Origin of the sequence: Clostridium nigeriense (assembly GCF_050585265.1) — a bacterium.
GTDB classification, from domain to species: domain Bacteria; phylum Bacillota; class Clostridia; order Clostridiales; family Clostridiaceae; genus Clostridium; species Clostridium nigeriense_B.
The window spans coordinates 57,672-115,342 of the sequence record NZ_JBNOOE010000009.1; the positions used below are offsets into that span (position 1 = coordinate 57,672).

58 protein-coding genes (2 of these 58 cut by a window edge) are annotated in these 57,671 nt (G+C 28.7%); 54 read left to right on the forward strand and 4 right to left on the reverse strand.

Translation table 11 applies throughout. The features are described from left to right. The 10 genes from ftsY to ACQPVP_RS10010 all read left to right on the forward strand — a co-directional run. A protein-coding gene (ftsY, locus tag ACQPVP_RS09965) for a signal recognition particle-docking protein FtsY (RefSeq protein WP_430849690.1) crosses the window boundary here: on the forward strand, nt 1-793 show its 3' portion. The gene continues 122 nt to the left of window position 1, outside the view; 793 of the gene's 915 nt are visible here — the last part of the coding sequence; its start codon lies beyond the left edge, outside the window; the stop codon is at nt 791-793. 281 nt (nt 794-1,074) lie between these two features. Then, nucleotides 1,075-1,404: a putative DNA-binding protein gene (locus ACQPVP_RS09970; RefSeq protein WP_430849571.1), complete on the forward strand. Its 330-nt coding sequence runs from the start codon at nt 1,075-1,077 to the stop codon at nt 1,402-1,404. 19 nt (nt 1,405-1,423) lie between these two features. Next, on the forward strand, nt 1,424-2,776 hold the full coding sequence (ffh, locus tag ACQPVP_RS09975) for a signal recognition particle protein (RefSeq protein WP_430849573.1): 1,353 nt from the start codon (nt 1,424-1,426) through the stop codon (nt 2,774-2,776). Nucleotides 2,777-2,809: 33 nt separating this feature from the next. Beyond that, nucleotides 2,810-3,055, forward strand: coding sequence for a 30S ribosomal protein S16 (gene rpsP / locus ACQPVP_RS09980; RefSeq protein ID WP_066893821.1), 246 nt, complete (start codon nt 2,810-2,812; stop codon nt 3,053-3,055). A gap of 47 nt (nt 3,056-3,102) precedes the next feature. Then, nucleotides 3,103-3,342, forward strand: a complete 240-nt coding sequence (locus tag ACQPVP_RS09985) for a KH domain-containing protein (RefSeq protein ID WP_066893819.1) — start codon at nt 3,103-3,105, stop codon at nt 3,340-3,342. 179 nt (nt 3,343-3,521) lie between these two features. Beyond that, the gene (gene rimM, locus ACQPVP_RS09990; RefSeq protein WP_430849575.1) at nt 3,522-4,019 is read left to right on the forward strand and encodes a ribosome maturation factor RimM; all 498 of its coding nucleotides are present in this window, start codon (nt 3,522-3,524) and stop codon (nt 4,017-4,019) included. Continuing rightward, nucleotides 4,009-4,722 carry a tRNA (guanosine(37)-N1)-methyltransferase TrmD gene (trmD, locus tag ACQPVP_RS09995; protein WP_430849577.1) on the forward strand — a complete coding sequence of 238 codons (714 nt, stop codon included), beginning with the start codon at nt 4,009-4,011 and terminating at the stop codon, nt 4,720-4,722. Before rimM ends, trmD begins: the two co-directional genes overlap by 11 nt. A gap of 113 nt (nt 4,723-4,835) precedes the next feature. Next, on the forward strand, nt 4,836-5,186 hold the full coding sequence (rplS, locus tag ACQPVP_RS10000; RefSeq protein ID WP_430841100.1) for a 50S ribosomal protein L19: 351 nt from the start codon (nt 4,836-4,838) through the stop codon (nt 5,184-5,186). A gap of 117 nt (nt 5,187-5,303) precedes the next feature. Then, nucleotides 5,304-6,167 carry a ribosome biogenesis GTPase YlqF gene (gene ylqF, locus ACQPVP_RS10005; RefSeq protein ID WP_430849579.1) on the forward strand — a complete coding sequence of 288 codons (864 nt, stop codon included), beginning with the start codon at nt 5,304-5,306 and terminating at the stop codon, nt 6,165-6,167. 1 nt (nt 6,168) lies between these two features. Next, complete coding sequence (locus tag ACQPVP_RS10010; RefSeq protein WP_430849581.1) at nt 6,169-6,984, forward strand: ribonuclease HII; 816 nt, start codon at nt 6,169-6,171, stop codon at nt 6,982-6,984. Nucleotide 6,985: 1 nt separating this feature from the next. Here the strand turns inward: ACQPVP_RS10010 and ACQPVP_RS10015 are convergent, their stop codons facing one another. Continuing rightward, entirely contained in the window at nt 6,986-7,357 is a 372-nt protein-coding gene (locus ACQPVP_RS10015; RefSeq protein ID WP_430849583.1) for a YraN family protein, read from the reverse strand. A 105-nt stretch (nt 7,358-7,462) separates the two neighbouring features. Between ACQPVP_RS10015 and ACQPVP_RS10020 the strand changes: the two genes are divergently transcribed. From ACQPVP_RS10020 to ACQPVP_RS10200, 37 genes are all read left to right on the forward strand, one after another. Further along, on the forward strand, nt 7,463-8,989 hold the full coding sequence (locus ACQPVP_RS10020; protein ID WP_430849585.1) for a YifB family Mg chelatase-like AAA ATPase: 1,527 nt from the start codon (nt 7,463-7,465) through the stop codon (nt 8,987-8,989). 12 nt (nt 8,990-9,001) lie between these two features. Continuing rightward, nucleotides 9,002-10,042, forward strand: coding sequence for a DNA-processing protein DprA (gene dprA / locus ACQPVP_RS10025; protein WP_430849587.1), 1,041 nt, complete (start codon nt 9,002-9,004; stop codon nt 10,040-10,042). Between the two features lie 42 nt (nt 10,043-10,084). Continuing rightward, nucleotides 10,085-12,175, forward strand: coding sequence for a type I DNA topoisomerase (gene topA / locus ACQPVP_RS10030; protein ID WP_430849589.1), 2,091 nt, complete (start codon nt 10,085-10,087; stop codon nt 12,173-12,175). Between the two features lie 187 nt (nt 12,176-12,362). Further along, entirely contained in the window at nt 12,363-13,139 is a 777-nt protein-coding gene (codY, locus tag ACQPVP_RS10035) for a GTP-sensing pleiotropic transcriptional regulator CodY (protein ID WP_430849591.1), read from the forward strand. A 362-nt stretch (nt 13,140-13,501) separates the two neighbouring features. Then, a complete protein-coding gene (gene rpsB / locus ACQPVP_RS10040; protein ID WP_430849593.1) occupies nt 13,502-14,203 on the forward strand; it encodes a 30S ribosomal protein S2 in 702 nt (233 codons plus the stop codon). Between the two features lie 83 nt (nt 14,204-14,286). Beyond that, nucleotides 14,287-15,198, forward strand: a complete 912-nt coding sequence (gene tsf / locus ACQPVP_RS10045; RefSeq protein WP_430849595.1) for a translation elongation factor Ts — start codon at nt 14,287-14,289, stop codon at nt 15,196-15,198. Nucleotides 15,199-15,267: 69 nt separating this feature from the next. Continuing rightward, nucleotides 15,268-15,984 carry a UMP kinase gene (gene pyrH, locus ACQPVP_RS10050; RefSeq protein WP_430849597.1) on the forward strand — a complete coding sequence of 239 codons (717 nt, stop codon included), beginning with the start codon at nt 15,268-15,270 and terminating at the stop codon, nt 15,982-15,984. A gap of 9 nt (nt 15,985-15,993) precedes the next feature. Then, nucleotides 15,994-16,551 (forward strand): ribosome recycling factor, encoded by a 558-nt coding sequence (gene frr / locus ACQPVP_RS10055; RefSeq protein WP_430849599.1) that lies wholly within the window; start codon nt 15,994-15,996, stop codon nt 16,549-16,551. Nucleotides 16,552-16,606: 55 nt separating this feature from the next. Next, nucleotides 16,607-17,368 carry an isoprenyl transferase gene (locus tag ACQPVP_RS10060; protein ID WP_430849601.1) on the forward strand — a complete coding sequence of 254 codons (762 nt, stop codon included), beginning with the start codon at nt 16,607-16,609 and terminating at the stop codon, nt 17,366-17,368. A gap of 16 nt (nt 17,369-17,384) precedes the next feature. Continuing rightward, nucleotides 17,385-18,179: a phosphatidate cytidylyltransferase gene (locus ACQPVP_RS10065; protein WP_430849603.1), complete on the forward strand. Its 795-nt coding sequence runs from the start codon at nt 17,385-17,387 to the stop codon at nt 18,177-18,179. Between the two features lie 277 nt (nt 18,180-18,456). Next, on the forward strand, nt 18,457-19,413 hold the full coding sequence (locus ACQPVP_RS10070; protein WP_430849605.1) for an AI-2E family transporter: 957 nt from the start codon (nt 18,457-18,459) through the stop codon (nt 19,411-19,413). 24 nt (nt 19,414-19,437) lie between these two features. Next, nucleotides 19,438-20,598 (forward strand): 1-deoxy-D-xylulose-5-phosphate reductoisomerase, encoded by a 1,161-nt coding sequence (gene dxr, locus ACQPVP_RS10075; protein WP_430849607.1) that lies wholly within the window; start codon nt 19,438-19,440, stop codon nt 20,596-20,598. 12 nt (nt 20,599-20,610) lie between these two features. Beyond that, nucleotides 20,611-21,630 (forward strand): M50 family metallopeptidase, encoded by a 1,020-nt coding sequence (locus ACQPVP_RS10080; RefSeq protein WP_430849609.1) that lies wholly within the window; start codon nt 20,611-20,613, stop codon nt 21,628-21,630. A 13-nt stretch (nt 21,631-21,643) separates the two neighbouring features. Continuing rightward, nucleotides 21,644-22,693 (forward strand): flavodoxin-dependent (E)-4-hydroxy-3-methylbut-2-enyl-diphosphate synthase, encoded by a 1,050-nt coding sequence (ispG, locus tag ACQPVP_RS10085; protein WP_430849611.1) that lies wholly within the window; start codon nt 21,644-21,646, stop codon nt 22,691-22,693. A gap of 128 nt (nt 22,694-22,821) precedes the next feature. Further along, on the forward strand, nt 22,822-27,156 hold the full coding sequence (locus ACQPVP_RS10090; RefSeq protein ID WP_430849613.1) for a PolC-type DNA polymerase III: 4,335 nt from the start codon (nt 22,822-22,824) through the stop codon (nt 27,154-27,156). Nucleotides 27,157-27,412: 256 nt separating this feature from the next. Beyond that, complete coding sequence (gene rimP, locus ACQPVP_RS10095; RefSeq protein WP_430849615.1) at nt 27,413-27,871, forward strand: ribosome maturation factor RimP; 459 nt, start codon at nt 27,413-27,415, stop codon at nt 27,869-27,871. Between the two features lie 16 nt (nt 27,872-27,887). Continuing rightward, nucleotides 27,888-28,985: a transcription termination factor NusA gene (gene nusA / locus ACQPVP_RS10100; protein ID WP_430849617.1), complete on the forward strand. Its 1,098-nt coding sequence runs from the start codon at nt 27,888-27,890 to the stop codon at nt 28,983-28,985. A gap of 12 nt (nt 28,986-28,997) precedes the next feature. After that, nucleotides 28,998-29,261 carry an RNase P modulator RnpM gene (rnpM, locus tag ACQPVP_RS10105; RefSeq protein WP_430849619.1) on the forward strand — a complete coding sequence of 88 codons (264 nt, stop codon included), beginning with the start codon at nt 28,998-29,000 and terminating at the stop codon, nt 29,259-29,261. Then, the gene (locus tag ACQPVP_RS10110) at nt 29,254-29,568 is read left to right on the forward strand and encodes a ribosomal L7Ae/L30e/S12e/Gadd45 family protein (protein ID WP_430849621.1); all 315 of its coding nucleotides are present in this window, start codon (nt 29,254-29,256) and stop codon (nt 29,566-29,568) included. Before rnpM ends, ACQPVP_RS10110 begins: the two co-directional genes overlap by 8 nt. 15 nt (nt 29,569-29,583) lie before the next feature. Continuing rightward, on the forward strand, nt 29,584-31,629 hold the full coding sequence (gene infB / locus ACQPVP_RS10115; RefSeq protein ID WP_430849624.1) for a translation initiation factor IF-2: 2,046 nt from the start codon (nt 29,584-29,586) through the stop codon (nt 31,627-31,629). A 17-nt stretch (nt 31,630-31,646) separates the two neighbouring features. Then, nucleotides 31,647-31,997: a 30S ribosome-binding factor RbfA gene (gene rbfA, locus ACQPVP_RS10120; protein WP_430841066.1), complete on the forward strand. Its 351-nt coding sequence runs from the start codon at nt 31,647-31,649 to the stop codon at nt 31,995-31,997. Next, nucleotides 31,997-32,974, forward strand: a complete 978-nt coding sequence (locus tag ACQPVP_RS10125; RefSeq protein ID WP_430849626.1) for a DHH family phosphoesterase — start codon at nt 31,997-31,999, stop codon at nt 32,972-32,974. Before rbfA ends, ACQPVP_RS10125 begins: the two co-directional genes overlap by 1 nt. Then, on the forward strand, nt 32,974-33,852 hold the full coding sequence (gene truB / locus ACQPVP_RS10130; protein WP_430849628.1) for a tRNA pseudouridine(55) synthase TruB: 879 nt from the start codon (nt 32,974-32,976) through the stop codon (nt 33,850-33,852). The genes ACQPVP_RS10125 and truB overlap by 1 nt, the downstream gene beginning before the upstream one ends. 11 nt (nt 33,853-33,863) lie before the next feature. After that, the gene (locus ACQPVP_RS10135) at nt 33,864-34,787 is read left to right on the forward strand and encodes a bifunctional riboflavin kinase/FAD synthetase (RefSeq protein WP_430849630.1); all 924 of its coding nucleotides are present in this window, start codon (nt 33,864-33,866) and stop codon (nt 34,785-34,787) included. 130 nt (nt 34,788-34,917) lie between these two features. Next, nucleotides 34,918-35,181, forward strand: coding sequence for a 30S ribosomal protein S15 (gene rpsO, locus ACQPVP_RS10140; protein WP_136004902.1), 264 nt, complete (start codon nt 34,918-34,920; stop codon nt 35,179-35,181). 80 nt (nt 35,182-35,261) lie between these two features. Next, nucleotides 35,262-37,370 carry a polyribonucleotide nucleotidyltransferase gene (locus ACQPVP_RS10145; protein WP_430849632.1) on the forward strand — a complete coding sequence of 703 codons (2,109 nt, stop codon included), beginning with the start codon at nt 35,262-35,264 and terminating at the stop codon, nt 37,368-37,370. Nucleotides 37,371-37,504: 134 nt separating this feature from the next. Next, nucleotides 37,505-38,812 carry a M16 family metallopeptidase gene (locus ACQPVP_RS10150; protein WP_430849634.1) on the forward strand — a complete coding sequence of 436 codons (1,308 nt, stop codon included), beginning with the start codon at nt 37,505-37,507 and terminating at the stop codon, nt 38,810-38,812. A 66-nt stretch (nt 38,813-38,878) separates the two neighbouring features. After that, nucleotides 38,879-39,205: a YlmC/YmxH family sporulation protein gene (locus tag ACQPVP_RS10155; protein WP_430849636.1), complete on the forward strand. Its 327-nt coding sequence runs from the start codon at nt 38,879-38,881 to the stop codon at nt 39,203-39,205. 18 nt (nt 39,206-39,223) lie between these two features. Further along, complete coding sequence (dapG, locus tag ACQPVP_RS10160) at nt 39,224-40,426, forward strand: aspartate kinase (RefSeq protein ID WP_430849638.1); 1,203 nt, start codon at nt 39,224-39,226, stop codon at nt 40,424-40,426. 46 nt (nt 40,427-40,472) lie between these two features. After that, nucleotides 40,473-41,198 carry a ClpP family protease gene (locus tag ACQPVP_RS10165; RefSeq protein WP_430849640.1) on the forward strand — a complete coding sequence of 242 codons (726 nt, stop codon included), beginning with the start codon at nt 40,473-40,475 and terminating at the stop codon, nt 41,196-41,198. Between the two features lie 159 nt (nt 41,199-41,357). Next, nucleotides 41,358-43,745, forward strand: coding sequence for a DNA translocase FtsK 4TM domain-containing protein (locus ACQPVP_RS10170; RefSeq protein WP_430849642.1), 2,388 nt, complete (start codon nt 41,358-41,360; stop codon nt 43,743-43,745). An 84-nt stretch (nt 43,746-43,829) separates the two neighbouring features. Next, a complete protein-coding gene (gene rimO, locus ACQPVP_RS10175; RefSeq protein WP_430849644.1) occupies nt 43,830-45,167 on the forward strand; it encodes a 30S ribosomal protein S12 methylthiotransferase RimO in 1,338 nt (445 codons plus the stop codon). After that, nucleotides 45,151-45,741, forward strand: a complete 591-nt coding sequence (gene pgsA, locus ACQPVP_RS10180; RefSeq protein ID WP_430849692.1) for a CDP-diacylglycerol--glycerol-3-phosphate 3-phosphatidyltransferase — start codon at nt 45,151-45,153, stop codon at nt 45,739-45,741. Before rimO ends, pgsA begins: the two co-directional genes overlap by 17 nt. A 170-nt stretch (nt 45,742-45,911) precedes the next feature. After that, a complete protein-coding gene (recA, locus tag ACQPVP_RS10185; RefSeq protein ID WP_430849646.1) occupies nt 45,912-46,970 on the forward strand; it encodes a recombinase RecA in 1,059 nt (352 codons plus the stop codon). A gap of 306 nt (nt 46,971-47,276) precedes the next feature. Continuing rightward, complete coding sequence (gene rny, locus ACQPVP_RS10190) at nt 47,277-48,818, forward strand: ribonuclease Y (RefSeq protein WP_430849648.1); 1,542 nt, start codon at nt 47,277-47,279, stop codon at nt 48,816-48,818. A 186-nt stretch (nt 48,819-49,004) separates the two neighbouring features. Further along, on the forward strand, nt 49,005-49,265 hold the full coding sequence (locus ACQPVP_RS10195; RefSeq protein WP_016206312.1) for a stage V sporulation protein S: 261 nt from the start codon (nt 49,005-49,007) through the stop codon (nt 49,263-49,265). A 189-nt stretch (nt 49,266-49,454) separates the two neighbouring features. Continuing rightward, nucleotides 49,455-49,715 carry an HPr family phosphocarrier protein gene (locus ACQPVP_RS10200; protein WP_136004919.1) on the forward strand — a complete coding sequence of 87 codons (261 nt, stop codon included), beginning with the start codon at nt 49,455-49,457 and terminating at the stop codon, nt 49,713-49,715. A 169-nt stretch (nt 49,716-49,884) separates the two neighbouring features. Here the strand turns inward: ACQPVP_RS10200 and ACQPVP_RS10205 are convergent, their stop codons facing one another. Continuing rightward, the gene (locus ACQPVP_RS10205) at nt 49,885-50,103 is read right to left on the reverse strand and encodes a DUF378 domain-containing protein (RefSeq protein ID WP_430849650.1); all 219 of its coding nucleotides are present in this window, start codon (nt 50,101-50,103) and stop codon (nt 49,885-49,887) included. A 161-nt stretch (nt 50,104-50,264) separates the two neighbouring features. Between ACQPVP_RS10205 and purB the strand changes: the two genes are divergently transcribed. From purB to ACQPVP_RS10220, 3 genes are all read left to right on the forward strand, one after another. After that, complete coding sequence (gene purB / locus ACQPVP_RS10210; RefSeq protein WP_430849652.1) at nt 50,265-51,695, forward strand: adenylosuccinate lyase; 1,431 nt, start codon at nt 50,265-50,267, stop codon at nt 51,693-51,695. A 153-nt stretch (nt 51,696-51,848) separates the two neighbouring features. Next, complete coding sequence (locus ACQPVP_RS10215; RefSeq protein WP_430849654.1) at nt 51,849-52,016, forward strand: hypothetical protein; 168 nt, start codon at nt 51,849-51,851, stop codon at nt 52,014-52,016. A 227-nt stretch (nt 52,017-52,243) separates the two neighbouring features. Next, entirely contained in the window at nt 52,244-53,350 is a 1,107-nt protein-coding gene (locus ACQPVP_RS10220; RefSeq protein ID WP_430849656.1) for a hypothetical protein, read from the forward strand. Nucleotides 53,351-53,444: 94 nt separating this feature from the next. Here the strand turns inward: ACQPVP_RS10220 and ACQPVP_RS10225 are convergent, their stop codons facing one another. Beyond that, complete coding sequence (locus tag ACQPVP_RS10225; RefSeq protein WP_430849658.1) at nt 53,445-54,047, reverse strand: GerMN domain-containing protein; 603 nt, start codon at nt 54,045-54,047, stop codon at nt 53,445-53,447. 226 nt (nt 54,048-54,273) lie between these two features. On the opposite strand from ACQPVP_RS10225, the gene ACQPVP_RS10230 reads away from it, so the two are divergent. Further along, nucleotides 54,274-55,479 (forward strand): DUF6398 domain-containing protein, encoded by a 1,206-nt coding sequence (locus tag ACQPVP_RS10230; protein ID WP_430849660.1) that lies wholly within the window; start codon nt 54,274-54,276, stop codon nt 55,477-55,479. 47 nt (nt 55,480-55,526) lie between these two features. Here ACQPVP_RS10230 and ACQPVP_RS10235 read toward each other — a convergent pair whose 3' ends face one another. Continuing rightward, nucleotides 55,527-56,540 (reverse strand): hypothetical protein, encoded by a 1,014-nt coding sequence (locus ACQPVP_RS10235; RefSeq protein WP_430849662.1) that lies wholly within the window; start codon nt 56,538-56,540, stop codon nt 55,527-55,529. A gap of 144 nt (nt 56,541-56,684) precedes the next feature. Here ACQPVP_RS10235 and ACQPVP_RS10240 point away from each other — a divergent pair, with 144 nt between their 5' ends. From ACQPVP_RS10240 to ACQPVP_RS10250, 3 genes are all read left to right on the forward strand, one after another. Continuing rightward, nucleotides 56,685-57,023: an arsenate reductase family protein gene (locus ACQPVP_RS10240; protein ID WP_430849664.1), complete on the forward strand. Its 339-nt coding sequence runs from the start codon at nt 56,685-56,687 to the stop codon at nt 57,021-57,023. 18 nt (nt 57,024-57,041) lie between these two features. Further along, nucleotides 57,042-57,449: a hypothetical protein gene (locus ACQPVP_RS10245; protein WP_430849666.1), complete on the forward strand. Its 408-nt coding sequence runs from the start codon at nt 57,042-57,044 to the stop codon at nt 57,447-57,449. 145 nt (nt 57,450-57,594) lie between these two features. After that, a protein-coding gene (locus ACQPVP_RS10250) for a hypothetical protein (protein ID WP_430849668.1) crosses the window boundary here: on the forward strand, nt 57,595-57,671 show its 5' end (the start). 229 nt of this gene lie beyond the right edge of the window; 77 of the gene's 306 nt are visible here — the first part of the coding sequence; it begins with the start codon at nt 57,595-57,597; the stop codon falls past the right edge of the window.

Below are 57,671 nucleotides of genomic sequence, written 5' to 3' on the forward strand. Positions count from 1 at the left end.
ACTTGAAGAAATTTTAGTTATGTCTGATATTGGTATGGATACAACAATAGAAATAATAGATAGATTAAAGGCTAAGATTAGAAAAGAAAAAATAAATGAGCCAAGCGAAGTGTATCCAGCATTAAAAGAAGTTATAAGAGATATGTTACTTGAGGGAACAGAAGAAATATCAAATGAAGAATCAGGAAAGAAGGCTCTTCTTGTAATAGGTGTAAATGGAGTAGGTAAGACTACTTCAATAGGAAAACTTGCAGCAAAGAATAAGGCTGAAGGAAAAAGGGTTTTACTTGCAGCTGCAGATACCTTTAGAGCAGCTGCTATAGATCAACTTGAGGTTTGGAGTGATAGAGCAGGTGTAGATTTAGTGAAGCATACTGAGGGCTCTGATCCTGCAGCAGTAGTTTTTGATGCAGTTAATGCTGCAAAATCAAGGGATATAGATTTATTAATATGTGATACTGCAGGAAGACTCCATAATAAGAAAAATCTTATGGATGAATTAGCTAAGATAGGAAGAATAATAGATAGAGAATATGATGGAGTTGAAAAAGAAACATTACTAGTTTTAGATGCAACAACAGGACAAAATGCAGTAATACAAGCTAAACAGTTTATGGAGGCTTGTCCTATTGATGGCATAATATTAACTAAATTAGATGGAACTGCAAAAGGTGGAGTAGTTATATCTATAAAAAATTCTTTAAATATTCCTGTTAAATACATAGGCGTAGGAGAAGGAATAGAAGACTTACAAGAATTTGATGCAGAGAGCTTTGCAGAAGCACTGTTTTAGAATGTAGAATGTATAATGAAGAATGTAGAATTAAGGAAAAAACTCCTTTAGGAGTTTTGGATAAAGATTAAAAAAATGAAGGAATGAAAAAATAATTGAGAAATTTAGATAAAGGCTAAATTTTTGAAAATGTAATTTTATAAATGAGCTTTAGCTTATTTATTTCCTCAATTTTTAATTCTTAATTATTCATTTTCAATTTTTTTATAGGGTGTTAAGTAAAAATACTTGACAGTATAGAATTGTTTTGCTAAAATCTCTTTTGTGGGTAAGGTGATGAAATGGAAGATAGGGTTGAGATTTCATTATTAATGGATTTATATGGGCCATTATTAACGGAAAAACAGTATAAAATTATGGAACTTTATTATAACGAGGATTTATCCTTAGCTGAAATTGCTGAATTAAATAACACAAGTCGTCAAGCTATCCATGATTTAATAAAGAGATGCTATAAACAATTTCTATCCTATGAAGATAAACTTAGTTTGCTTAAGAAAAGTTTTAAGCAAGAAGAAATAATTATTAGTCTTCTTAATGAGGTAAAAGAAAAGTATTCTATTACAGAAGAAGATTATAAAAAATATAAAACTATATTAGAAGAGTTATAAGATCATAGGAGGATTTAATATGGCTTTTGAAGGTTTATCCGATAAATTACAGGAAGCTTTTAAAAAACTTAGAGGTAAAGGAAAGCTAACTGAAAAAGATATAAAAGAAGTCATGAGGGAAGTAAAGTTAGCCTTACTTGAAGCAGATGTTAACTTTAAAGTAGTTAAACAGTTTATTTCAAGAGTTAGCGAAAAATGTGTTGGAAATGAAGTTTTAGAAAGCTTAACTCCAGCTCAACAAGTTATAAAAATAGTTAACGAAGAACTTACTGAACTTATGGGTGGTAGTGAAAGTAAATTAAATTTTAACTCAGTAGGTCCAACTGTAATAATGATGGTTGGTCTGCAAGGGGCAGGTAAGACTACTATGAGTGGAAAACTTGCACTACAACTTAGAAAACAAAATAAAAAACCTCTATTAGTGGCTTGTGATATATATAGACCAGCAGCTATAAAACAATTAGAGGTAGTTGGAAAGCAAATTGATATTCCAGTTTTCCAAATGGGTGATAAAGTTAGTCCAGTTGATATTGCAAAGGCTGGTATAGTTCACGCAAGGGAAAATGGAAATAATGTGATAATAATAGATACAGCAGGTAGACTTCATATAGATGAAGCTCTTATGGATGAATTAAAGTCTATAAAAGCAGAAGTTAAGCCGCAAGAAATTTTGCTTGTTGTAGATTCTATGACAGGTCAAGATGCAGTAAATGTAGCTGAAAGTTTTAATAATACATTAGATATATCTGGTGTTATATTAACTAAACTTGATGGTGACACTAGAGGTGGTGCTGCTTTATCAATTAGACATATTACAGAAAAGCCAATTAAATATATTGGTGTAGGTGAAAAAATGAGTGACTTTGAAGTGTTCTATCCTGATAGAATGGCTTCAAGAATATTAGGTATGGGAGATGTCCTATCATTAATAGAAAAAGCTCAACAAGCCTTTGACGATAATGAAGCTAAAGAATTAAGTGCTAAAATGCTAGAAAATGATTTTACTTATGAAGATTATTTAAGTGCAATGGAGCAAATGAAAAAGCTTGGTTCTTTAAGTAAGATTATGGAAATGATACCTGGATTACCAAAAGAAGCGAAAAATATAGATTTCGATGCTGGAGAAAAAGAATTAATTAAAGTGAAATCTATAATATATTCTATGACACCTAAAGAAAGAAGAAATCCAAAGCTTATATCAGGATCATCTTCAAGAAAGAAAAGAATTGCTAAGGGATCAGGTACTTCTCTACAAGATGTTAATAAACTCATTAAGGGATTCGATATGATGAGAAAACAAATGAAACAAATGAAGTCTTTTCAAAAGAAATCTAAAAAAGGATTCTTTGGTAAATTACCTTTTATGAGTTAATATAAATTATATTTTTGAAGGAGGTGAAAAAACATGGCAGTAAAAATCAGATTAAGAAGAATGGGTGCTAAGAAAGCTCCTTTCTATAGAATAGTTGTTGCTGATTCAAGAGCACCAAGAGATGGTAGATTCATCGAAGAAATTGGATACTACAATCCTTTAACTGAACCAGCTGAAATCAAAATCAACGAAGAAAAAGCTACTAAATGGGTTCAAAATGGAGCTCAACCTACAGATGTAGTTAAGAGACTATTTACTCAAGCAGGATTAAATAAGTAATTTTTAGGAGGTGAACTCTGTAATTATATTTAATTACAGGTGTTTATATGAAGGAATTAATTGAAGGTATAGCTAAATCCCTTGTGGATAATCCAAATGAAGTTCATGTAAATGAAATACAAGGAGAGCAATCAATTATTCTGGAACTAAAGGTTGCTCCTGCAGACATGGGGAAAGTAATAGGCAAACAGGGAAGAATAGCAAAAGCTATTAGAACTGTTGTAAAAGCAGCAGCCATGAGAGAAGATAAAAAAGTAGTAGTTGAAATTATTGATAAGAAGAGTTAGGGTTATCCTAACTCTTTTTAGTTAGAAAATTATATTGGTATATTTTAATTAATAGGTTGTAATACTTCTAATGTATCTATATAATTACAATGGAAATATTAGAAATATTAATATATTTAATTTATATATTTTAAAATAATAAACTAATGTAAAAGTAATTTGTTTATAAGAGGTGCAGTATGAAAGAAATTTTAAGAGTTGGTAAAATAGTTAACACTCATGGTTTAAAAGGAGAAGTTAAGGTTATACCATTGACAGATGATCCTAAAAGGTATAATGAATTAGAATTTGTACTTATTGATGGTGTAAAAAGAAATATTGAAAACTGTAAATATCAAAAGGATAGGGTAATAGTAAAAGTTGAAGGAATAAATTCAATTGAAGAAGCTGAAAAGTATAAAAATAAATATATGGAAATCCCAAGGGAATATGCAGTTCCTTTAGAAGAAGATACTTATTATATTGCAGATATAATAGGATGTAATGTATATGACACTGAAGGAAAGAATTTAGGAGAAGTTTACGATGTAATACAAACAAAAAATAATGATGTATACTGGATTAGAAAGCCAAAGGAACTTTTAATACCAGTACTTTTAGATATAGTTAATGATATAGATGTAGAAAATAAAAAAATTGTTATAAAACCTGTGGGAGAATGGCAAGATGAAGATTAATATTCTTACATTATTTCCTGAAATGTTTGATATTTTCAATCATAGCATAATTGGTAAAGCTAAGGAAAAAGGAATTGTAGAAATTAAAGCTATAAATATTAGAGATTTTACATTAAATAAACATAAAAAAGTAGATGACTATCCTTATGGTGGAGGAGCTGGCATGGTTATGACACCACAGCCACTTGTGGATTCTATAAGATATTGTAAAAAAGAGAACAAGGGAAAGGTAGTATTCTTAGGTCCAAGAGGAAAGACATTTAATCAAGAAATGGCTAAGCAATTATCAGAGGAAGAAGAACTTATTTTTGTATGTGGGCATTATGAAGGCATAGACGAAAGAGTATATAAACATATAGATTTAGAAGTTTCATTAGGAGATTTTATATTAACTGGAGGAGAAATGGCTGCAATTCCAGTAATAGACTCTATTTTAAGGTTAAAAAGTGGAGTTTTAGGAAAAAAGGAAAGCTATGAGGATGAATCTTTTTCAGATGGATTGCTTGAGTATCCTCAATATACTAGACCTGAAGAATTTGAAGGAGATAAGGTTCCAGAAGTATTGCTTTCAGGGCATCATGAAAATATAAGAAAATGGAGAAGAGCAAAATCTTTGATTCTTACAAAGAAAAGAAGAAGAGATTTATATAATAAAATTATTTTAACAAAAGAGGATAAAAAAATTCTAGAAAAATGTAAATAAATTATTGAACAATAAGAATAATTATGTTAGAATTACCTTTGTGTTAGTACGGGCGCTCCTCTGTCAAGAATTTGTTAAGAACGTCTAATAAAAATTTAAGGAGGGACTACACAATGAACGAAATAATAAGAGCTATTGAAGCAGAACAATTAAGAAATGATCTACCAAACTTCAACGTAGGAGATACTGTTAAAGTTTATGTTAAGATCAAAGAAGGATCAAGAGAAAGAATCCAAATGTTTGAAGGAACAGTTATTAAGAAGCAAAACGGTGGATTAAGAGAAACTTTCACTGTAAGAAGAGTTGCTTACGGAACTGGAGTAGAAAGAACTTTCCCAATGAACTCTCCAATCATTGATAGAATGGAAGTTGTAAGAAAAGGTAAAGTTAGAAGAGCTAAGTTATTCTACTTAAGAGATAGAGTAGGTAAGGCTGCTAAAGTTAAAGAATTAAACGTTAGATAATATCTAATGATTAAGTAAGGGACTTTTATAAGTCCCTTTTTCTTTTTTATAAAATAAGATTTATATAATCAAATTTTGATATAATAATAATAAAAGTTTAGTACGGAGGAAATGAAAATGGGTAAAATAAATTGGTTTCCAGGTCATATGAAAAAAACTCAAAGAGAGATAAAAGAAAATTTAAAGCTAGTAGATGCAGTAATAGAAATTAGAGATGCAAGAATACCAAGAAGTTCTGCTAATCCTGACATAGATAAGCTATGTGAAGGTAAACCTAGAATAATACTTTTGAATAAAAGTGATTTATCAGAAAATAAAGCTACTAAAATGTGGATTAATCATTTATCTTCTGATAATGTTAAAGTTTTAGAAGTGAATTGCTTAACTGGTAAAGGATTAAATCAAATTAAGCCTACTTTAGATATATTATTAAAGGAAAAACATGATAGATTAAAAGCTAAGGGATTAGTAAAAATTCAAATGAGAGTTATGGTAGTTGGAATACCTAATGTAGGAAAGTCTACATTTATAAATAAAATGGCAAAAAATAATATTGCAAAAACAGGGGATAGACCTGGGGTTACTAAAAGTAAACAATGGATTAAAACTAAAATGGATATTGAAATGCTTGATACACCTGGGGTATTATGGCCTAAATTTGAAGATGATAGAACTGCTCTTAATTTAGCATTTACAGGTGCTATAAAAGATGAAATTATGGATATAGAAGAACTTTCTTATAACTTAGTGAAGAGATTACAAGAACATTATAAAAATAATATTATTGAAAGATATAAAATATCAGATATCAATGAAGATCCACTAGAAACTTTAAATAGTATTGCTAGAAAAAGAGGTTGCTTAGTTAAGGGGGGAGATATAGATTATAATAGAATTGCAGTAATCTTACTAGATGAATTTAGAGGTGGTAAGATAGGAAATATTTCATTAGAATATCCAAATGAAGAAGTTGAGGAGTAATATGGAAATATTAAATAAAGATATAGAAGCTTTAAGTTATAAGGAAATCAAAGGTTTTGTAGATGATATAAATATAATTGAAGAAAAATATAATGCAGAGCTTGTGTATTTAATTGATAAATTGGCTTTAGATAAAAGAAAGAATGTTAAATCTTTAAGCGAAAGGCTTAAAAAAGAAATAGATAAAATAAAGAAGGAAGTTGAAAGAGTAAAAAAAATGTATAATTTTGATAAAGGTTTTGGAAATTATACATATGTAGCTGGAGTAGACGAGGTAGGAAGAGGACCTTTAGCAGGACCTATAGTAGCTTGTGCTGTTATTTTAGATTTAAATTTAATTGAAGATGACTTTATTCTTTGGCTTAATGATTCAAAAAAACTCTCTGAAAAGAAAAGAGAGGAGCTAGCTAAGGAAATCAAAGATAAAGCCTTAGCCTATTATATTGCAGAAAGATCAAATACTGAAATTGATGAAAAGGGAATAGCCTACTGTAATAATGATATTTTCTTAGAGGCGTGTAATTCAATGAGTATAAAACCAGATTTAGTTTTATCAGATGGATATTTAGTTAAAGGAATAAATATAGAAAATAAATCAGTTATTAAAGGAGATGCAAAATCAGCATCTATTGCAGCAGCATCTATTTTAGCTAAGGTTTATAGAGATAACTTAATGAAGGAGTATTCAAAAGAATTTCCTCATTATAGTTTTGAAGAAAATGCTGGTTACGGGACAACAAAGCATATAGAGGGGCTAAAGACTTTTGGACCTTGTAAAATACATAGAATGTCATTTTTAAAAAATATATTAGAATAAATTAATATGCTCTAAAGGCATCCTCTATATGGTTTATAGTATATAATTCATTATTGTTATTAAAATAAATTTCTATAACATCAAATCTACAATTATAATTTAATAATTTATATTTAAATAAAAAGTATTTTGATATATTTATAATTTGTTTTTGTTTATAGTAGGTAACAGCTTCACCAGGAGTACCAAAGTGATAGCTGTACCTACTTTTTACTTCTATAAAAACTATAATATCTTTAGATTTACATATTATATCAATTTCACCATTTGAAGTTCTAAAATTTTTAAAAATAAGAGAGTAATTATTTCTTTTTAGATAGTTTAAAGCCAAATCTTCTCCATAGGAGCCTATATCTTTATTAAATTTCTTCATAATATCACCTATTAAGAATATTGACCTAAATATTATAAAAAATTCATGAAAATAATGTTTAACAAATGTTTTTTATTGTCAATAATCTTTAAAGAGGTGAGTGATTTGTCAATAGAAATTATAAGTGCAACACATAACGGACTAGATGGAATACTTGTAAGTGTTGAAGTAGATATAAACAAAGGAATGCCAAGTTTTAGCATAGTGGGACTACCAGATGCATCAGTAAAAGAATCAAAAGAAAGAGTAAGATCAGCAATAGTAAATAGTGGTTATGAATTTCCATTAGGAAGGATAACAATTAATTTAGCACCTGCAGATATAAGAAAAATAGGATCGTTATTAGATTTACCAATAGCTTTAGGTATACTTATGAAATCAAATCAAATAGCACAAAGAAATTTAAATGATTTTATTATTTTGGGAGAGCTTTCTTTAGCAGGAGATTTAAAAGAAATAAAGGGAATACTACCTATCATTTTTGAAGGAGAAAATAATAAAAAAAATAATTTTATATTTCCGTTAAATAATTTAAATGAGCTTAGATATTTTAATATAGGTAATTTTTATCCTTTTAAAACTTTAAATGAGGTGATTTCCTTTATTGATAATAAAGATTTATTACCTTATATTTTTGAAGATGAAAAGAAAATTGAAAGAAAAGACTATTTTGATTATGGGGAGATAGTAGGACAGAGAGCATCTAAAAGAGTAATGGAAATATCAGCAGCAGGTAAGCATAATGTTTTATTATATGGATCACCGGGATCAGGAAAAACTATGCTTGCTAAGGCTATGCCATCTATTATGCCTCCTTTAAATCATTATGAAGAAATGGAAATAGCAAAGATATATAGTGCTTCTGGATTGCTTTCTGGAAAAGATGGAATATTTAGACCTTTTAGAAACCCTCATCATACTATAACGAGAACTGCTTTAGCTGGAGGAGGAAAGGAGATAAAGGTTGGAGAAATAACTTTAGCTCACAATGGGGTATTGTTTTTAGATGAAATTTTAGAATTTAAAAGAGATGTATTAGAAGTTTTAAGAGAGCCTTTAGAGGAAAAAGTTATAAATATTAACAGATTAAATGGGACATATAAGCTACCAAGTAACTTCTTGCTTATAGCAGCATGTAATCTATGCCCCTGTGGACTTTATCTAGGAGGTGGCATTGGAGATGGAAAATGTGTTTGTAGCGAAAATGAAAGAAAAAGATATATGGGGAGATTATCTAGAGCTTTGTTAGATAGAATAGATTTATTAAATTATGTGCCTAGATTAAAATATGAAGATATAAGTAAGAGTTCTGATAATTTAACTTCTGAAAAAATGAAGGAAAATATACTTAAAGCAAGAGAAATACAAAATTTTAGATATAAGAATAAAAAATATAATTACAATTCAGAGGTTAAGGGAAAAGATATAGAAATTTTATTTAAAATATCAAGTTCTGCTAAGAATTTATTAGGAACTTATTATGAAAAATTTGATTTAACTATGCGGGGATACGATAAAATTTTAAAAGTGTCAAGAACTATAGCAGATTTAGATAGTAGTGAAGAAGTATGCGAATATCATATTTTTGAGGCTTTAGGATATAGGAAAAATATAGAAGGGGAAATTGTTTAAAGGGGAATTAAAATGAGAAAAGATGAGATTTGGTTTATTCTATTAAATTTAACTAATGTAAAGAAAGTTAATTTGCTTAAGAAATATAAAAATGAAGAAACTATTAGAAAAAATAAGAATAATATAAAAGAGTTTAAAAAGAAAGCTTTAGATGAAATTACTGAAGAAAAAATTGAGAACTTTAGTAATTACATAAATAATAATAGTATTGGATATATTACAATTAAATCAAAGCAGTATCCAGAAGATTTAAATCACGGAGATGATCCACCATATGTATTATTTTATAAAGGGAACTTAGACTTACTAAAAGGAGATTTAGCTGCTATAATAGGTGCAAGAAAGTGCACAATCTATGGTGCAGAAATTGCAAAAATTATAGGAAAAGAATTAAGTGAGAATAACATAACGGTAGTGAGTGGTTTAGCAGCTGGAATAGATTCTATAGCTCAAAAAAGTGCTATAAATTTTAAAGGAAAGACAATAGGTGTTCTAGGCTGTGGGATAGATGTAGTTTATCCTAAGAGCAATAAATATTTATATGAAGGAATACTTAAATCTGGAGGACTTATAATATCTGAATATTTGCCTAATACACCACCATTTGCTTATAATTTTCCAAGGAGAAATAGAATAATAAGTGGAATAAGTAAAAAGTTAGTTATAATAGAAGCTACAGATAAAAGTGGAAGTTTAATTACTGTGAACTATGCTTTAAATTTAGGAAGAGATATTATGGCAATACCAGGACCTGTTATAAATGGGAATAGTGAAGGATGTAATAAATTAATTAGAGATGGGGCAACACCTTTTACTGAAATGAAGGATTTATATGATTTTTTTAATATAAGAAAAGAAAATGATATAAAAAAAGTAAAAAATAGCTATAAATCTATGCTTTTAGGGGCAATAAATAGTGAACCTAAGCATATAGATGATATTATGAAATCTGTAAATGTTGACAGAAAGGTATTATTTGAGTTATTATTTGAAATGCAAAATAGAAATGAAATTATTTGTCTTCCAGGCAATTATTATGCTAAATCAATATGAATTAAAGGGGGTGTAAACTCCAAACAATATGGAGTTTGATATATGGGACAAAATCTTGTAATAGTAGAATCGCCTGCAAAGGCTAAGACTATAGGAAAGTATCTTGGTAAGAATTATACAGTAGAAGCATCTATGGGACATATAAGAGATTTGCCGAAAAGTACATTAGGCGTTGATATAGAAGATAATTTTAATCCTAAATATATAACTATTAGGGGAAAAGGTGATTTAATTGCTAAATTAAAAAAAGCAGCTAAAAAGGCGGATAAAGTATATCTTGCAACGGACCCTGACCGTGAAGGAGAAGCTATATCATGGCATTTAGCCAATATTTTAAAAATACCAGAAGATAAAAAATGTAGAATAGTTTTTAATGAAATAACAAAAACTGCAGTAAAATCATCTATTAAAGAAGCAAGGCAAATAAATAATAATTTAGTAGATGCACAGCAAGCAAGAAGGATTTTAGATAGACTTGTTGGATATGAAATAAGTCCGATTTTATGGAAAAATGTTAAATGGGGATTAAGTGCTGGGAGAGTTCAATCAGCTGCTTTAAAACTTATTTGTGATAGAGAAGAAGAAATAAAAAAGTTTGAACCTAAAGAATACTGGACTGTTGATTGTATAGCAACTAAAGATAGAAAAAAATTTCCAATTAAATTAATTCAATATAAAGGAAAGAAAATTGAGATAAGTACTAAGGTAGAAACAGAAAAAATTATAGAAGAACTTAAAAATGATAAGTTTATAGTTAGTAAAGTAAAAAAAGGAACTAAGGTAAAAAATCCACTACCTCCTTTTACTACTAGTACACTTCAACAAGAAGCATCAAAAAAGTTAAATTTTATGACAAAAAGAACAATGTCTATTGCTCAGGTTTTATATGAAGGCGTAGAAGTAAAGGGACATGGAACAGTTGGTCTAATTACTTATATGAGAACAGATTCAGTTAGAATTTCAGATGAAGCTCAAGAAAGAGCTTTAGATTTTATAAATTCTAACTTTGGAAAAGAATATGCTCCAAGTAAGCCTAGAGTATATAAAGGTAAGAAAAATATTCAAGATGCTCATGAAGCTATCAGACCTTCAGTAATTGAAATAACTCCAGAAATTGCAAAAAATTCACTAACTTCAGAGCAATATAAGTTATATTCATTAATTTGGAATAGATTTATGGCAAGCCAAATGGCTTCTTGTGAATTAAATACTAATAGTATTGAAATAATGAACGGAGATTATAAATTTAAAGCAACTGGATCTAGAATAAAGTTTGATGGATTTATGAAGCTTTATGAATATTTAACAGAAGAGGACACAGAAGATGTTTCTTTACCAGAATTAAATGAAAATGATGAATTAAGTAAGGTAAATATAGATGGTAAACAGCATTTCACCCAACCACCAGCAAGATATACTGAAGCTTCTTTTGTTAAATTGCTAGAAGAAAAGGGAATAGGAAGGCCAAGTACCTACGTTCCAACAATTTCTGTTTTATTAAGTAGAGACTACGTAAACAGAGAAAAGAAGAATTTGTTTCCAACTGAACTAGGGTTTATTGTAAATAATATTATGAGTGAATATTTTGAGCAAATAGTAGATGTAGAATTTACAGCTGATATGGAAAGGAACTTAGACTGTATTGAAGAAGGTCAAGAAGAATGGAAAAAAGTAGTGGGTGAGTTCTTTAGTCCATTGAAAATTGCTTTAGAAAAAGCTGAAAAAGAAATATCTAAGGTGGTTATAGAGGATGAAGTAAGCGATGTACCTTGTGATAAGTGTGGTAGAATGATGGTTATTAAGCATGGAAGATATGGAAAGTTTTTAGCATGTCCTGGTTATCCTGAATGTAAGAATGCAAAGCCTATTGTGGAAGAAATTGAAGCACCATGTCCTAAATGCGGAGGAAAGGTATTAGCTAAAAAAAGTAAAAAAGGTAAGAAGTTCTTTGGATGTGCTAATTATCCATCATGTGATTTTGTAAGTTGGAATGAACCATTAAAAGATAAATGTCCAGATTGTGGATCTTATATGGTGTTAAAATATAGTAAAACTAAAGGAAATTATGCCCAATGTTCAGATTCAAATTGTAATAAAGTTATTAACATAGTTAAGGGAAATAATGAAGAATAAAAAAAGAAAATGGTTACACTTTAAAAAATGAATAATTTTTTAAAGTAATGTCGAAAATACAAAGAAATTTGTTGAAAATAGAAACTTCCTATGATAGTATAAATAAGTAATAAAGACGTTTTTGGAAAATTTATATAATTTTAAATTTTCTAAAAATTTAACGGAGTATTCGTAGGAGGAAGAATTGATGTCATCATTATTAAATAAAACTAGAATGTTAAACAAGATATTACAAAAGTCTGGAACAGACCCAGTAGCTTTTGAAGATATATGTGAATTGTTAAGTGATGTTTTATCCTGTAATGTATATGTAACAAGTAGAAAGGGTAAAGTGCTTGGTTATACATTTTCTAAAAATTTTGAATGTGATATAATGAAAAAGCAAGTGGTAGATGAAAAGAGATTCCCAAAAGAGTATAATGAAAGTTTGTTGAATATCCATGAAACTATGGCTAATTTATCTAATAAAGGATTATGTGTTTTTGAAGATGAAGGAAACTGCATAATGGAAAATAAAATAACTACTATAGTACCTATAATAGGTAATAGAGAGAGATTAGGTACTTTAATACTTGCAAGATTTGGAGAAAACTTTACAGATGAAGATTTAATTCTTGCTGAATATAGTGCAACTATAGTTGGATTAGAAATATTAAGAGCTAAGCAAGTAGAAATTGAAGAAGAAGCTAGAAAGAAAGCAGTAGTTCAATTAGCAATTGGAACTTTATCTTATTCAGAGCTTGAGGCTGTTGAACATATTTTTGGAGAGTTAGAAGGAAATGAAGGATTATTAGTTGCTTCAAAGATAGCAGATAAGGTTGGAATAACAAGAAGTGTTATTGTAAATGCATTAAGAAAGTTTGAAAGTGCAGGGGTAATAGAATCTAGATCTCTTGGTATGAAGGGAACTCATATTAAGATTTTAAATGAAAAATTACTAGATGAATTAAAAAAGATAAATTAACATAAAATAAAGGCGTTAAGTTACTTAAGTAATTTAACGCTTTTTTATAAAAATATTTTCTTTTTTATTATCTTAGAAATTATAAGTAGGTTATCCTTTGAATAATTTTTTATAATTTCTGTCCATAAGCTTTGAAGTGCTTATATTAATTCTGTGATGCTTTGGGGATTGCAACAGAATAAGTGAAATTAATAGAAGTACTTTTTTATTAAGATTTAAATTAAAAAAATGTTGATACTATAATAAGCTTATGTTATACTAACAAAGGTAAGAAATACACACATTATCCAATTTATAAAGACGGTGCCTAAAAAGGAAGCTTTATAAGAAGGTAATGGAGGAAATAACCAGGAGGTAGAAAAATGGCAGTTATATCAATGAAACAATTATTAGAAGCAGGTGTACACTTTGGACACCAAACAAGAAGATGGAACCCTAAGATGGCTCCTTATATATTCACAGAAAGAAATGGAATATATATAATAGATCTTCAAAAGACTGTTAAAAAAGTAGATGAAGCTTACGATTTCATTAAAGAAGTTGCAGCAGAAGGAAAAGATATCTTATTTGTTGGTACTAAGAAGCAAGCTCAAGAAGCTATCGAAGAAGAAGCAATAAGATCAAACATGCACTTCGTTAACAATAGATGGTTAGGTGGTATGTTAACAAACTTCAAAACTATCAGAACTAGAATTAACAGATTAGAAGCTTTAAAGACTATGGAAGAGGATGGAACTTTTGAAGTTTTACCTAAGAAAGAAGTTATTAAGTTAAAAGGCGAAATGGAAAAGCTAGAAAAGAATTTAGGTGGAATTAAGAACTTAGATGCTAGCAACATTGGAGCTATATTCGTTGTTGATCCTAGAAAAGAAAAGAATGCTATATCAGAAGCTAAGATTTTAGGAATTCCAGTAGTAGGTATAGTAGATACTAACTGTGATCCAGAAGAAGTAGATTACGTAATTCCAGGTAACGATGATGCAATAAGAGCTGTTAAATTAATAACTGCAAAAATTGCTGACGGTATAATCGAAGGAAGACAAGGCGAACAATTAGCTGAATAATAAAATAAAAGGTAGGTGAGAGTTCTCATTTACCTTTTAACCTAAATAATAAGGTTTACAATAAGTTGGGAGGAATTAACATTATGATAACTGCTCAATCAGTTAAAGAATTAAGAGAAAAAACTGGCGCAGGAATGATGGACTGCAAAAAGGCTTTAACAGAAGCTCAAGGAGATATGGAAAAAGCCGTTGAAATATTAAGAGAAAAGGGTCTTGCTGCAGCTGCTAAGAAAGCAGGAAGAGTTGCTGCAGAAGGTATAGTAAAAACTTACATATCAGAAGATAGCAAATCAGCTGGTATAGTTGAACTAAACTGTGAAACTGACTTCGTTGCTGCTAATGAAGAATTTGTAAATTTTGCTACTAGATTAGCTGAAATGGCTTCTGTTAGCTCAGCTACAACTGTAGAAGAATTCGTAACTGAAAAGTACGATGCTAATAGTACAGTTTCTGAAGCACTTACTGCTTTAATAGCTAAGTTAGGTGAAAACATGACTGTAAGAAGATTTGAAAAATTCAATGTAGCTAATGGAGTGGTTGAAAGCTATATCCACGGTGGCGGAAGAATAGGTGTTGTAGTTGAATTAAACTGTGAAGCTGATAATGTTGCCGTATTAAAGGAAGTTGCTAAAGATGTTTGTATGCAAGTAGCTGCTGCTAACCCAGCATTTTTAAGCAGAGAAGATGTAGATGCAGAAGCTTTAGAAAAAGAAAAAGAAATCTACAGAGTTCAAGCTTTAAATGAAGGAAAACCAGAAAACATTGTAGAAAAAATGGTAATGGGAAGAATTCAAAAATACTACAAAGAAGTATGTCTTTTAGATCAAGCTTGGGTAAAAGATGGGGATAAGAGCATAAGCAAATATCTTCAAGAAAAATCAAAAGAAGTTGGTTCTCCTATAACTATAAATAAGTTTGTAAGATTCGAAAGAGGAGAAGGTATCGAAAAGGTAGAAGATAACTTCGCTGAAGAAGTAGCTAAGATGAGTAAGTAATACAAAGGAGAACACATATTGTGTTCTCTTTTTTTAGGAAACAACCTAATATATATGGAGGTACTAAGAATGGAAAAGAGTCAATATAAAAGAGTTATACTTAAGGTTTCTGGTGAAGCTTTAGCAGGAGTAAATGGATTTGGATTCGATTTTGATATAATAAAAAGAATTACATTAGAAGTTAAAGATTTAGTAGATATGGGTGTAGAAGTTGGGCTAGTAGTAGGCGGAGGAAATATTTGGAGAGGTAGAAGTGGCGAAGGTATGGATAGATCACAAGCTGATCATATGGGAATGCTAGCTACTTGTATAAATGCTTTAGCACTACAAGATTCACTTGAACAACATGGTGTAATGACTAGAGTTCAAACTGCTATAGAGATGAAAGAAATAGCAGAACCGTTTATAAGAAGAAGAGCTGTTAGACATTTAGAAAAGGGAAGAGTAGTGATATTTGCAGCAGGTACAGGAAACCCATATTTCTCAACTGATACTACAGCAGCTTTAAGAGCAGCAGAAATTGAAGCAGATGTAATACTTCTAGCTAAGAAAGTTGATGGAGTTTACGATAAAGATCCATATAAATACCCAGATGCTAAAAAATATGATACACTTACTTATATAGAAGTTCTTGAACAAGGACTACAAGTTATGGATTCAACAGCAACATCTTTATGTATGGATAATAATATTCCAATCTTAGTATTTGGATTAGAAGAACCGGGAAATATAAAAAGAGCTATTTCTGGTGAAGAAATAGGAACTTTAGTTTCATCTAAAAAATAGGAGGTTATTATGATTAAGGATATTATTATAAAAGCAGAAGAAAAAATGAAAAAAACTATTTCAGTATTAAAATCTGATCTTTCAACTTTAAGAGCTGGTAGGGCCAACCCAACAATGTTAGATAGAATTAAAGTTGATTATTATGGAAGTCCATGTCCATTAAGCCAAGTAGCTAATATATCAGCACCAGAGCCAAGAGTGTTAGTAATTTCACCTTGGGAAAAAAGTTTAATTAAAGAAATTGAAAAAGCAATCTTAGTTTCAGATTTAGGTATTAATCCATCTAATGATGGTAGTGTAATTAGATTAGTAGTACCAGAATTAACAGAAGAAACTAGAAAAAATTTAGTTAAAGTTGTTAGAAAGACTGGAGAAGAAGCAAAAGTTGCCTTAAGATCTATAAGAAGAGAAGCTAATGATAAGGTTAAGGCTCTTAAAAAAGATGGTGATATAACTGAAGATGAACTTAAGAATTCTGAAGATAAAGTTCAAAAAATAATAGATACTTACGTTAAAGAAGTAGATACTTTAGTTGCGGCAAAAGAAAAAGAGATTATGTCAATTTAAAACCTGCAATTCAGCAGGTTTTTTCCATATAGAATGATGGAGGTAACATAAAATTATGTTAGATGTTTTTAAAACTAGTAAAAATAAAAATGAAGAAAAAGAAATAGTTTTAGATAAAGATAATATACCTAAGCATATTGCAATTATAATGGATGGAAATGGAAGATGGGCTAAGAAGAGAAAGCTTCCAAGAACTGTTGGGCATAAAGCAGGTGTAGAAACAATTAGAAGAGTTATAAAGGAAGCACATGTTTTAGGGGTTAAATTTTTAACTCTTTATGCATTTTCAACTGAAAATTGGAAAAGACCTGATGATGAAGTTTCTGCTTTGATGAAGCTATTGGTTGAATATCTAAGAAGTGAATTAGCTGAATTAAACAGAAATGGTGTAGTTATTAAAATATTAGGTGATATAACTAAACTTCCAATAGATGCTCAAAAAGAAGTTTCAAATGCTATCGAAATAACTAAAAATAATACTGGAGTAGTATTAAATATAGCATTTAATTATGGTGGAAGAGATGAGATAATTAGAGCAGTAAAATTGGTATCGAAAGAAGTTGAAGATGGAAATATAAATATTAGTGATATAAATGAAGGATTATTTGAAAAATATTTATATACTTCTAATATACCAGATCCAGATTTGATTATTAGACCATCAGGTGAACAAAGGATTAGTAACTTCTTATTATGGCAATGTGCATATTCAGAGTTTTGGTATTCTAATGTTTGTTGGCCTGACTTTAAAGAAGAACACTTAAGAAAGGCTATATATGATTATCAACATAGGGATAGAAGATATGGCGGAGTATAGTATTTGAGGTGGAGAAATGAAATTAAATAATAGATATATAGGAGCAGCTATGATTGCACCATTTATACTGTTTATATTACTAGGAGGTATGTGGCTTAAGGCATTTACTATAGTTTTATCAGTATGTGGATTATATGAGTTTTATAAGGCTTTAAAAGAAAAGAAGTTTAATCCAATTCCTATAATGGGATATCTACTTCTAATTATATTTTATTTAACTGGAAATAATTTTGAATATATAATGTACATAGTTGTATTAGCAACTATAGTTTTATTAGTAATACCAGTAATTAACTTAAAGTATACTTTTATAGACTCTGCAATTACCTTATTAGGATTTTTATATGTAGGAATTTTGTTTAGCTTTATTCCTTTAGTAAATAATAAGGCTTCAGGAGAATTCCTAGTTTGGCTTATATTTATTGGATCTTGGGTATGTGATACTGCTGCATATTATTCAGGAAAATATTTAGGAAAGAAAAAATTATGCCCAGAAGTTAGTCCTAAAAAAACTATTGCAGGTTCAATAGGAGGTTTATTAGGTAGCACTATTGGTTGTGGAATATTTGGAATTATAGTTGCCCCATATGTTCTGGAAGTTCAAATAATTCATTTCTTTTTAATAGGAGCTTTATGCGGAATAATGGGTCAATTTGGAGATCTAGTTGCATCATCTATAAAAAGATATGTTGGTATTAAGGATTATAGTAATTTAATACCAGGTCATGGTGGAATTTTAGATAGATTCGACTCAATTTTATTTAATTCGGCTGTAGTATTTTACTATTTAACTTTTATTATAGGAATTTAATATTTAATATTTATGAGAAGTAAAGGTAAGGAGTTAGTTTGAACTAGCTCCTTATTATTTTTATATTTTAGGAATTAATAAGGAGATTAACCTTATTAATAAATTTTTATCTTTATTTTGTATCAGTAAATTTGTTGTGTTAGAGAGGCTTTATCCTTGTGTCGGAGCAACTAATATAACATATTTACTTCTTTTTTATATTAATTACTGTAAAAGTCATGTATTATAAAAAACTTTAATATAATCTATAGTATGAAATTATAGGAGGAATAGTGCCATGAAATTTTATAATACATATAGCAAAATAATAAATTTAATAATTACATTTATTATAGTTTCAGTTATAACTATAATAATTAAGAATTATTTTAAATCTTTTTTTGTAGTATTGGTTATGGTATTTACAACACATCCCATATACAAAGTTATATTAAAATGTAATTTTCCAAAATCAATTAGTGCTATTATAAGCATATTATTAATAAATTTAGTATTATTTGTAATAGTTTTTTACTTTGGAAATAGAATACTTGAATTATTTTATAAATTTTATAGAAATAATAGAATGGATTTAGATACTTTTATAAATAGCATTAAAGTGCTATTAAATTTAGATATAAATAAAACATTAGAAAATTTAAGTAGATTTTTAAATAGTAATATGATAATGCAAGGTGCTATTTTAACGGGAGAAGGTGTTATTTCTTACTTATTAGCTAATATTATTAATTATTTTATATTAACAGATAAAGATAAAATCTACGATTTATTAAATCATTTATTACCGCCTAAAATTATAGTGAACTTTTTTGAAAAAATGAAAAATTTAAAGGAAGTTTTTAAGATAGAACTTAGATTGATATTTTTAAGTGCTTTTATAATAACATTTGGGTTTAAAATTTTAGGAATACATAATAGTTTGTTTTTAGGAAGCTTATGTGCTATTTTAGATATACTTCCTTTTGTAGGAACAACAATTGTTTTTCTACCTATAATAATATACAATATTATAATAAAGAGATATTTATTAGTAATAGGATTAATTTCATTGTACATTTTGGAAAGATTTATTAGAGAAATTTTAGAAGCAAAATTTTTAAGTAGTAAGCTTGAAATTCATCCATTAATTGTAATAATATCTATTTATATAGGGGTAAATATGTTTGGATTTATTGGTATAATAGCAGGTCCAATTTATAGTATAATTGCAAAGGATATGATTTACAGTAGTTAAATCAAAAGAAACTAGGAGGCAAATATGAAAAACATTTCAATTTTAGGGGCCACAGGCTCAATAGGTACTCAAACCTTAGATGTAATTAGAAATTCTAATAATGAAATTAAACTAATAGGTATTAGTGCTAATTCATCTGTAAATAAAATAATAGAGATAATAGAGGAATTTAGTCCTAAATACGTAGCTATGATGGATGAAAAAAGTGCTAAAGATATTTTGAAATATTGTACATCAAATAACCTTAATATAAATGTCTATTCAGGTATAGAGGGATTAGAGAAAATTGCTACATTAAGTGAGATAGATATGGTTGTAACATCAGTTGTTGGAATGATAGGCTTAAGACCAACTATTAAAGCAATTGAAGCTAAAAAGGATATAGCATTGGCTAATAAGGAGACTTTAGTAGTTGCTGGTGAATTAGTTATGGAAAAAGCTAAGAAAATGGGAGTAAATATTTTACCTGTTGATTCAGAACATAGTGCTATATTCCAAGCTTTAAATGGATATACTGAAAAAGATATAAAGAAGATAATATTAACAGCTTCTGGAGGACCTTTTAGAGGAAAGGACATTGAATATTTAAAAAATGTTACTGTAGAAGATGCCTTAAAGCATCCAAAATGGAATATGGGTAAAAAAATATCTATAGATTCAGCTACGCTTATGAATAAAGGATTGGAAGTTATAGAAGCTCATTTTTTATTTAATTGTCCATATGAAGATATTGAGGTAGTAGTACATCCTCAAAGTATAATCCATTCAATGGTAGAATACAAAGATGCAAGTGTTATAGCTCAATTAGGATCAACAGATATGAAATTGCCAATACAATATGCAATTAATAAAAAAGAAAGAAAAGATGCTGTTGCAAAAAGACTAAACTTTTATGAAGTTGAAAGTTTAACTTTTGAAAAACCAGATTTAGATACATTTAGATGTTTAAAGCTTGCATATAAGGTTGGAATTGAAGGTGGGTTAGCTCCATGTATATTAAATGGTGCTAATGAAGAAGCTGTAGCCTTGTTATTAGAAAGAAAAATAAAATTTATAAATATACCAGAAATAATAGAGGAAGCACTAAAAGTATTTAAAGATGAAAAAGGAAAGAAGGTTACTTTAGATAACGTAATTGAATTGGATGGTAAGGTTAGAGAATATATAAGGGCAAGATGGAGTTAGGAGGAAGTTATATTGTATATAGTTTACGCATTATTGGGTTTTAGTTTACTTATAATAGTTCACGAACTTGGACATTTTATAATGGCAAAGGTTAATGGAATAAGGGTTGAAGAGTTTGCAATAGGTATGGGTCCTAAAATTTTTTCTGTTGATGGAAAAGAAACTAAATATTCAATAGGTTTGTTTCCAATTGGCGGATATGTTAAAATGATGGGGGAAGATGAAGAAGTTCAGGATGAAAGAAGTTTTTCTTCTAAATCGCCTATTAGAAGAATAAGTGTAATTATAGCAGGCGCTTTTATGAATTTTTTACTTGCTATAATTATATTTACAGTATTTTTAAATAAATTTGGTTATAGTTTGCCTAAAGTAGCGAGTTTGATAGAAAATATGCCTGCTGTAGAGGCTGGATTGCAAGAAGGCGATGAATTCTTAAAAGTTAATGGTAGTAAGGTGTTTTCAGCAGATGATTTAACCATAGGAATAAACTTAGCTAAGGATGAACCAATTACATTTTTAGTTAGAAGAGATGGGGAGAATACGGAAATTGTCGTTACTCCGAAGTTAGTAGAGGAGAATGGAAGCGAAAGATATATGATTGGATTTGGATTTGAAAGAGTGGATAATCCAGGGATAGTTCAGAGTTTTAAACAAAGCTTCAAAGAAACGATAGCAGTAGTTAATCAAACTTATAAAAGTCTTAAAATGATGGTTACTGGTAAAGTTAATTTTAAAACGGATGTAGGGGGTCCTGTTTCTATTATTAGAATGTCCGGTGAAGCTGCAAAAAATGGTATATGGAATCTTATGTACTTTATAGCATTTATAAGTATTAATTTAGCTGTATTTAATATGTTACCATTCCCAGCTTTAGATGGTGGATGGACAGTAATATTATTAATTGAGCTAATTACAAAAAGAAAAGTTCCAGATAGAATAGTTGGTGCAATGAATTATGTGGGAATTATGCTTTTGTTTGGACTTATGATTTTAGTAACTATAAAGGACATATTGTTCCCTATACAGCTATAGGAGAGGTAATAAAATGGAAAGAAAGAAAACAAGAAAAGTTAAGGTTGGAAGTTGTTATGTAGGTGGTGATTCACCTGTATCTATACAATCGATGACAAATACAGATACTAGAGATGTTGATGCAACTTTAGCTCAAATTAATACTTTATATGAGGCTGGTTGTGAAATTATAAGATGTGCTGTTCCTGATATGAAAGCGGCAGAAGCCTTAAAAGGAATATGTGATAAATCACCAATACCTGTGGTTGCAGATATACACTTTGATTACAAGTTAGCATTAGCTGCGATTGAAAATGGAGTATCAGCTTTGAGAATTAATCCTGGTAATATAGGAAGTACTGAAAAGGTAAAAATCGTAGTGGAAGCTGCAAAAAATAAAAATATTCCAATTAGAATTGGAGTTAATTCAGGCTCATTAGAAAAGGATATATTAGAGAGAGATGGAAAGCCAACTGCAAAGGGATTGGTTGAGTCTGCTTTAAAGCATGTTAGAATTTTAGAAGAGTTAGATTTTTATGATATAGTTGTATCTATTAAATCTTCAGATGTAACTATGATGATAGATGCCTATAGATTAATGAGCGAAAGTTGTAATTATCCTTTACATTTAGGAGTAACTGAATCTGGGACTCCATTTAGAGGAACAATAAAATCAAGTATTGGACTTGGAACTCTTTTAGCAGAAGGAATTGGAGATACTATAAGAGTTTCTTTAACTAGTGACCCAATTGAAGAGATAAAAGTTGCTAAGGAAATCCTAAAGGCATTAAATTTAAGAAAAAGTGGATTACAATTTGTTTCTTGTCCTACTTGTGGAAGGACACAAATAAATTTAATAAAAATAGCTCAAGAAGTTGAAAAAAGATTAGAAAATATAAATAAAGATATTAAGGTTGCTGTAATGGGATGTGCAGTAAATGGTCCTGGAGAAGCTAGAGAAGCTGATATTGGAATAGCTGGAGGAAGAGGCGAAGGCTTAATATTTAAAAAAGGTGTTATAGTTAGAAAAGTAAAGGAAGAAGAATTAATTGAAGAATTAATGAAAGAAATAGAAAATATGTAATGGAATTGATTGACAATGAATAATGAAATGTTAAGGTGATATAATGCTTAATAGTCATTTTACATTGTCAATTTTCCCTTTTATACTAAATATAATTGACAAGTGGATATTAAAAGTGGGGTGTTTCATTGAGTGAAAATGCTTTAAAACTTATAAAAAAAGAAATAAATAAAGATGATACTTTGGAAGATAAAGAAATAAGTATAGTTAAGTTTCAATTTTTGAGAAAAAGTAATGTATTAAAAGTTGTGCTTAGGGGAAAAGATGGATTAAATAATGAAGAAGAGGATAAAGTAATAAGAGCTATAAAAAATGCGTTAAATATAGATATTAATATAGAAGTATTATTTTATAGAGATGTTTCAAGCTTATCACTTGAAGAAGTAGTAGAGAAACATTGGCCAGAAGTTGTAGGAAATATTTTAAAGAAAGTACCATTGGCAAAGTCAGTATTAACCAAAGGATCTAAAAAGGTAGAAGGAAATAATGTCATTATAAGTAGTGGGTATGATAAAATTAATGAACATTTAAATTTTAGAGAAATACCTAAGCAAATTTCTCTAAATATAGAAAGTATTTTTGGATTAAAATCAAAAGTAAAGTTACTATATGATAGTAGCTTAGAATCAGAAAATAATTATGAAGAAAAATTAGAGCAAGAGAGAGAAGTATTAAAAGAGATATTTAGTGGAAGAACAATTTCAAAAGAATCATCAGCTAAAAAATCTAATACTGAAGAAAAGCAAGGAGCAAAACCTAAGAAGCCTTATGAAAAACGTGAGTTTAAAAGAGAGGCAAAAAGTGAAAATAGCATCTTAGGAAGATCAATAAGCCAAGAAGCAATAGCAATTAAGGAAATAGATGAAACATCAGGATTAGTTGCAGTAATTGGAGAAGTATTTAAGACAGATATTGTAGAAACTAAGACAGGAAAGACTATCCTTACTTTCTTTATCACAGATTATACTAGTTCTATAACTGTAAAGTGCTTTTTAAGACCTCAAGAAACAGAGGAGGTTTTAGAAGCTGTAAAGAAGGGATTATATTGTAAGGTAAGAGGAGAAGCTGTATATGATACATATGCAAGAGAAGTAGTAATAATGGGGAGAGATATTCTAAAGATGAGCAAAATAGATAGAATGGATGGAGCAGAAGAAAAAAGAGTAGAGCTTCATTGTCATACTACTATGAGTGCTATGGATGGAGTAACTTCTGTTACTAAATTAATTGAAAGAGCTGCTAAATGGGGACATAAAGCAATTGCAATCACAGATCATGGGGTAGTTCAAGCTTTTCCAGATGCACAAATTGCAGCTAAAAAAAATAAAATGAAGGTATTATATGGAGTTGAAGGATATTTAGTTAATGATGGAATTCCTATTGCTATAAATGATAAAAATGAAGATTTTAATGATACTTTTATAGTTTTTGATATAGAAACTACAGGGTTTTCAGCAAAAAATGATAAAATTATAGAAATAGGTGCTGTTAAAATAAAAAACAGAGAAGTTATTGATACTTTTAGTGAATTTATATATCCTAAATGTAAAATACCATATAAAATAACTGAACTTACAGGTATAACTGATGAAATGGTAAAAGATGCAGATCCAATCGAGTTAGTTTTACCTAAATTTATGGAGTTTATAGACGGATGTGCAGTAGTTGCTCATAATGCTGCTTTTGACACAGGGTTTATTAAGAAAAATTGTAATGACTTAGGTTTAGAATTTACATCTACTATTGTGGATACTGTACCAATGGCGAGATTTTTATACCCAGATTTAAAAAGAGTTAAACTAAATTTAGTGGCTAAGTATTTAGGAGTTTCTCTTGAAAATCATCATAGAGCAGTAGATGATGCTAAGGCAACTGCAGATATATTCTTAATTTCTATAAAAAAGATGATAGAAGAATTAAATATTAATAATATTAAGGAATTAAATAGGGAATTCCTTGAAAAAATGGATATTAAAAAAGAAAAAACTTTTCATATAATTATTTTTGCCAAAACTCAAGCAGGAATGAAAAGTTTATATAAATTGATTTCTGAAGCTCATTTAGATAATTTTCATAAGAATCCAAGAACTAGAAAAAGCAGGTTGATGGAAGTAAGAGATGAGTTAATAATAGGTTCTGCGTGTGAAGCAGGAGAAGTATATAGGTCTGTACTTGATGGTAAATCAGATGAAGAGCTTAAAGAAATAATGAGTTTTTATGATTATCTAGAAATTCAACCTATTGCAAATAATAGCTATCTTATAGAAAAAGGTAATGTTAAAGATGAAGATGAATTAAGAGCATTAAATGAAAGAATATATAGACTAGGAAAAGAATTAAATAAATTAGTTGTTGCGACTGGAGATGTACACTTCCTAGATCCGCAAGATGAAGTTTTTAGACGAATAATAATGGCAGGACAAGGATTTTCAGATTCAGATAATCAGCCTCCATTGTATTTAAAGACAACAGAAGAAATGCTAAAGGAATTTGCCTATTTGGGAGAAAAGGTAGCAAGAGAAGTAGTAATAACTAATCCTAGTATAATAGCAGATTCTATAGATGTATTAAAACCAATACCAGACGAAACATATCCTCCTAAGATTGAGGGTGCTGATGAAGAAATTAGAGAGATGACTATGAAAAAGGTTCACTCTATTTATGGAGATCCATTACCGGAAATAGTTCAAAAAAGATTAGATAAAGAATTAAATTCTATTATTAATAATGGATATGCTGTTCTTTATTTAATTGCACAAAAGCTTGTTGCTAAATCTTTATCTGATGGATATTTGGTTGGTTCGAGAGGATCTGTTGGTTCATCTTTTGTTGCAACAATGTCAAATATAACAGAGGTTAATGGACTTCCTCCACATTATGTTTGTCCTAATTGTAAGAATTCAGAATTCTTCTTGGATGGATCTGTTAGTTCAGGAGCAGATTTAGAGGATAAAAATTGTTCAAAGTGTGGAACAAAATATATAAAAGATGGTCACGATATACCTTTTGAAACATTCTTAGGATTTGAAGGGGATAAGGAGCCCGATATAGATCTTAATTTCTCTGGTGATAACCAAGGTGAAATACACAAATATACAGAAGTTTTATTTGGTAAGGGATATGTATTTAAGGCTGGAACTATAGGTACTGTAGCTGAAAAAACTGCTTATGGATATGTGAGAAAATATCTAGATGAAAGAGGATTAAGAGCTTCAAGTGCAGAAATTGAAAGATTAACTATTGGATGTACAGGTATCAAGAGAACTACTGGACAACATCCAGGTGGAATTATGGTTGTTCCTAGTGATAATGAAATATATAATTTCACGCCTATACAAAGGCCAGCTGATGATTCTACTTCTGATGTTACTACTACACATTTTGATTACCATTCAATATCTGGTAGACTTTTAAAACTTGATATACTTGGACACGATGATCCTACAATGATTAGGATGCTTCAAGACTTGACAGGAGTAGATCCAAAGACTATACCTTTAAATGATGAAAGGGTTATTTCTTTATTTACATCACCAGATGCTTTAGGTGTAACTAAAGAGGAACTTGGATGTGAAGTTGGTAGTTATGGACTTCCTGAATTTGGAACTAAATTTGTTAGAGGGATGCTTGTTGATACTCAGCCTAAGAGTTTTGCAGATTTAGTTAGAATTTCTGGTCTTTCTCATGGTACGGATGTATGGCTTAATAATGCACAGTATTTTATAAAAGAAGGATATACTACACTTAAAGATTGTATTTCTACAAGAGATGATATTATGGTTTATTTAATGTATGCAGGAGTACCACCTAAGATGGCATTTACAATAATGGAAAGTGTAAGAAAAGGTAAGGGATTAACAGAAGAATTTGAAAAGTTGATGAGAGAAAATAATGTTCCGGATTGGTATATAGAATCTTGTAAGAGAATTAAGTATATGTTCCCTAAGGGACACGCAGTTGCATATGTAATGATGGCGGTTAGAATTGCTTATTTTAAAGTTCATTATCCAGAAGCATATTATGCGACATATTTTACTGTTAGAGCAGATGATTTTGATGCAGATTTAATTTGTAAAGGGCCTGGAGCAATAAAAGCAAAGCTGGATGAATTATATGAACTAGGAAATAAGGCTACTGCAAAGGATAAAGGATTAATTACTGTTTTAGAATTATCTTATGAACTTTATGTAAGAGGTCTTAAATTTAAAAAAGTAGATTTATATATTTCTGAAGCTACTAAATTTACAATAGAAGAAGATGGAATCAGACCACCAATAAGTGCACTTCAAGGTGTTGGAGATAATGCTGCTAAAAGTATAGTTGAAGCTAGAAAACAAGGAGAATTTATTTCAAAAGAAGATTTAAGAGTTAGGGCAAAGGTTTCAAAGACAGTTATTGAAACTTTAAGTAATCATGGATGTTTAGAAGGAATGTCTGAAACAAACCAATTATCTTTATTCTAATTAGTATAATAATTATTATATTGGGAAAGTAATTAATATAATGGGAAGAATAAAATACTTACTACCCCCTTGTATTAATTAGGAAATTGTGATAGGATAAGAAAAGAAGTGATTTACTAATAGCTAGGAGTTAGGAGTGGGGATAATAATTACCCGCTCTTTCTATTTAATTGCAACTACCATTTAGTTGCTTTTTTTATAGAAAAGTTAATTAGTAAAACTTTTAAATAAAACTGAATAGGTAAAGGAGGTTAATATGAAAGTTGATGCATTAATAGAAAAGATATATCAATTAGTAAGACCTGTAGCTGATGAATTAAGTTATGAAATTTATCACATTGAGTATGTAAAAGAAAATGGAGAATATTATTTAAGAATATATATTGATAAGGATGGTGGTATAACTTTAACTGATTGTGAAAAGTTATCAAGAAGAGTTAGTGATATAATGGATGAAGAAGATCCAATTTCAGTTGCTTATTTTCTTGAAGTATCATCTCCAGGTTTAAATAGAGGATTATATACTGATGATCATTATAAGAATCAAATTGGCAAAGAGGTTTTTATTAGATTTACCAAGTCCTTCGAAGGTAAGAAAAATATTAAGGGAACATTAAAAGAAGTAAATGAAGATTCAGTTGTAGTTGAAGCTGAAAAATTATTTACTATTCCAAAGGATAAAATAAAATCAGCAAATTTAGAAGGGGAAATATAATAAGGAGGATATTAAAATGAACCAAGAGTTTATAGCTGCTCTTAAAGAAATTGTTAAGGATAAAGGAATTAGCGAGGATTTACTTTTTACAACTATAGAAGATGCACTAGTTGCAGCATACAAAAAAAATTATGCTAGTCCAACTACTTCAGCACAAAATGTTAAAGTAAGCATAAATAGAGAAACAGGTGAAATACATGTATATGCTCAAAAAGTTGTAGTTGAAGATGTATATGATTATGTAACTGAAATAAGCTTAGAAGAAGCTAAAGAAGTAAGTCCAAGATATGATCTTGATGATATAGTAGATTTAGAAGTAACACCAAAAAACTTCGGTAGAGTTGCAGCTCAACTTGCTAAGGGTGTGGTTACTCAAAGAATAAGAGAAGCAGAGAGAAATATAGTATATTCAGAATATAAAGAATTAGAATATGATATTATTACTGGAACTGTATTAAGAAAAGATAAAGGTAATGTATTTGTTAATCTTGGAAGAATAGAAACATCTATTGGACCAAATGAACAAATTCCAGGAGAAGAATATAAGTTTAATGAAAAAGTAAAACTATATGTTGTAGAAGTTAAGAATGGTTCAAAAGGAGCTCAAATAGTAGTTTCAAGAACACATCCAGGTCTAGTAAAGAGATTATTTGAGTTAGAAGTGCCTGAAATTTATGAGGGTGTTGTTGAAATAAAAAGTATTTCAAGAGAAGCTGGTTCAAGAAGTAAAATAGCAGTTTACTCAAATGATGAAAATGTAGATCCAATGGGAGCTTGTGTGGGTCCAAAAGGAATTAGAGTACAAAATATAGTAAATGAGCTTAAAGGTGAGAAAATAGATATTATTAAATGGAGTAAAAATCCTGAAGAATTTATAGCAGCATCTTTAAGTCCTGCAAAAGTTTTAGAGGTTTCAGTTTCTGAAGATAGCAAATCAGCCAAGGTTGTTGTAGATGATAATCAATTATCACTTGCTATAGGTAAGGAAGGACAAAATGTTAGACTTGCAGCAAAATTAACTAATTGGAAAATAGACATAAAGAGCAAATCACAAGCTGAGGCATTAAAGGCAGAAAAAGAAGAACTATCTGAAGAAATTGAAATTTTAGAATAATGGAGGTTTCTTATGAAAGTAAAGAAAATTCCTTTGAGAATGTGTACAGGATGCATGGAAATGAAGCCTAAAAAGGAACTTATAAGAGTAGTTAAGAGTCCTGAAAATGAAGTTTCTGTTGACTTAACTGGTAAAAAGTCAGGAAGAGGAGCTTATATTTGTAAAAACATAGAGTGCTTAGAAAAAGCTTTTAAGACAAAGAGGCTTTCAAGAAATTTAGATATAGCTATAGATGAAGAAATATATAATAGGTTAAAGGAAGAAATAAATGAATAATTTTTTTAACTTTCTAGGTTTAGCTAAAAGAGCAGGAAATGTAATTGAAGGGTATAGTAAGTGTGATGAAGAAAGAAATAGGAAATCAATGTTCCTATTTATAATATCTAATGATGCTTCAAACAGTACTAAAAAGAAATTTAAAAACCATTGTATATTAAAAAATATAAGGTTTATAGAAGACTTTTCAAAAGAAGAATTAGGAGCTTCTATCGGAAGAGAAGAAGTTAAAATATTATCTATAACTGATAAAAATATGGCTAACAAACTTTATACCCTTTACGAAGATAAAAATAACAAAAATTAACCGGGGGTGATTTTATTGTCAAAAATCAGAGTGTATGAATTGGCAAAAGAGCTTGAGATAAGCTCAAAAGATCTTATAGAATTATTAATGAATGAATTTAGCGTTGATGTAAAAAATCATATGAGCGTTATAGAAGATGAGGATGCAGAGTTAATTAAAGAATTAATCGGAGAAACAGATGCAGCTAAAAATAAAACTATAGTAGATGAATATGAAGAAATATTAGCTGAAGAAGTTAATAATCAAGCTAAGAAGAAAAAGAGAAAGAAAACAGATGAATCAGCTGGAGCCATTGGAGAAGGTGGATCAGGAGTAGTTGAAATTGGTGAAACTATAACTGTAAAAGAATTAGCGGAAAAACTTGGTAAGCCTAGTGCGGATGTTATAAAAACTCTTATATTCACTGGAGTTATGGCTGGAATAAATCAAGAAATAGATTTTGCAACAGCCGAAAAAGTATGTGAAAAATATGAATGTTTAGTTGCTAAAAAAGAGGAAAAAGAAGAACTAGAAGTAGTTGAAGATGAGGAAATAGTTGAAGAGAACTTAGTTAAAAGACCTCCGATAGTTACAGTTATGGGTCACGTTGACCACGGTAAGACTTCACTTTTAGATGCTATAAGAAAAGCTAATGTAACAGCGAATGAAGCAGGTGGGATAACACAACATATAGGTGCATATACTGTAAACTTAAATGGAGAAAAGTTAACATTTTTAGATACTCCAGGACATGAAGCTTTTACAGCAATGAGAGCTAGAGGAGCTCAAGTTACAGATGTAGTTATATTAGTAGTTGCAGCAGATGATGGAATAATGCCACAGACTAAAGAAGCTATAAATCACTGTAAAGCTGCTGATGTTCCTATGATAGTTGCAATAAACAAGATTGATAGACCTGGAGCGAATATTGATAGAGTTAAGCAAGAACTAACTGAATATGAATTAGTAGCTGAAGATTGGGGCGGAGATACTATATGCGTTCCTGTATCTGCAAAAACTGGAGAAAATTTAGAGCAATTGTTAGAAATGGTATTATTAACTGCTGAAATGGCAGAACTTAAAGCTGATCCTAAGAGAAAGGCTAAAGGGACTGTAATAGAAGCTAAGCTTGATAAAGGAAGAGGAGCAGTTGCAACATTACTTATTCAAAATGGTACATTACATGTTGGTGATTCAATTTTAGTAGGATCTACTTATGGAAGAATAAGAGCTATGTTTGATGATAAAGGTAAATCTATAAAGAGTGCTGGTCCTTCAATACCAGTAGAAATATTAGGACTTTCAGAAGTCCCAGCAGCTGGAGATAGATTTACTGTTGTTAAAGATGAAAAAACAGCAAGAAATATGGCTGAATCAAGAAAACAAAAAATTAAAGATGAAAGTTTCCATTCTGCTAATAGAGTTTCTCTTGAAGATTTATATAGTCAAATTCAAGAAGGAACTGTTAAAGAACTTGGAATAATAGTAAAGGCTGATGTACAAGGATCAGTTCAAGCAATCAAGCAATCTTTAGAAAAATTATCTACTGAAGATGTTAAAGTTAGAGTTATACATGGTGGGGTTGGTGCTATAACTGAAACAGACGTAACTCTTGCTACAGCATCAAATGCTTTATTAATAGGATTTAATGTAAGACCGGATTCAAATGCTACTGCAGTTGCAGATAAAGATGGTGTTGAAATTAAAACTTACAGAATTATATACGATGCAATCGAAGATGTTAAATCAGCTATGATTGGAATGCTTGATCCAGAATACAAAGAAGTTATAAATGGTAAAGCAGAAGTAAGAATGGTATATAAGATTTCTAATATAGGAACAATTGCTGGATGTTATGTTATAGATGGTAAAATCTTAAGAAATTCAGAAGTTAGAATTATAAGAGATGGAATAGTTATATTCGAGTCTACTTTAGCATCATTAAAGAGATTTAAAGACGATGCAAAGGAAGTTAATTCTGGATATGAATGTGGCTTAAGCGTAGATAAATTTAATGACATTAAAGAAGGCGATATAATAGAATCCTTTAGTATGCAAGCAGTTGAAAGAAAGCAGCTTTAATAAAGAGGTGATTTTAAATGGCTAATTATAGAGGCGGAAGGATAAACGAAGAAGTAAGAAGAGAAATAAGCGTTATCTTAAGAGATGAAATTAAGGATCCTAGAATGACTGCTATGGTGTCAATTACATCAGTAAAAGTTAGTAAGGATTTGAAATATGCAAAGGTGTTTGTAAGTATTTTTGGTAAAAACGAAGAAGAAAAAAATGAAACCTTTGCTGCATTAAAAAGTGCAAGCGGATATGTAAGAAGAGAAGTAGGTCAAAGAATGAATTTAAGAAATACTCCTCAAATAATATTCGAACTAGATGATTCTATAAGTTATAGTATGAGAATAGAAGAACTTATAGATAAAGTTAAGGAAAAGTAATGAATAGTTTACAAGATATTTGTAAATTAATATTAGATAGTAATAAAATAGGCATTACCTACCATGTATCACCTGATGGTGATGCAGTAGGTAGTGCACTTGCACTATTAAATGGATTAAGATATTTAAATAAAAACGCTTATTTAATTTCAAAAGATATAATTTCAGATAATCTTCAATTTTTAAAAAGTGCTAATGAAGGAAATGGATTAGTAACAACACCTAGTCAAGATACAGATATAGTGGTTGTTGTAGATTGTGGTAATTTTGAACGTATATCAGCAGATTTAATGAATTTTAAAGGAACTATAATTAATATAGATCATCATATTTCGAATGATAAATATGGTAAATTAAATTATGTGGATACTAATGCAGCAGCAACAGCAGAAATAATTTACGAACTTTTAGAAAAGTTAAATTTAAAGTTTGAAATAGATAATGAAGATATTTATGAAATTGGAACTTGTCTTTATACATCATTAGTAACTGATACAGGTGGATTTAGACATTCTAATGTAACTTCTAGAACTCATAAAATAGCATCAAAGCTTAAAGAAATTCAAGTGAATAATACCTTTATTTATCAAAATCTTTTTGATAATAAAAGCTTTGAAAAAATTAGGTTAATAGGAAAATCTATTAATAATATGGAACTTTTATTTGATAGAAAAGTTTCTCTAATTAAGATACCAAAATCTTATGGAGAAGAACTTGGAATAGAAATTGGAGATACCTCTGATGTAATATCCTTTGGTTTGCAAATAAAGGGAGTAGAAGTTGCAGTATTGATAAAGGAAACTGACAATGGAGCAAAGGCAAGCTTAAGATCTAAAAATGATTTTGATGTTAGAAAAATTGCAGAAAAGCTTGGTGGCGGAGGCCATATTAAAGCAGCTGGTATAACATTAAATGGAATGAGCCTAGAAGAAGCTAAAAATAAAATATTAGAAGAAATAGAGAAAGAGTTGTTATAATGGATGGAGTAATTAGTATTTTTAAAAATACTGGTATGACTTCCTTTGATGTAGTAAGAATAATTAAAAAGGTTTCAGGAACAAAAAAGGTTGGACATACAGGCACTTTAGACCCAGAAGCTTCTGGAGTGCTTCCAGTGTGTATTGGTAAGGGGACTAAAATTATTGATTATATTATGAATTCTGATAAAGTATATGAAGTAGAGTTTAAGCTTGGAATTAAAACTACTACCTATGATTTAGAAGGAGAAATAATTGAAGAAAATAATCCATCTAATATTAATAATGAAGATATTTTAAAGACTATAAATTCCTTTAAGGGAGAATATAGTCAAGTTCCGCCAATGTATTCTGCTTTAAAACAAAATGGTGTAAGACTCTATGAGTTAGCAAGGAAAGGTATTGAAGTTGAAAGAGAGGGAAGACTTGTAAAAATATACAATATTGAAGATATAAAAGTAGATAATCCCAATATAAGTATGAAAGTTACATGTTCAAAAGGAACATATATTAGAAGTCTTTGTTATGACATTGGTGAGGCTTTAGGTGTTGGTGCAGCTATGACTAAGCTTAAAAGAACTAAAACCTCTAAGTTTTCTGAAGAGCAATCAGTAAATATATCTGATATTAATTCAGATAACATTAATAAATTTGTCATAAGTATTGAAGAAGCTTTAGATGCTTATGATAAATTGATAGTTTTAAATAAGTATTGTAGGCTTTTAATTAATGGAGTTAGAGTTTTTGACAAAAGATTTACCAAAGAAAAAGTTGAAATGGGAAAACTATATAGAGTTTATGATGAAGACGGAAAATTCATTGGACTTGGTAAAAGTAATCATCAAGGTTTTAAGATAGAGAAATTGTTAATTAATTAGGAGAGCAGGATATGATAGTAATAGATGATATTATTATGAATGATAAGGAAAGTGATAATTATGTTGCATTAGGAAGTTTTGATGGACTTCATTATGGTCATTTATCACTTGTAAGAAAGACAGTCCAAGTTGCTAAAGAAAAAAATGGTAAAAGTATGGTTTTTACATATAAAAATCATCCTAAAACAATTGTAAAGCCTGATAGTGTACCTAAGTTGATTATGGATTTGGATACAAAGCTTGAGTATTTAGATGAAGAAAATGTAGATATAGTAGTACTTAGAACTTTTACAAAAGAATTTATGTCAATAGAGGCAGAAGACTTTATAAAATTACTTTGTGAAGACTATAATGTAAAGGGAATAGTAGTGGGTTTTAATTTTAGATTTGGGCATAAAAATTTAGGAAATGTAGACCTATTAAAAGATCTTCAAAGTAAATATGGATATGAATTATATATAATAGATCCATGTACATACAAAGGAGATATTATAAGTAGTACTAGAGTTAGAAATTGTATATTAGAAGGAAATGTTTCTGAGGCTACCAATATGTTATCAGAGCCATATTTAATAAAAGGAAAAGTAATACATGGTAAGCAGCTTGGTAGAACAATAGGAATTCCAACAGCAAATTTAGAATTTGATAGTAAAATGGTTATTCCTGAAAAAGGTGTGTACTATACAAATGTAAAATATAAAGGAAATATATTTAAAGGACTTACCTCAGTTGGGTATAATCCAACGGTAAATGGAAAGGATTTAACTATAGAAACATATATTTTAAACTTCGATGAAATGATTTACGGAGAAGAGATTAAAGTTTATTTTATAGAAAGAATAAGAGATGAACTTAAATTTGATACATTGGATGAACTTGTTGAACAAATCAGAAAAGATGAAGAGTTTATAAAAAATAAAGATATAATAATTTAATTATTGTGAATTTATAATTTACAATAATAATATGATTTGTTATAATAGCAAGGAAGAACCTAATTCTAAGATATGAGGATGCCATCTCATTTCATGGATATAGGGGATAATATTACGGAGGTGCGAATAAATGGACGCAATAAGAAAGCAAGAAATTATTAAAGAACATGGAAGACACGAAGGAGATACTGGTTCACCAGAAGTGCAAATAGCTTTATTAACAGAAAGAATCAATTCTTTAACTGATCACTTAAAGATGCACAAGAAAGACCACCACTCAAGAAGAGGTCTTTTAATGATGGTTGGTAGAAGAAGAGGACTTTTAAACTACTTAGCTGAACAAGATATCGAAAGATATAGAGCTATAATTAAAAAATTAGGCTTAAGAAGATAGTTTTTAGAGCGGTTTTTAAGCCGCTCTATTATTTTAACAATTTTAAATGATAAATAGAAGCCTTGAAGGGAGGTTACAAAATGAACAATGTAATGAAAACAACAATAGCTGGCAGAGAACTAAAGTTAGAGTTTGGTAAGATTGGTATGCTATCAAATGTAGCTGCTTTTGTTAGCTATGGAGACACAGTAATTTTAACTAATGTTAATGCTTCAGAAAAACCAAGAGAGGGGATAGATTTCTTTCCACTAAGTGTTGAATATGAAGAAAGATTATATTCAGTAGGAAAAATCCCAGGAGGATTTATAAAAAGGGAAGGAAGACCTTCAGAAAATGCTATATTATTTGGAAGAGCGGTTGATAGACCATTAAGACCTTTATTTCCAAAGGGATATAGAAATGATGTGCAAGTAGTATGTACTGTAGTATCAGTTGAAAAAGATAATTTACCAGAAATTCTAGCGATTAATGCAGCGTCATTATCATTATGTTTATCAAGCATTCCTTTTACAACACCTGTTGCAGCTGTGCAAGTAGGTCTAATCGATGGGAAATTCATTTTAAATCCAACATCTAAAGAAAGAGAAGAAAGTATTCTTCAATTAACTGTTTGTGCAACTAGCGAAAGAGTTATGATGATCGAAGCTGGTGGTGAGGAAATACCAGAAGATTTAATGCTTGATGCAATTAAATTTGGCTTTGATAGTTGTCAAGACATAGTAAAATTCCAAGAAGAGGCTATGGAAAAATTCGGAAAAGAAAAAATGGTTCCAGAACTATATAAACCAAGTAAAGAATTAGAAGCTGAAATCAGAGAGTTTGCTAATGACATGATAAAGAATGCTATGTGGATTACTGATAAAGATGAAAGAAATGCTGCAATGGATGAAGTTAGTGAAAAAGTTTATGCAGAGTTTGAAGAAAAGTATCCAGATAACATAGGTGATATTAAAGAAATAATATATGGACTACAAAAAGAAGTAGTAAGAGATATGCTTTTAAATCACCATAGAAGACCGGATGAAAGAGCTTTTGATCAAATTAGACCAATATCTTGTGAAGTAGGAATTTTACCAAGAACTCATGGAACAGGTTTATTTACAAGAGGATTAACTCAAGTTATGACTGTTGCAACTTTAGGTGCAGTTGGTGATATTCAAATAATAGATGGTATAGGTGAAGAAGAATCAAAGAGATACATGCACCACTACAACTTCCCAGGATATTCAGTTGGTGAAGTTAAACCATTAAGAGGGCCAGGAAGAAGAGAAATAGGTCATGGTGCGTTAGCTGAAAGAGCTTTAGAACCACTAATACCTTCAGAAGAAGAATTCCCATATACTATTAGATTAGTTTCAGAAGTTTTAAGCTCTAATGGATCAACGTCTCAAGCATCAGTATGTGGAAGTACTTTAGCTTTATTAGATGCAGGGGTTCCATTAAAGAGACCAGCAGCAGGTATTGCAATGGGACTTATAACCTCAGAAGATTTAACAAGAGAAGAAGTTTTAACTGATATACAAGGTATTGAAGACTTTTTCGCAGATATGGACTTCAAAGTTGCAGGAACTGTAGAAGGAATAACATCTATCCAAGTAGATACTAAGATTAAAGGATTAAGCTTTAAGGTTATAGAAGATGCTATTAGAGGAGCTAGAAAAGCAAGGTTAGAAATATTAGAAAAAATTCAAGAATGTATTCCAGAAGCAAGAAAAGAAGTTTCTGAATATGCTCCTAAAACATCTATAATTACTGTAGATACAGAAAAAATTAGAGATATAATAGGTGCTGGTGGTAAGGTAATTAATAAGATTATTGAAGAAACTGGTGTTAAAATAGACATAAAAGAAGATGGTACAGTATTTGTATCTTCCCCAGATCATGAAGGTGTTAATAAGGCTATTTCTATTATTGAGGGATTAACAAAAGAAGTTAAGGTTGGTGAAGTTTACTTAGGAAAGGTAACTAAGATAACTACTTTTGGTGCTTTTGTTGAAATTCTTCCAAATAAAGAAGGTTTATGTCATATTTCTAAATTAGATAAGGCAAGAGTAAACAAAGTAGAGGATGTTGTTTCAGTTGGTGACGAAATATTAGTTAAGGTAACTGAAATAGATAATCAAGGAAGGATAAATCTTTCAAGAAAAGATGCTATAACAGATAGTTCAGAAGAAGAAAAAACTGAATAAAAAAGTGTTATCAAAGGGCAATTTATTGCCTTTTTTTCTTTATATGATAAAATTTTATTTATAACTACATAAGTATATAATAAAATAGAATAATATTAATATAAATAATATTATAATTGTATAAAGGAGACGGTATGTATAATATTTATAAATTAAAAAATGGATTAAGGGTAGTTACAGAATATATAGACCATGTAAATTCAATTAGTGTTGGAATTATGGTTCAAAATGGATCAAGAAATGAGGATTTAAAGCAAAATGGGATTTCTCATTTTATAGAGCATATGTTTTTTAAGGGAACTGAAAAAAGATCATCTAAAGATATTGTTCAGCAAATAGAAAATGTTGGTGGCCAAATAAATGCATATACTAGCAAAGAAGCAACTTGCTATTATATAAAAGCATTAAATACTCATTTAGATTTATCTATAGAAATATTATCAGATATGATAATAAACTCAAAGTTTGATGATGAAGAAATAGAAAAAGAACAAGGAGTTGTAATTGAAGAGATTAATATGAGTGAAGATGCTCCAGAGGATGTTTTAGATAATAATCAATCTAAAGCAATTTTTGGAAATAATCCATTATCATACCCTATATTAGGAAGTATAGAAAATATAAAGTCATTTAATAGTAAAAAAATAAAGGAATTTGTAAAGTCTCATTATAATCCACTAAATTCAGTTATTTCTGTATGTGGTAAGTTTGATGAAAAAGAATTAATGAAAACTCTTGAAGAACATTTTGGCTCTTGGGAAGGCGATAAGAACTACGTTCCAAAGTATGAAACTCCTATTTTATTAACAGAAAGTAAGTATACTAATAAGCAAATAGAGCAGCTTCATATTAACTTAGCTTTAAAAGGACTACCATATGCACATGAAAAGGCTTATTCATTAGTTTTATTAAATAATGTTTTTGGTGGCGGTGCTTCATCAATATTATTTCAAAAAGTTAGAGAAGAATTAGGACTTTGCTATACTATTTATTCCTATGGGCAACCTTATTTAGGTGTTGGAATTAATAATATATATACAGGAGTAAGTAAGCAATCTGCAGAAAAAGCTTTAAGTGTAATTAATAAAGAACTTAAGAATTTTGCAGAAAAGGGTATATCTAAAGAACTTATAGAAATAAATAAAGAAAAGATTAAGGCTAATTATATATTAGGTCTAGAAAGTACATCTTCAAGAATGTTTTCTAATGCAAAGAACATGTTACTTCGAAATAAAGTTAAAACTCAAGAGGAAGTTATAAAAAGAATTAACAATATAAATAGTGATGACATAAATTATGTATTAGATACATGCTTTAAACCAGGCATTATAAGCTCAGCTTATGTAGGTCAAGATATAGAATACAAAAAGTTAAATAATATTATAGAACCTAATATTAAAGCTTATGATACTTCTAATAAAGAGGGAGTTTCAAGAGTATAATTTTTAGGTAATAAAATAAGCTTTTCTATCATAAGATTTACATAAGAAAGTATGGAGGTGAATCTTATGTTAAGAAATGATAGGAAAAGTGACGGTTATTATGAAGAAGATTCAAAGAGGGAATCTAGATATAGGCTTTTAAGTGATTTAGAGAGGTATGAAATTTTTAACACTGAAGAAGCAGAAAAATATGATACTCAACAAGCTTTAGATTTTATTATTGATGAAAATGGAAATTTACAATTTATAGTTGCTGCTGTTGCTGGAAGCAAATTGGGCTTTTTTGGAGGAAGGGAATATGTAGAAATTCCATGGAACTATATTACTAAAATTGGAACTAATGTAATTGTAGTTTCAGCTGATAAAGAAAAGATAAAAAGGGCAAGAGCATAAACTTAGGGAGGTTATTGCTTGAAAATAATTATACAAAAGTTTGGTGGAACTTCAGTTTCTACTGAGGAAAGAAGAAGCCAAGTAGTATCAAAGGTAAAGGATGCAATAAGTAGAGGATTTTCTCCTGTAGTAGTTGTATCTGCTATGGGAAGAAAAGGAGAACCTTATGCTACAGACACTTTATTAACTTTAGTAGATAATAAATTTAAGAGAAATAACCTACAAGCTTTAGATATGCTTATGTGCTGTGGAGAAATAATTAGCTCAGTTGTAATGAGTAATATTTTAATAAATGAAGGTATACAAGCGGTTCCACTTACTGGTGGTCAGGCAGGTATCGTGACAAATGAAAATTTTTCAGAAGCTGAATTAGTTTATACAAATACTGAAAATATTATGAAAATAATAGAATTAGGAAAAGTACCAGTAGTTACTGGATTTCAAGGGGTTACTAAAGATGGATATTTAACCACTCTTGGAAGAGGAGGAAGTGATACATCTGCTTGTATATTAGGTGATTCTTTAAATGCGGAAGAAATAGAAATATATACAGATGTAGATGGAATAATGACAGCAGATCCTAGAATAGTTAAAGAAGCAACCTTAATAAATTCTATTAGTTATAATGAGATTTTTCAACTTGCAGATCAAGGAGCTAAGGTAATACATCCTAGAGCTGTTGAGTGTGCAAAAAATGCTAATATTCCAATATTAATTAAAAATACAATGAGTAATTGTAGAGGTACTTTAATAAACAACTATGGAGATAAAAATAATCGAAAGGTAGTTTCTGGAATAACTCATTTAAATAATAGAATCCAAGTAACTATAAAACTAAAAGACAACAAAGAAAATGAAAATTATAGATATTTATTAGAGGTTTTAGCAAAAAATAATATAAGCTTAGATCTGATAAATATATTTCCCACTGAACAGATATTTACTATTGATTCAATAAAAAAAGAAAGTGTGGAAGAAGTTTTAAATAATATAAATATAAATTACAATCTTACAGAAGGTTGTAGTACAATAGCATTAGTTGGATTTGGGATGCGAGGAGTTCCTGGAATAATGGCTAAGATAATGAATACTTTAGTTGAAAACTCTATTGAAATTCTTCAAACTGCAGATTCAAATATGACTATTTGGTGTTTAATTAAATCAGAGTATGTAGATGATGCACTTAATTTACTTCATAAGGCTTTTCACTTAGGTGAATAAAATAAATCCTCTTGTACAAAATAATACTGTATAGGAGGATTTTATTATGCAAGAAATATTTAACCCATTAATAAGTGAAAATAAAAATATAGAAAAAGAAGATGAAAAATTAAGTGAATCTAAAGAAAAAAGAGAAGAAATAATAGAATTTGGATCTTCAAATGGGGTATCCCAAGATGAAAGTATTCAAATTTTACCTATAATTGGTCAAATAGAAGGCCATCAAGTGTTACCAGCTCAGAGCAAATCTACAAAGTATGAACATGTTATTCCGCAGCTCATATCTATGGAAAGAAATGATAAAGTAAAAGGTGTATTAATAATTTTAAATACAGTTGGAGGAGATGTTGAAGCGGGATTAGCTATATCTGAAATGATTAACTCCCTATCAAAACCAAGTGTTTCTATAGTTATTGGTGGGGGGCATTCAATTGGAGTACCTCTTGCAACTTCTTCTAGCTATTCATTTATAACACCATCTGCAACTATGATAGTTCATCCAATCAGAATGAATGGCTTTGTAATAGGAGTAGCTCAAACCTTTAATTATTTTCAAAAGATGCAAGAGAGAATAGATAATTTTATAGTAAGAACTTCTAAAATTGATAAGGAAGATTTAAAGGAAATGATGCTAAAATCAGATGAACTTCTAAATGATATGGGAACTATATTAATAGGAAAACAAGCAGTTGATTGCGGACTTATAGATGAAGAGGGAGGCATAAAGGATGCTTTATGTAAATTAAAAAGTCTTATAAAAGAGAGAGAATAAAAAATGAGTAATGATTAGATATAATAATTAAAAATATTTTTAGTTAAGTGATTTAAATGATTGAATTTTTATTTAAATTGCTTTTTTTTTATTAAAGTTTATAATATTATTATGTAAAGAATTAACTTACAATAAATGGGAAAATAGCGAGGTGATTCTGTGTCTAAGAATAAGAGAAAAGGAAATGCAAATAAAAAAGACACTAGCAAGAAAAATAGTAAAAATGAAAATGGTGATATTAAGGGGATTATTTATATAGCTGTAGGTATTATTTTATCTGTAGCTATTTATACAACTTGGGCAGGTGTTTTATCTACTATCTCAAGAGATATTATATATAAGATGATAGGGATTAGTGCCTTTATACTTCCTTTATACTTAATATATTTTGGGTATTATATTATCGCTTCAAAAGGAAATATAAAAATAACAAGAAGAGTATTCGGATTAACAATGATTATTATTTCAATTACGCTAGGATGTTCAACTGGAAGTTTAAATGTCTTAGATGTTAAGGAAGGGTTTTCAGAAACTTGGCGTGAAATGGTCAAATTCGGAGGGATTCATGGAGGTCTTTTAGGGCACTTAATAACCTATCCTTTAAGTAAGCTTATTGGATTTATAGGATCTTATATTTTATATTTAGCTTTAATATCAATAGGTATTATTATTATATGTGATATTACATTGCATGATATAGTAGTTATGTTTAAAGGGAAATTTAATAATAAAAATACTAAAGTAGAAGTTAAGAGCTCTAAAGATGAGAAAAAGAAAGAAAAGGCATCTTTAGTAGAAGTTATACCAAAAGTTGAAGAAAATGAAAGAGAAGATTTTATAAATGGAATAAATAATAAAATAAAAATATTAGATTTTATGAAGAACTCTTCATTAGAGGATAGCATGCTAGAAGCTTCTGTAGATGAAAGTAAGATGAAAGAAAATAACCCATTCAATATAGAAGTTTTTGATGAAGAAAAACAGGAAGGAAATAATCAACCTATCTTTGAAGAAAAACATAGAAAAAAAGAAAAATTAGATAGTTCAGTTAAAGATGTAGTAAGCAAAGAAATAGAAGAAAGTTTAACTGATGATAAAAAAGAAGAAAAGGTTTATGTTCATCCCTCAGTGGAGCTTTTAAACATTAATAGTAAAATGAAACTAAAAAGCGAGGATAAAAAAGAACTTATAGAAAATGCGGGAAAACTTGAAGGAATTTTAAATGATTTTGGTGTAGACGCTAAGGTAATACAAGTAACTAAAGGACCATCTGTTACCAGATTTGAAATTCAACCAAGTCCAGGAGTAAAGGTTTCTAAAATAGTTAATCTGCAAGATGATATAGCTTTAGGACTTGCAGCAAGTGGAGTTAGAATGGAAGCTCCTATTCCAGGAAAGGCTGCTATAGGAATTGAGGTTCCAAATAGTAAGCAAACATCTGTGTTTTTAAGAGAAGTATTAGACTCAAAGGAATTTAAAATAACAAATAAAAAATTAGCTTTTGCATTAGGAAAAGATATTGCAGGTAAGTGTGTTGTAGGAGATTTAGCGACAATGCCACACATGTTAATTGCAGGGGCAACAGGATCAGGAAAATCTGTTTGTATAAATACTCTTATAGTAAGTTTATTGTATAAATATAGTCCTAAGGAAGTTAGATTATTAATGGTTGACCCAAAAGTAGTTGAACTTAGTGTATATAATGGAATACCTCATCTTTTAATACCTGTTGTAACAGATCCTAAAAAGGCAGCAGCTGCATTAAATTGGGCAGTTAATGAAATGAATAAAAGATATAAACTTTTTGCTGATGCTTCAGTGAGGAATATAGAAAGTTATAATGCATTATTTGATAAGGGGCTAATAAAAGAGAAATTGCCTTATACAGTAATTATTGTAGATGAGCTTGCAGATTTAATGATGGCATGTCCAAATGATGTAGAAGATTATATATGTAGATTGGCACAAATGGCAAGAGCTGCTGGTATGCATTTAATAATTGCAACACAAAGACCTTCTGTAGATGTAATAACTGGAGTTATTAAAGCAAATATACCATCTAGAATTTCATTTGCAGTTTCTTCAGGAATAGATTCTAGAACCATATTAGATCAAACAGGAGCAGAAAAGTTATTAGGTAGAGGAGATATGCTTTATTGCCCAATTGGAGAAAATAAGCCTATTAGAGTTCAAGGAGCATTTATATCAGAAGAAGAGGTAGAAAATGTTGTGAACTTCATTAAAGATGAAGAAGCTACAATAGATTATGAAGAATCAATTATTGAGCATATTGAAAATGAAAGTAAAGATACTGGAAAAACCTCAGATGAAAATGATGGAGATGAATTAATTAATGAGGCAATAAAGGTTGTAGTAGAATATAATCAAGCATCAACATCATTTTTACAAAGAAAGCTTAGGATTGGTTTTAATAGAGCTTCAAGAATAATGGATGAACTTGAGGATAGAGGAATAATTTCTGAAAAAGATGGAAGTAGGCCAAGACAGGTTTTAGTATCAAAAGAAGAAATGAAATTTGAAGATTAAAAAAACTTGTAAATCTTATTTTTCTACATTAAAATAAGATTTAGACTAAAGGAGTAAATATCTAATACATAGGAGGAAATAACTTTGGAAAAATATAAAGTTGGTATGGTAAGCTTAGGCTGTGATAAAAATAGAGTTGATTCTGAGCTTATTTTAGGAACTATAAATAAATTTTACGAAATAACTAATGATCCTAAGGAAGCTGAAATTATAATAGTAAATACATGTGGGTTTATAGAAAGTGCAAAACAAGAATCTATAGATACTATTTTAGAAATGGCAGAATATAAAGAAAAATATAAGTGTAAAATGCTTATAGCAACTGGATGTCTTACTCAAAGATATGGTGAAGAGCTTTTAGAATTAATGCCTGAAATAGATATACTTATGGGAGTTAATGATTATATGAAAATCCATAAGTTAATATTAGATTTCATAAAAGGTGAAAGAAAATTATTTGCAGCAAATTATAGTGATGAAAATATTAATGAAGGAATAAGATTATTAACTACAGATAAACATACAGCTTATGTTAGAATTGCAGAAGGTTGTGATAATTATTGTACTTATTGTATAATTCCTAAGATTAGAGGTAAGTTTAGAAGTAGAGAAAAAGAAGCTATATTGGATGAAGTTAAATTACTTTCTAAGAATGGAGTAAAAGAAGTTATTTTAATAGCACAAGATTTAACCTATTATGGAATGGACATATATAAAGAAAATAAGCTACATGAATTAATTAGGGAAATATCAAGTGTAGAAGGTATAGAATGGATTAGACTACTTTATTGTTATCCAGAAGAAATAACAGATGAATTAATAGAAGAAATAGCTACAAATGATAAAGTTGTTAAATATTTAGATTTACCAATACAACATATAAGCAATAATATTTTAAGAAAAATGGCAAGAAGAACAAATAAAGAAACTATAGTAAGTATAATTGATAAACTTAGAGACAGAGTTCCTGGAATTACTCTAAGAACTTCATTAATAGTAGGTTTCCCAGGAGAAACTGAAGATGATTTTAAAGAGTTATGTGGATTTTTAGAAGAATATAAACTAGATAATGTAGGAGTATTTAAATATTCAAAAGAAGAAGGTACTCCGGCTGCTAATATGGAAGACCAAATAGATGAAGATATAAAAACTAATAGACAAAATAATCTTATGATAATTCAAAAAAAGGTTGTTGAAGACTTAAACAAATTGAAAATTTCAAAAATTTATGATACTATTATAGAAGGAAGAAAAGGTAAATTTTTCATTGGAAGAAGTTCAGAAATGGCGCCTGAAATTGATGGAACAATATTAGTTGATAGTACTGAAAATATTAAAAAAGGTGATATCATAAAGGTCAAAATTAAGGAAGCTTTAGAATATGATCTAGTAGGAGAGGTATATGATGAATTTAGCAAATAAGCTAACAATGTTAAGAATATTTTTAGTGCCGTTATTTTTAATTTTTATAGCAGTAGGAAATATACCGTATGGAACTTTTATAGCTACTTTTATATTTATTATTGCTTCATTGACAGATCAATTAGATGGTTATATAGCAAGAAGTAGAAATCAAGTAACGACTTTTGGTAAGTTTATGGATCCACTTGCAGATAAGCTTTTAGTTACAGCAGCTCTAATATCGTTAGTAGAACTTCAAGTTGTTCCAGCTTGGGCTACTGTAATAATTCTATCTAGAGAGTTTGCGGTATCAGGTCTTAGAACTATAGCAGCTTCTGAAGGTAAAGTTATCGCGGCAAGTATGTGGGGAAAAGTTAAGACAGTAACTCAAATTATTGCAATTATAGCATTATTGCTTCAAGTGAACATAGGATCATCTAAGTATTTAATTTCTTTAGTTGAAAGTAGTACGGTTATTAAAAATATTATTATTTATGGACCAAGAGTTATGTTATTATTAGCAGTAGTTATGACTATATTATCAGGTTATGATTATTTCAAAAAAAATATTAAGATAATTAATCCAAATAAATAGTTTATAATTACAAAAAATGGATACAATTAAAATAAAGAGTTCCTTCTCTTGGAGTTGGAACTTTTATTCTGAAAATAATAAATATCATTATTAAATATATTGACTATAGTTAATATATGCTTTATAATTTAAATACAGAACAAACGTTCTATTAGAGAGGAAGGTGCTATATGGGAAATATAGATATGGATAAACTAAAAGCTATTGAAAATGCAATGAGTCAAATTGAAAAACAATTTGGTAAAGGAGCAGTTATGAAATTAGGAGAAAATAGCTCATTAAATATAGAAGCTATTTCAACTGGTTGTCTTGATTTGGATATAGCTTTAGGTGTAGGGGGAGTCCCAAAAGGAAGAATAATAGAAATATATGGACCTGAAAGTTCGGGTAAGACAACAGTTGCATTACACATTGCTGCAGAAGCACAAAAAAGAGGTGGAGCAGTTGCATTTATAGATGCTGAACATGCTCTTGATCCAAGTTATGCTAGAAATCTAGGTGTTGATACAGAAAATCTTATAGTTTCACAGCCGGATACAGGTGAACAAGGTCTTGAAATTGCAGAAGCTTTAGTTCGTTCAGGAGCTATAGATGTTATAGTAGTTGACTCAGTAGCAGCATTAGTTCCAAGAGCTGAAATTGATGGTGAAATGGGAGATTCTCACGTTGGTCTACAAGCAAGACTTATGTCTCAAGCATTAAGAAAGTTAACAGGAACTATTCAAAAAACAGGATGTGTGGCTATATTTATTAACCAATTAAGAGAAAAAGTTGGAGTTATGTTCGGAAACCCAGAAACAACAACAGGTGGTAGAGCACTGAAATTCTATGCTTCTGTAAGACTTGACGTTAGAAGAATTGATTCAATTAAGCAAGGTGAAAGCATAGTAGGTAACAGAACGAGAGTTAAGGTAATGAAAAACAAGGTAGCTCCTCCATTTAAACAAGCAGAATTTGATATTATGTATAATGAAGGTATATCAAGAACTGGTAATATAGTTGATGTAGGTGTTAAAGAGGGAATAGTTCAAAAGAGTGGTGCATGGTTCTCATATGGTGATATTAGATTAGGACAAGGAAGAGAAAATGCAAAACAATACTTAAAAGATAATCCTGAAATTGCTTTAGAAATAGAGAATAAGATAAGAAGCAAATATGAATTACCAGTAATGGAAGAAGTCGCAGTTACTAAAAATAAGGATAACAATAAGGATAACAATAAGGAGTAATAAATATTGCTTTTTATGAATATAATTAGATAAATATGATAATAATACAATCGATAGTATAATTTTATTATACTATCGATTTTTAAGTTTATTTTAAAAATAAACTTAAAATAAGTTATATTATTAAAATATTTATGGCTAACTATGCTTTTGTATTATGTATGTAACTTGACATAATTTTAATTTTAATATAAAATAATAACAAATACTGGTTTTATCATATTTCGTATATCAGTTAGATTAAGTATGATACCTCTACATTTTCAGTTAAATATAATAATTTATATGAATGGAGGAGGTGTTGTTATGGATAATATTCTTGGTATAATAATTTATTTTGTAGTATTAGCTGTATCAGGCTTAGTACTTTATAAAGCTATACAAAGTGCTTCTAAAAAGAAAATAGAGGGCTTAGAAAGAGAAGCTGAAACCCTTTTAGATAATGCTAAAAGAGAGGCAGAAGCAACTAAAAAAGAGTCAATTTTAGAAGCAAAAGAAGAAGTTCATAGACTTAGAAATGATTTAGAAAAAGATTCAAGAGAGAGAAGAAATGAAATTCAAAGACTTGAACGAAGAATAATTCAAAGAGAAGAATCTTTGGATAAAAAAGCAGATCTTTTAGAAAAGAAAGAGGAAGCTCTAAATAAAAGATTACAAGAAATCGATGAAATGGAAGCAAATGTACAGGAACTTCATACTAAAAGAAGAGAGGAACTTGAAAGAGTTGCGGCTTTATCTACTGATGAAGCTAGAGATATTCTTTTAGAGGAAGTAAGAAGAGAAATAACTCATGAAACTGCTATAATGATCAAAGATATAGAATCTAAAGCGAAAGAAGAAGCAGATAAAAAAGCTAGAGAAATTATAACTACTGCAATTCAAAGATGTGCAGCAGATCATGTATCAGAATCAACAGTACATGTTGTTGCCCTTCCAAATGATGAAATGAAGGGTAGAATTATAGGTAGAGAAGGTAGAAATATCAGAACTCTTGAAACATTAACAGGAGTAGATTTAATTATAGATGATACTCCAGAAGCTGTTATATTATCAAGTTTTGATCCTGTAAGGAGAGAAATTGCTAAAATAACATTAGAAAAGTTAATTGTGGATGGTAGAATTCATCCAGCTAGAATCGAGGAAATGGTAGAAAGAGCTACTAAAGATGTTGAAAACGACATTAAGGAAGAAGGAGAACAAGCAACTCTAGAAACTGGAGTTCATGGGGTTCATCCAGAAATTATAAAATTACTTGGCAGACTAAAGTATAGAACTAGTTATGGACAAAATGTGTTAAAGCATTCAATTGAAGTTTCATATTTAGCTGGTATTATGGCTGCAGAGTTAGGCTTAGATGTAAGCTTAGCTAAGAGAGCAGGATTATTACATGATATAGGTAAGGTAGCAACACAAGAGGATGAAGGTCGCCATGCTGTTATAGGTGGAGATTTAGCAAAGAAATATGGAGAATCACAAGTGGTAGCAAATGCAATAGCAGCTCACCATGGAGATGTTGAAATGTTAACACTTGAAGCAGTGTTAGTTCAAGCAGCTGATGCAATATCAGCAGCTAGACCAGGTGCTAGAAGAGAAACTTTAGAAGCATATATTAAGAGATTGGAAAAACTTGAAGAAATTGCAAATTCTTATGAAGGTGTAGAAAAGTCATATGCGATTCAGGCTGGTAGAGAGATTAGAATTATGGTTAAACCAGATCAGTTAGATGACGCTGGCTCTGTAGATTTAGCTAGAAATTTAGCTAAGAATATAGAAGAACAATTAGAATATCCAGGTCAGATTAAAATTAATGTTATAAGAGAAACAAGAGCGGTAGATTACGCTAAATAATATAAAGTACATTTTGCTTTAAGCAAGATGTACTTTATTTTTAATAATTAATATTTTAAAAATATTAATTATTAAAAATATTAAATAAATAAAAAGGATTTTTTAAAATTATATAGAATATATATATAGCAAGAGTAAATTCTTGAATAAATTTGTAAACGATTTTTATCTAGGAGGTAAAATAAAGTGGAAGTATTAAAGGTTTCAACAAAATCAAATCCAAATTCTGTGGCAGGTGCATTAGCTGCCATTATTAAAGAAAAAAATATAGTAGAAATCCAAGCAGTAGGAGCAGGTGCTATAAATCAAGCAGTAAAAGCAATTGCTATAGCAAGAGGCTTCGTTGCCCCTAGCGGAAAAGATATTGTTTGTGTTCCAGCATTCACTGACATCGAAATAGATGGTGAAGAAAGAACTGCAATAAAGCTAATCGTTCAACCAAGATAATGTTAAGAATAATATATTAGGGAGGAAATTTATTTAGGGGAAATAGAAAAGGACTACATTTTATGTAGCCCTTTTATATTATTACTAAAATTAGATTTTTATAAGCCTTGAAATTTTTTTGAATTCCATATATAATGAAATAGTTAAATAGGAAACTATTTTAAAATCAAAGTAAAGAGGTGTATATAAATGGTATCTAAAGAAGTTGTAGTAAACAACGGAACTGGTTTACATGCTAGACCAGCAACTTTATTAGTTAAAAAAGCTTCATCTTTCAAGTCAGATGTAAGCATAGAATTTAACGGAAAGAAAGCAAATGTTAAGAGTTTAATAGGAGTTCTTTCTTTAGGAGTAACTAAAGGAGCAGCTATAACTGTTTTAGCAAGCGGAGATGACGAAGCTTTAGCAGTAGAAGAAATAGCTAACTTAATAGCTAACTTAGAAGACTAATAAGAAAAGTGCCATAAGGCACTTTTTTACTATTTGGGCAATTATAAAATGTTACCCTGTGAATAATCTTTTATAATTTTATACCTTTAGATTTGAAGTACTTCTATTAATTTTGCAATGACTTGGAGCCAGTATGACTAGATAAGCAAAATTATATAGAAGTGCTTTTTTATGTAGTCAAATTAAAAGGATTGCATTTAAAAATAAGAACTATTAAATCTATAGCAGCAATGAAAATAAGGATATATAATAGTCTTTGGAATAATACAGAACCTCCTACTAATATAGTGATAATGTTTATACTAAATAATCCTATAAGTCCCCAGTTTATTGCTCCAGCTAAAACTAATAAAAAAGATATTTTATCCACTAAAGTTATTTTATACAATATTTCTCCCCCTTTTTATAAATTAGTACAATATATTATATTAGAAAAAGATAAAAAATATAACTTAAAATAATTTAAAAAAGCTGAAAAAAATAAAAATTTATGCTATAATACGAATGAAAATATAAAAAAAATAATATTTATTCGGAGGTTTTTAAAGGATGAGAGATTTATATAATTCACCATTAAACTCAAGATATGCATCAAAGGAAATGAGCTACATATTTTCAGATAATATGAAATTTTCAACGTGGAGAAAGCTTTGGGTTGCTTTAGCAGAAGCAGAAAAAGAATTAGGTTTAAATATAAGTGAAGATCAAATAAATGAACTTAAAGCTAATATATATAATATAAATTATGATGAAGCTACTAAAAGAGAGAAAGAAGTTAGACATGATGTTATGAGCCATGTATATGCCTATGGATTACAATGTCCTAGCGCAAAAGGAATAATCCATTTAGGTGCTACAAGTTGTTATGTAGGTGATAATACAGATATAATAATAATGAGAAATGCTTTATTATTGATTAAGAAAAAGATAGTAACAGTTTTAAATCATTTATCAAATTTTGCTATAAAATATAAGGATATGCCTACTTTAGGCTTTACTCATTTTCAACCAGCACAGTTAACTACTGTTGGTAAAAGAGCAACTCTTTGGATGCAAGATTTATTATTAGATATAGAAAATTTAGATTTCCTATTATCCACCTTAAAGTTAAGAGGGGTTAAAGGAACAACAGGAACTCAAGCAAGCTTTATGACTTTATTTAATAATGATGAAGAAAAAGTAAAAGCTTTAGATAAATTAGTTGCGGAGAAAATGGGCTTTAAAAGTAGTTATGGTGTAACAGGTCAAACTTATCCAAGAAAATTAGATTCCATTGTTTTAAATAGATTATCAGAAATTGCACAAAGTGCATATAAATTTAGTAATGACTTAAGATTACTTCAAAGTATGAAGGAAGTTGAAGAACCATTTGAAAAAAATCAAATAGGATCATCAGCAATGGCTTATAAGAGAAATCCTATGAGAAGTGAAAGAATGAGTGCCTTAGCAAGATATGTAATAGTAGATTCCTTAAATCCTGCAATAACAGCAGCGACTCAATGGTTCGAAAGAACATTAGATGATTCAGCTAATAAAAGAATTGCAGTAGCAGAAGCTTTCTTAGCTTTAGATGGAGTATTAAATTTATATATAAATATTGCTGAAAATATGGTAGTATATGAAAAAGTAATAAGTGCACATGTTAATAATGAGTTACCTTTTATGGCTACAGAAAATATAATGATGGAAGCTGTAAAAAGAGGTGGAGATAGACAAGAGCTACATGAAAAGATTAGAGTTCATTCTATGGCAGCAGCACAAAGAGTAAAAGGAGAAGGCTTAGATAACGATCTTATAGATAGAATAATAAATGATAGTAGTTTTATGTTAAGTAAAGAAGAAATAATAAAAATTATAGATCCAAATAAGTTCGTTGGTAGAGCACCTAGTCAAGTAGTAGAATTTATAGAGGCATATATAAAACCTGTTATTGAAGATAATAAGGACGCATTAGAAATAAAAAGTGAAATAAATGTATAGTTTTATAAAAACCATAATTTTTAAATTATGGTTTTTTATTATTTAAATATTTATTTATACATAAATTACAATAGCAAATAGAACTATTCTCTTAAATTGAATAAAAAAAATGACCTTGTCGATAATTAATAAATAGATAAGGGAGGATAAATTATGGAGTTAGATGATTATTATTACGTTAACAAATGTATAAGTTGTAATGGAACAGGTAGAATAAAGTGTGATTGTGGTATCGAAAATAGAGCTAATAAAAAGTGTTTAACTTGCAGAGGAGATGGAAGCTTTTCATGCCCTATTTGTGATGGAGAGGGTAAATTTTAATATAGAGAAACCTAATAATTTAGAATTTTTTTATTTTATATAACAAAAAAAGTAATAAATAATAATATATATTAAATTGATAAATAAGGGGTAGAGATGAATATAAAAAAACCTTAAAGAAAGTAATAATAACTAAGGTTGCTAACATAAAAGGAAGTATAAACAAAGAAATAGTATATTTAGTCGCTAATGTAGAAGATTCAGGAAAGAACACTTATTATAAAGACATGGAGATAATTATTTCTGATGGAAGTAACGGGGAAAATTTTACCATTGATTTAAAAGATATAGAAGGATATAATCCTAGAATTATTATTGGAAAATATAACTTTAATAGCCTTAATGATATATTATTTATTGTGGAAAATAAAAATGAAGAAGGTATAACTGCTTTATTATATACTTTAGATAGAGAGAAGTTTATAAAAATTTTTGATAGTAATGAATATAATAAAGATAAATTTAAAGTTATCTATAGCAATGGATATATAGTTAATTTAATCAATAATAAGAATAATGAAAAATATAGAATTGATATTAGAAATAAAGAAAAAAAGTATATTGATGAAAAATATAATGAAAATGGAAATCTGAAAAAAATATTAATTGGTGATGTCTTATCAATGCATGATATAGCTTCAGTTAGAAATAAAAATGAAGAAATGTTTGATTTATTGATAAAGCAAAGAATAATAGGAGAAAATATTAATGATATTTTAGGTGAGATAATAACTGTGTTAAGGTTCGATGATATGAGCTTTGAAGATGTTGATACTATTATATCTATTGTAAGTAGTAATGGGGGGAATAAAAGTATTAGAAAAAATAAAACTAAAGATGAGACAATAGATTTTTCAAATATAGATTTTATAGAATCAGAGTATAAAGCGAATTTAAGAATTGAACGAGCATTGGAAAAAGAGTTTTTATTAAATCCTAATTGTGATAATTTAAGATACTTGTATAACAGAATTAAATTAAAAGATTCTAATAAATATCAAATATTAGTTTATTTAGAAGGACCTAAATTTTGTACAGAAAATGGTGGAACCTTAGTAGTGATAGAAGAGAAAAATAATAGTTATATTATTACATCAAGAATAAGAAATATTATAAATCCTATAATTGTATCAGAGAATATCAGTAATGGATACAAAGATTTAATAGTAAAGGTAATAAATAGAGGTAAAGAAGAGTTAAGGGTATTAAAGTATAATGGCAATTCATATCCTATAAATCCTCTAAAAGAAGAAAAACTCAAAAAGAATAGTAAAGTAAGAGGAGTATCTGTTATTTCTGATGATTTATTTTATATAAAAGGAATAGAATATTAAAAAATGTAATGATTATAAGAAGTTTATAATGTTATGATAATAATAGAAATAAATGGACATCCCCAATTTTAAATTGGGGATTAAATTATTAGATTTATTTTAATTCAATAGCATTATTCAAATCTACTTTGAAAGCTTCTCCTTCAGACATTATAATATGTCCTGATGAATAAGGTTTTCCATCTAAATTTATTATAACATTATCTACATTGAAATAGCTTCCAAATGTATTACATATAGCAGTAAGCGTACTTGATTCAGCTCCTGCACCTAAATTTTGTGCTTCTACAAAGTTAGATGAAAAATCAAGTGTTACTAAAGATTTTTCAGTATCAACAGTACATGAATTTAATAATATATCATTAGATAAAGCGGGTGAAATGTCACTATTAGGTGATGTTTTCAATTCATCAATTAAAGAATCAGCTATTTTATCTGATTTAGCTTCAATAGTAGTATTTATGTAGACAACTTCATCAGATACACCATTATAATAATAAACTTTTACATTTTCTTTTTTACTTTGATCAGTATCTTTATTAATCTCGTTATTTTCTACATCATCTTTAGAGGTTGTACTATTATCACTTATAGTAGAATTACTATTTTCTTCATTAGTAATATTATTAGTATTACAAGAAATTAATGAGAATGGAATAGATAACGAAAGTAATATTGCAAGTAATTTCTTTTTCATATAAGATTCCTCCAAACTTAATATCATTAGTATAATAATGTTATGTTAAGTAAATTATATCATAATAAAAATACTCTTACAAATTAACTAATTTATTTTAAATATCTAAATTATTATTTACAGTTATATTTGAAAAAAATATATAAATATCATATAATATAAAACATCGGCTTAAACATAGTTTATAAAAGTTTAGATACCATAAAGAAAAAGGAGAAAATAAGTAATGCAAAAAACAACTGCAGTAAATAACGAAAGATATTTAGAAATTATAAGTATTATTGAAGAGGTTTGTAAAAATAATTTAGGTGAAGAATACTTGTTTCTTGCAGAAAACTTATGTAAAGAAATATTTAAATTAGAAAACTCTAACTTAAGTAAAGGTAAAGCTAGTTCTTGGGCATGCGGAATTGTACATGCATTAGGATTAAAAAATGGGTTATTTACAAATAAATCTACTATTGATATTAAGGCTTCAGATTTTTATAAATTATTTAATGTAAGTAGTAGTACAGGACTTTCAAAATCTAAAGAAGTAAGAAATATGATAAATATTGAAGATGATAAGTGGTTATTATCTTTAAATAATAAAGATAATAATTTAGCAGAGAATGAAGTAGCTATTGATATTGAAGCGGAAGTTAAAATAGAGGAAAAAATTGAAGCTTCAGTTGAACTTACAATTGAAGAAGATGAAAATTTAATTGAAGCTAATAAGGTTGCTAATGATGCTTGGAATCAAAAAAACTTTAAGCAAAAGGTAAAGTTGGCTAATGAAGCATTAAAAATTAGTGAAAAATGTGCAGAAGCTTATATTATATTATCTTACGATAACTCCTTAAATGTTGATGAACAAAAGAGATTAGCTAAAAAAGCTGTAGAAGTATCTAAAGAAGTTATCGGCGAAGAAAACATAGATAAATTTATAGGAAAGTATTTAGATTTAGAAATAACAAAACCCTATTACAGTGCAAAATATAGACTCGGAAATTTATTATGGAGTATTAATGAAAGAAGAGCGGCTATAGATGAATTTAAGGAATTAATAAGATTATGTCCTGAAGATAGACTATTAATAAGAGGAACTTTACTTTCTTGGCTAATTTCTGAAGGATTGGATGAAGAGATTGAAGAAGTTTTATCTATTTATAAAGATGATTATTTAGCATCAACTAAGTTTTCAAAAGCACTTTACTTATTTAAATTAGGTAAATTAAATGAAGCAGAAAGAGCTTTAAGAATTGCAAATGCTTCAAATCCTTTTGTTGTAGATTATATAACAAAGCAAAAAAAAGTTCCTAAAATTCAACCTGAATTAAAGAGCCTAGGTTCAGAGGAAGATGCAATTTATTATATTAAAAACTCAGAGTTTGCATGGAATTCAGTAGATGGATCTAGAAATTGGGTAAAAGAATTAAGAGATAAACTTTAATACTCTAATGGGAAGTGTCTAACTTAATGTAAATTAGACACTTCTTTTTAAATTTCATAACTATATAAATTAATTAAATTTATTAGAAGTTTACTATAACCTTCATATGAAGAAATAATAGATGGAAGATTATTTTTATCAGATAAATATTTTATATATCTTGTTTCATTATTAAAATATAATGAAAGAAGCCTTTTATAATAATTAGAATTTAGCCCATTATAAACTTTATCTAAAACATAACTTTTAGGAATAAAGGACCTATCTAATATTTTTTTATATATAAAATAGTATAATAAAGATAAAGATGTCTTTTCAATTTGTCTATAATCATATTTTTTAATATTATCATAATCATTTTCTAGACTAGATAAAAATTCAAAGGTCGATGGATGCAATAGTAATAAATCTTTATTTAAATAACTAAGAAGAGAGTTTGTGTAAAAAGATATGTTATTTAAAAAGTTCCATAAATCATTTACATCAAAGGGTTCTAAATTTATATTTTCAGCTATTTTTATATGCATATCTGTAAGTATTCTTTGACTTTCATTTGAAACAATTCCATTTCCACATATAGTAACATTTCTAACAACATCAAAAGCAATTCTTTTATCTTCTTTAGCTCCAATAGCATATTTACCATCACTATTGAAAAAATTAAGGGTAGATAAACAAAAATGAATTAATGAAATTAAAGCTAAATAAGAATATTCTATTTTATTAATTCCAATAGAAAATAAGGTAATAAAAACAATAAAATCAAAAATTGGTCCAACCCAGAAAAAAATTCTAAGTTTTTCTATTAAAATATTATATTCGAGCTTAGAAGATATTTTTATTGAATTAAAGTATATTTTACTAGTTACGAAGTTATCTTTAAATGTTAATATTCTTATTTTAACTTTTGAATCTTTTTTATATAATATTAAAGGGAATAAATAAAAACTTGAAGCTTTAAAGCCTAGTATTAATGATGTTATATAATGTACTATTTCATGAGAAAATAAAATAATGTATTCAATTATAATAATTTTTAAAGTAGTTAGTATAAAATTCAAAAACATCATTCCTAAATAGTAATCTTAATTATTAATATACTTTTATTACTATAAAAAGTGATTAATTTTAATAAATATATTATCTTTATAAATTTATTTTTATGTTATAATAAATAAGCAGTTTTTATTATTGAGGAGAAAAATATGAATATACAAATCTTTGGAAGAAAAAAATGTTTTGATACTAAAAAGGCAGAGAGATATTTTAAAGAAAGAAAAATAACCTTTCAATTTATAGATATAGATATAAAAGGACTAAGCAAAGGTGAATTAAATTCTATTAAAAAGAATATTCCTATAAGTGACCTTATTAATGAAAAATCAAAGGAATTTAAAAGCTTAAATTTAGATAAAATAAGAAGTAGTGAAATGAAAGAAGAGATTTTACTTAAAAATCCTAAGTTGTTTAAAACACCTATTGTGAGAAATGGAAGTTCAGCTACTTTGGGATATAGAAAAGAAATTTGGGATAAATGGGAATAAAATTTTAAGGTGAAACAAATGATTAGGATTAAAATACAAAAAGGAAAAAGTAATAATCCAATATTTAAAATTAATATAAAGGATAAGGATTTAAATAAATTTATATTTTTAAGAAGAGCTTTATTAGAAGGAAAAGTTATTAAAGGTAACTTTAATTATGAAATTCCCTTAAGATATTTGGTGCCAATAATTAATAATATAGATAAAGATTATTTATCTATAGACAGGTATAGTCAATTAGAATTTTTAGAATTCTATGATGAATTTGAAGAAAAATATTATGCTAGTTTTATGGCAACAGCAAAGTTTATGAGATTATGGAGACAGGAAAGATGCCCAAATATTTTTAAAGTTAAAATTGATCCTAAAACAGTATCTATATCTAAAGAAATTGTATTTAAAAAAGTTAATTTAAAATTTGAATGAATAATATGAAAAAGAATCAAAGTTAATAGCTTTGATTCTTTTTTATAATTAATGAAGGAGATGAATTTATATGGATTAGCATTAAAGCTAATAGCTAGTATAAATATATGTAGATCATATATTAAGTGTTACATAAAACCAATTTTTGTGTTTTCATACAATACCTACTAACTTATCTACACCAAATTATTTATATGAAGAAAATAATTATTACTCTGTAGA

Excerpts from the sequence above, each read along its gene's own strand:
- rny (WP_430849648.1), top strand. The coding sequence starts at position 47,277 with ATGGATAATATTCTTGGTATAATAATTTATTTTGTAGTATTAGCTGTA.
- ACQPVP_RS10145 (WP_430849632.1), top strand. The coding sequence starts at position 35,262 with ATGAACAATGTAATGAAAACAACAATAGCTGGCAGAGAACTAAAGTTA.
- rnpM (WP_430849619.1), top strand. The coding sequence starts at position 28,998 with ATGAAAGTAAAGAAAATTCCTTTGAGAATGTGTACAGGATGCATGGAA.
- ACQPVP_RS10150 (WP_430849634.1), top strand. The coding sequence starts at position 37,505 with ATGTATAATATTTATAAATTAAAAAATGGATTAAGGGTAGTTACAGAA.
- tsf (WP_430849595.1), top strand. The coding sequence starts at position 14,287 with ATGATAACTGCTCAATCAGTTAAAGAATTAAGAGAAAAAACTGGCGCA.
- ACQPVP_RS09985 (WP_066893819.1), top strand. The coding sequence starts at position 3,103 with ATGAAGGAATTAATTGAAGGTATAGCTAAATCCCTTGTGGATAATCCA.
- ispG (WP_430849611.1), top strand. The coding sequence starts at position 21,644 with ATGGAAAGAAAGAAAACAAGAAAAGTTAAGGTTGGAAGTTGTTATGTA.
- truB (WP_430849628.1), top strand. The coding sequence starts at position 32,974 with ATGGATGGAGTAATTAGTATTTTTAAAAATACTGGTATGACTTCCTTT.
- codY (WP_430849591.1), top strand. The coding sequence starts at position 12,363 with ATGTCATCATTATTAAATAAAACTAGAATGTTAAACAAGATATTACAA.
- ACQPVP_RS10230 (WP_430849660.1), top strand. The coding sequence starts at position 54,274 with ATGCAAAAAACAACTGCAGTAAATAACGAAAGATATTTAGAAATTATA.
- ACQPVP_RS10070 (WP_430849605.1), top strand. The coding sequence starts at position 18,457 with ATGAAATTTTATAATACATATAGCAAAATAATAAATTTAATAATTACA.
- ACQPVP_RS10135 (WP_430849630.1), top strand. The coding sequence starts at position 33,864 with ATGATAGTAATAGATGATATTATTATGAATGATAAGGAAAGTGATAAT.
- rpsP (WP_066893821.1), top strand. The coding sequence starts at position 2,810 with ATGGCAGTAAAAATCAGATTAAGAAGAATGGGTGCTAAGAAAGCTCCT.
- frr (WP_430849599.1), top strand. The coding sequence starts at position 15,994 with ATGATTAAGGATATTATTATAAAAGCAGAAGAAAAAATGAAAAAAACT.
- dxr (WP_430849607.1), top strand. The coding sequence starts at position 19,438 with ATGAAAAACATTTCAATTTTAGGGGCCACAGGCTCAATAGGTACTCAA.
- pgsA (WP_430849692.1), top strand. The coding sequence starts at position 45,151 with ATGAATTTAGCAAATAAGCTAACAATGTTAAGAATATTTTTAGTGCCG.
- ACQPVP_RS10110 (WP_430849621.1), top strand. The coding sequence starts at position 29,254 with ATGAATAATTTTTTTAACTTTCTAGGTTTAGCTAAAAGAGCAGGAAAT.
- topA (WP_430849589.1), top strand. The coding sequence starts at position 10,085 with ATGGGACAAAATCTTGTAATAGTAGAATCGCCTGCAAAGGCTAAGACT.
- ACQPVP_RS10155 (WP_430849636.1), top strand. The coding sequence starts at position 38,879 with ATGTTAAGAAATGATAGGAAAAGTGACGGTTATTATGAAGAAGATTCA.
- rplS (WP_430841100.1), top strand. The coding sequence starts at position 4,836 with ATGAACGAAATAATAAGAGCTATTGAAGCAGAACAATTAAGAAATGAT.
- ACQPVP_RS10240 (WP_430849664.1), top strand. The coding sequence starts at position 56,685 with ATGAATATACAAATCTTTGGAAGAAAAAAATGTTTTGATACTAAAAAG.
- dprA (WP_430849587.1), top strand. The coding sequence starts at position 9,002 with ATGAGAAAAGATGAGATTTGGTTTATTCTATTAAATTTAACTAATGTA.
- trmD (WP_430849577.1), top strand. The coding sequence starts at position 4,009 with ATGAAGATTAATATTCTTACATTATTTCCTGAAATGTTTGATATTTTC.
- ACQPVP_RS10245 (WP_430849666.1), top strand. The coding sequence starts at position 57,042 with ATGATTAGGATTAAAATACAAAAAGGAAAAAGTAATAATCCAATATTT.
- ACQPVP_RS10060 (WP_430849601.1), top strand. The coding sequence starts at position 16,607 with ATGTTAGATGTTTTTAAAACTAGTAAAAATAAAAATGAAGAAAAAGAA.
- rbfA (WP_430841066.1), top strand. The coding sequence starts at position 31,647 with ATGGCTAATTATAGAGGCGGAAGGATAAACGAAGAAGTAAGAAGAGAA.
- pyrH (WP_430849597.1), top strand. The coding sequence starts at position 15,268 with ATGGAAAAGAGTCAATATAAAAGAGTTATACTTAAGGTTTCTGGTGAA.
- rimM (WP_430849575.1), top strand. The coding sequence starts at position 3,522 with ATGAAAGAAATTTTAAGAGTTGGTAAAATAGTTAACACTCATGGTTTA.
- ACQPVP_RS10215 (WP_430849654.1), top strand. The coding sequence starts at position 51,849 with ATGGAGTTAGATGATTATTATTACGTTAACAAATGTATAAGTTGTAAT.
- ACQPVP_RS10200 (WP_136004919.1), top strand. The coding sequence starts at position 49,455 with ATGGTATCTAAAGAAGTTGTAGTAAACAACGGAACTGGTTTACATGCT.
- purB (WP_430849652.1), top strand. The coding sequence starts at position 50,265 with ATGAGAGATTTATATAATTCACCATTAAACTCAAGATATGCATCAAAG.
- ACQPVP_RS10010 (WP_430849581.1), top strand. The coding sequence starts at position 6,169 with ATGGAAATATTAAATAAAGATATAGAAGCTTTAAGTTATAAGGAAATC.
- ACQPVP_RS09970 (WP_430849571.1), top strand. The coding sequence starts at position 1,075 with ATGGAAGATAGGGTTGAGATTTCATTATTAATGGATTTATATGGGCCA.
- rpsB (WP_430849593.1), top strand. The coding sequence starts at position 13,502 with ATGGCAGTTATATCAATGAAACAATTATTAGAAGCAGGTGTACACTTT.
- ACQPVP_RS10065 (WP_430849603.1), top strand. The coding sequence starts at position 17,385 with ATGAAATTAAATAATAGATATATAGGAGCAGCTATGATTGCACCATTT.
- ACQPVP_RS10125 (WP_430849626.1), top strand. The coding sequence starts at position 31,997 with ATGAATAGTTTACAAGATATTTGTAAATTAATATTAGATAGTAATAAA.
- recA (WP_430849646.1), top strand. The coding sequence starts at position 45,912 with ATGGGAAATATAGATATGGATAAACTAAAAGCTATTGAAAATGCAATG.
- ffh (WP_430849573.1), top strand. The coding sequence starts at position 1,424 with ATGGCTTTTGAAGGTTTATCCGATAAATTACAGGAAGCTTTTAAAAAA.
- ACQPVP_RS10220 (WP_430849656.1), top strand. The coding sequence starts at position 52,244 with ATGGAGATAATTATTTCTGATGGAAGTAACGGGGAAAATTTTACCATT.
- ylqF (WP_430849579.1), top strand. The coding sequence starts at position 5,304 with ATGGGTAAAATAAATTGGTTTCCAGGTCATATGAAAAAAACTCAAAGA.
- nusA (WP_430849617.1), top strand. The coding sequence starts at position 27,888 with ATGAACCAAGAGTTTATAGCTGCTCTTAAAGAAATTGTTAAGGATAAA.
- rimP (WP_430849615.1), top strand. The coding sequence starts at position 27,413 with ATGAAAGTTGATGCATTAATAGAAAAGATATATCAATTAGTAAGACCT.
- ACQPVP_RS10015 (WP_430849583.1), bottom strand. The coding sequence starts at position 7,357 with ATGAAGAAATTTAATAAAGATATAGGCTCCTATGGAGAAGATTTGGCT.
- ACQPVP_RS10225 (WP_430849658.1), bottom strand. The coding sequence starts at position 54,047 with ATGAAAAAGAAATTACTTGCAATATTACTTTCGTTATCTATTCCATTC.
- rpsO (WP_136004902.1), top strand. The coding sequence starts at position 34,918 with ATGGACGCAATAAGAAAGCAAGAAATTATTAAAGAACATGGAAGACAC.
- ACQPVP_RS10165 (WP_430849640.1), top strand. The coding sequence starts at position 40,473 with ATGCAAGAAATATTTAACCCATTAATAAGTGAAAATAAAAATATAGAA.